Raw genomic sequence first — 56,662 nt, forward strand, 5'->3', positions numbered from 1 at the left:
TCCCTTCCCGAACTCAGAAGTGAAACCTCTTCGCGCTGATGGTAGTGTGGGGTTACCCATGTGAGAGTAAGTCATCGCCAGCTCATTATTCAAACACCCTCAACTAGCGTTGGGGGTGTTTTTTTATACGGAAAGGAAAATATTAAGAAGAAAAGTAGAAGAAAGAAGTTTAAAACAATATATTTACAATAATAAATTATGTGAAAAATATAGCATATATCAAAATATCATAAATTACTGCAAGTCTATTTAGTCGAATTTATCTACAACTTTAGTCTAGGTTTTTAAGAAAATTAACCAGAGTTAAGTTTTTGCTGTAGACAAAAAGTGAATATTGATTCATTTTATATACAAAAGTGAATAACCATTCATTTTTTATAAAATAAAAAGCTCACAATTGGAGGTGAGGGAAAAATGACAGCAACAACAATGAATGTGAATGCTGTAGTGGATCAAGCAAAGTTTAAACCTTTTCATTTAAAAATTGTACTTTGGTGCGTATTTGTCGTTATTTTTGACGGTTATGATTTGGCGATTAACGGTGTGGCTTTACCACTACTGATGCAAGAATGGAATATGACGGCTGTACAGGCAGGTATGCTTGCGAGTACGGCACTGGCAGGCATGATGTTTGGCGCCATGCTGTTTGGCATGTTGGCAGACAAAATTGGCCGTAAAAATGTCATATTAATTTGTGTGACGTTATTTAGTGGCTTTACTTTTTGGGGCGGCTTTGCATCCAACCCAACAGAGTTTGGTATTTTACGTTTTATTGCAGGTTTAGGGATTGGCGGGGTATTGCCTAACCTCGTGGCTTTAACCTCTGAATATGCACCACAAAAAATGCGTAGTACCTTAGTTACCACCATGTTCAGCGGCTATGCCGTGGGCGGCATTATGGCAGCCTTACTTGGTGCATGGTTGACGCCTAGCTTTGGCTGGGAAGTGATGTTCTATATTGCGGGATTACCGTTACTTATTTTGCCTTTATTGTGGTTTTTCTTACCAGAATCTTTAACTTTTTTGGTGAAAAAACAGCAACATGAAAAAGCGCGTCACATCGTCCAGCAAATTAGCCCACAAGAAAATATCAGCCCACAAACACAATTTGTATTAAATGAAGTACAAACCGCAGATGCCTCAATTGCAGCCTTATTTAAAAATAACCGTGGCATGAGTACTTTGCTGTTTTGGTGCTGCTTCTTTATGTGTTTGTTGATGGTTTATGCTTTGGGCAGTTGGTTGCCAAAACTGATGATGGCAGCAGGTTATTCGCTGGGTAACAGTTTAATGTTCTTAATGGCGATGAACATTGGTGCTGTGATCGGAACCATCAGTGGCGGGATTTTAGCAGACCGTTTCCACTTAAAACCTGTGATTATTGGCATGTTTTTATTGGGCGCATTCTCTCTAGTGGGTCTAGGCTTTAATTCACCACAGCCTGTGATTTATTTATTGGTGGGCTTAGCAGGTGCTTCTGCCATTGGCAGCAGTATTTTATTGTATAGCTTTGTTGCTCAGTATTATCCACTTACGATTCGTTCTACAGGTATCGGCTGTGCTTCTGCAGTGGGGCGTGTCGGTGCGATTGTAGGCCCTATTATTATTGGCGTACTTTTGGGCATGGATTTACCACATAAAATGAACTTTTTGGCGGTGGCGATTCCTGCAGTGATTGGTGCAATTGCAGTAGCACTGATTCGTTTACAAAGTACATCACAGGTGGTGAGTGAGCCAAGCGTGGTTAAAAAAGCCAGCCGATCTTATAGTTAATTGATCGTTAGTGTTTTGGGACTTTGAAATTAAGGAGCATTGCTCCTTAATTTTTTGCCTATTCACTTTGTAGAAGATTTAAGTAAGAAAGTGTGTATCGCTACATTTCTACTGTGCACGAGGTACATTTCATTGATTATGATGTCTTGATTAGCACAAGCAAAGATTGAATGAATAGAGGAGCAATTAGGATGCTCAAGATAAATCGGCAATACTATGGATTTATATGTCTAGTTGTATTGGGTTTAACTACAGGGTGTAATGCGCAAGTTGAGCCGAAACAGAACACGGCTGCTTTAGAGTCAAAATCAACTTCTGCACAAAATTTACAACGCTATCAAATACAGCCAATTGCAGATTTTAATGAGCCGTGGGCATTGGCAGAATTACCCGATGGACGCCTATTAATTACAGAAAAAGCGGGGAAATTAAAACTTTTTGATCCAAAAACAGGTCAAAGCTTAGATGTTCAAGCTATCCCTGAAGTCGCCTATGGCGGACAAGGTGGTTTGGGTGATGTCATTTTAGATCCTGAATTTCAACAGAATCAGCAGATTTATTTAAGTTATGCCGAAGTGGGTACGGGTGGTTACGGTGCAGTCGTGATTCGGGGCAAGCTTGTATTAGATGCTAAACCCACGCCAAAACTCACCGAAACTCAAAGAATCTGGCAGCAAGTGCCGAAAGTATCGGGACAAGGACATTATGCGCATCGTATAAAGTTTGGGGCAGATGGCAAATTATGGATAAGTTCTGGTGAGCGACAAAAGTTTGAACCTGCTCAGGATTTAAAATCTAATTTAGGTAAAATTTTACGTTTAAATACAGATGGTACAACACCTTTAGACAATCCATTTCAAACACATGGAGAGATTGCCAAGCAAGTCTGGAGTTTGGGGCATCGCAACCCTTTAGGCATGGCATTCGATTCTACAGGGCAGCTTTGGGTTGCAGAAATGGGACCTAAAGGGGGTGATGAGTTGAATCTGATTGTCAAGGGCGAAAACTATGGCTATCCGTTGGTGTCGAACGGTGATCATTATAATAGTTTGCCAATTCCAGACCATGCGACTCGTCCTGAATTTACAGCCCCAGTGCTGGATTGGACGCCTGTCATCTCTCCCTCAAGTTTGATGTTTTATACGGGAGATGTATTTCCACACTGGAAGCATAAAGCCATTCTTGGTGGTTTATCTTCAAAAGCAATTATTGTGGTGGATACGCAAGCACAGCCTGTTCGGGAGTTACAGCGTATCGAGATGGGTCAGCGGATTCGTGGCGTACTTCAAGCACAGGATGGCAATATTTGGGTGATTGAAGATGGTCAATCTGCCAGATTGCTTAAATTGGTGGCTCCATAAAATAAATTTCTTCAGGTCTAAACTTATTTCAAAGTAGGACAAAAAACAAATAGAAAAAAGCCCCAACATCATGTCGGGGCTTTTTCAGATTTATGTTTAGGTATTACTCCTGTTATACCTTTCAGCGTCCTGCCGTTATATTATTTATTATTGTTATTCTTGCTTTTAGAAACATCCTATTTCTGTATGTGTTAAATATAAAATGAAAGCTGATCTTTGCCTAGCGTCAATTTTCTGCAGTGCATGTAAGCTAAAACGTACAACGATATATCGGTAAAATATAGATCAATAAACTGGATTTATTTAATTTTAAGTGTTTGATTATATTTAATAATTATCTTATTCAATAAAAAATCTCCCAAATTCATTTTCTTGTACTTGGGAGATTTGAACAGCAGAAAGATGCAGTAAGTATGCAAATTGATTACATCAACTTAATACCTTGTTGTCCTGCTGGGGTCACTCTAAAGATTTCAACTTCAAAGGTAATATTTTTACCCGCTAAAGGGTGGTTAAAGTCTACTTCAGTCACATCATCGTTGACAGATTTCACCACGCCATAGAGGCTTTGTTTGGCTTTATCTTCAAATTCAATCATGTGTCCTTCAACTGGATGTTGCTCAAATTTAACCGTATCAAAAGTTTGTACGTTTTCAGGATTCCATGGACCAAATGCTTCTTCAGGTGGAAGACTCACGGTACGACGGTCACCTGCACGTAAACCAAATAATGACTTTTCAAAACCAGGTAATAGGCTGCCATCGCCCATGACCAAACTTACAGGTTCAGCGCGGCTACGGGTGTTGTCAATTTCTACACCATTTTCAATGGCGACAGAAAAGTGCAATTCGACTTTTGAGCCATCTTCAATACGAGTTTCATCATTTGGATTAATAATTTCAGTCATGTTGCGCCTGCGCTCGTTCAATTCGGTGCTTTTCTAGGAAAAACGTATCAATTAACAGCAGAATGGTGCCAAGTGTGATGGCACTGTCTGCAATATTAAAGGCAGGGAAGTGGCTGTTGTTGTAGTATACGTGAATAAAATCGACCACGTAGCCAAGACTGACCCGATCAATTAAATTCCCAATCGCACCGCCTAAAATCAAGGCAATCGCCAAAGGCAGTACGATGACATTTTTTGGCATACGCATTAGCCAAAATACAAAAATTACAGACACTAAACCTGCCAGTGAGGTAAAGAAATAACGTTGCCATCCACCTGCATCGGACAAGAAACTAAAGGCAGCGCCATAGTTATGCAGTAAAGTCCAATTCAAAAAGGGCAATACAGGCACTGGATCTGCGTAATTCAGATGCGATACTGCAATCCATTTGGTCCATTGGTCGAGAATAATCGCGACAATGGACAAGCCCACCCACCATAAATTATGTGGATAGAACTGGAATAAGCCCTTTTTGTGTTGTGGATTAGGCATATTTTCTCTCTTCGCCTTGACCTGTTGGAAGGTTGATAATACAACGTGAGCATAAACCTGGGTGTGCAGAATGTGTATTCACATCAGGAAGTACATGCCAGCAACGTACGCATTTTTCGCCATCTGCTGCAGAAACTTTCACGTTCAAGCCGTCTAAATCAGAGGCTTCACCTTGTGCAGCATCAAAGCCATTCACAATTACTTGTGAGGTAATGAGGACAAAACGCAGCTCATCGCCTAGTTTATCCAATACGGCTTTGAGTTCGTCATTCGCCCAAAGTTCAACTTTAGCAGATAAGTTGGAACCGACTGTTTTGGCGGTACGTGCTGCTTCAATGAATTTATTGACGGCAGATTTCACTGCAATCAGGGTTTGCCATTCCGCTTCTGCCAAGATGTTAGCTTCAGAAGCCACTGGAATGTCATACCATTCTGCAGTGAAGACATATTTTTCTGATTGCTCAGGAATTAGCGGCCATGCTTCTTGTGCCGTAAAGCTTAAGATTGGTGCCATCCAGCGAACGAAAGCCTGAACCAAGTGATACAAAGCGGTTTGTGCAGAATGACGTGCTTGCGAGTCTGCTTTGGTGGTGTACTGACGGTCTTTGATGATATCGAGGTAGAAACCACCCAAGTCATTAATACAGAAGTTGGTCAGTGCACTGGTCACGATATGGAAGTTCATATCTTCATAGGCTTGCTGAATGGTTTTCTGTACTTCTGCGGCACGTTGCAGGATGTATTGATCCAGTGCAATCAACTGATCTACAGGCAGTGCATCTGTAGCGGGTTTGAAGCCATTTAAGTTGGCCAACAAGAAACGCAAGGTGTTACGGATACGACGATAACCGTCAGAGGCACGGCTAAAGATTTCCTTACCTGCGGTCATTTCATAGCGATAATCCGCCGATGCAATCCAGAAGCGTAGGCCGTCTGCACCCATGTCTTTAATAATGTCTTGTGGGGTAATAATGTTACCCAACGATTTCGACATTTTGCGACCTTTTTCATCCACCACAAAGCCGTGTGTTAACAAGCCTTTATATGGTGCGCGTTCATTGATTGCAATCGAGGTGAGTAATGAAGATTGGAACCAACCACGGTGTTGGTCTGAACCTTCAAGATATAAATCGGCTGGGTCTTGTAACTCTTCACGCTCACGTAGTACGGCGTAGTGGGTCGTGCCTGAGTCGAACCATACGTCTAATGTATCGCGTACTGCATTGTAGTGCTCGGCATCATCACCAATGAAGTCTTTGGCTTCACGGTTGTACCAGCCATCAATCCCTTCTTGTTCGATCAGTTTCGCAACTTCTTCGATCAATTCAGGTGTGCGTGGGTGCAATTCGTTGGTGTCTTTATGTACAAAGAATGGAATTGGCACGCCCCAAGTACGTTGACGTGAAATACACCAGTCTGGGCGACCTTCAATCATCGCTTGGATACGGTTTTTACCCCAATCAGGTACAAAGCTGATGTCATTTTCAATCGCATTCAGTGCGCCTTGACGTAAACCTTTGGCATCCATGCTGATAAACCATTGTGGTGTAGCGCGGAAAATAATTGGAGTTTTATGACGCCAGCAGTGCGGATAGCTGTGTTTGATTGGGTGATGTGCCCACAGCTTATTGTTTTCTGCCAAAGTCGCAATAATTTGTGGATTGGCTTTGTAGATGTGTTCGCCTGCAAAGATTGGTGCAGTAGGTAAATATACGCCATTGCCACCGACAGGATTGTCAACTTTTAGGTTGTATTGTAAGCCAACTTTATAGTCGTCCACACCATGTCCAGGCGCGGTATGTACTGCACCTGTACCGCTTGTTGCGGTCACGTGTTCACCTAAAATCACAGGTACTTGGCGTGCTTGAATCAGTGGATGTTGTAAGATCAGGTTTTCGAGTTTGTCACCTGTGAAGTCAGCCAATACTTCATAGCTGCTAAAGCCATAGCGTTCAGTTGCTGACAGTACCAATTCTTTGGCCAAAATAAAGTTTTGTGGTGCTTTTTCATCGGCACGTGCCTTCACCAATTGGTATTCAATTTCGGCATGTAATGCAACGGCTTGGTTCGCAGGTAAAGTCCACGGTGTAGTCGTCCAAATGACGATGTCAGTGGCATCATTCACTTGCACATCCAAACGTGCAGATAAATCGGCTAAATCGACCACAGTAAAACCGACATCAATTGCATCGGATTTTTTATCTTCATATTCAACTTCGGCTTCTGCCAATGCAGAACCACAGTCCAAACACCAGTTCACAGGTTTAAGACCCGGTTCAATATGACCTGCTTTGGCAATTGCACCCAATGAACGCACGATATCGGCTTCTTGCTTGAAGTTCATGGTGAGGTAAGGATTGTCCCAATCACCAAATACACCCATACGCACGAAGTCTTTTTTCTGTAATTCGACTTGGGTGTAAGCATATTCGCGACAGGCTTTACGGAAAGTCGAAGCATCGACTTTTACACCCACCTTACCCACTTTTTCTTCTACTTTAAGTTCAATTGGTAAACCGTGACAGTCCCAACCCGGAACGTAGGGTGCGTCAAAACCATCCATGACACGGCTTTTAATAATAATGTCTTTCAGGACTTTATTGACCGCGTGACCCAAGTGAATTTGACCATTGGCATACGGAGGGCCATCGTGAAGCACATATTTTTTCTTGCCAATACGCGATGCACGAATCTGCTGATAAATGTTGTCGGCATACCACTCTTCTAACCATTTCGCTTCACGTACTGCGAGATTTGCTTTCATTGCAAATTCAGTACCTGGGAGGTTTAGCGTGGCTTTATAATCCACTGCATTTTCAGGAGTTTGCTTATCGCTCATGCAAGTTGTCTTCCAGTTGAATCAGCCCATGGACTGACGCGTTTTACATTAAATATTTAGGGTAAATTAAAAAGGGAAATGTGGATGATCTTGTCGAAATTCAAGAAGTTTTTCAACATCATCATCAATTCCCGCTTTGAGTGCTTCAAGCGAAGGGTAATTTTTTTCGCCATGTAAATAGTTTAAAAATGTGACCCGCATTAATAAGCCATACAGATTAGCAGAAACATTGGGGAAATGTACTTCTAATCGCCATTCGGGCTGTACTTGTTGGATGGCTGGGCGCGTACCTACATGCCCTGCACCAAACAGACTGTTCGGGCTGTAGCCTGCAACACCCGTTTTGTGAGGATGATCGTGTTTGACTTTTTCGCTTAAAGCGGTGGTTTCACAGACCACTTCAACGCCATAAATGCCATTTAAGCAGGGTTTATGGCGGTTTAAGCGTACATTAATGGTTGGAAAATCAAGTGTGCGACCAATTTGATCGCCATATTGGACGCGCCCTGTAATGCTATATGGGCGTCCAAGCAGTTTGGCTGCCAGTGCCAAATCACCTGCTTGTAAAGTTTGACGAATACGAGTTGAGCTAACACGCTCACCATTCAGTTCAATGGTGTTTAAATTGGTGACCTGAAAGCCATAGTTGCGTAAAAATTCGCTATTGCCTTGGCGGTTTTTACCAAAATGGAAGTCATCGCCCAAGACCAAATGCGAGGCATTCAGGCTATTTTTTAAAAGTTTTGCAAAGGCTTCGGCACTTAAACTGCGGAAATGATTGTCAAATTTCGCTACTGCAATGTAGTCGACGCCCAATTCGGTCAGATATTCGACTTTTTCCCGCAACGAGCTGATGCGTGGTGGGGCATCGTAGCCTTTAAAAAATTCCAATGGTTGAGGTTCAAACAGCATCACCACGGTTTTGAGTTGTTGCGCCGCAGCAACTTCTTTGAGCTGTTGAATCATCGCCTGATGACCGACATGCACACCATCAAAATTGCCAATGGTCACGGCAGTTTGGGCGAGGTCAGTGGTTGAAGATAAAGCATTCAGGCGGAGCAGCTGCATGATCGGATGAAAGTTGAAAATTTGTAAGGGCTATATATTGCCATATTCTCGCGCTTTCGTCTTGCTGTTGTGTTTTTAACCTGAAAAATTATCTGAAAATCAGGCAAAATCCGACTATTTGAGCGCGAAAGGTGAACTGGATTTGCACCGCACCAGATTTTCTTTTCTAATGTGCTCAGTTTCAATGATCTGCACGAGTAAATAGTGATGAATTCTGATTTCGCTTTAATTATGGCATTGCCCAGTGAGTCTAAAGGCTTGTTTGAGCAGGCTGGGATTCAGGTGCATTACAGTGGTATTGGTAAGGTCAATGCTGCGTTTAAAGCCTTTGAAGTGATTCAAAAGACTGGTTGTAAAACTTTATTGAATTTAGGCACGGCTGGTAGCTCACATTTTGATGCGCATGCTTTGGTGGAAGTGTGCCAGTTTGTGCAGCGCGATATGGATGTTTCTCCGTTGGGTTTTCAGGTGGGAGTCACGCCAATGGATCAGGAACACCCTGCAGAAATTCATTTGGAACGCTATTTTGAGCATTTGCCAAGTGGCATTTGTGGCACGGGAGATAGCTTTGAAACGGGTACACCTAAAGTACCGTGTCAGTTGGTTGACATGGAAGGCTATGCGATTGCCAAAGTCTGTAAAAAATTAGGGGTGCGGATGCTGTCGGTGAAATATATTACCGATGGTGCCAATGATACAGCGCATTTAGACTGGGAAGAAAACTTGTTGTTGGGTGCGCAAAAACTATTGTCTTTGTATCAGGGTCTTAAATAATATCGTTGCCAAAACGCCACGACCCTAGTCATAACTAGGGTCGTGAGTAAAAGTGCGTATCTTAGTTAGTGCTGTGCAATTAGTCTTCTGATTCTTGTTCAGGTGTGGCAGTGACCACAGCGGCTTGAGGTGCATCCACTTCGTCCTGACGCGGCATAATACCGTAGAGCATCATGTGAACTGTATGTTGCAAGACACGTTGCAACATGCTGCGGTTGCGCAGGGTTTTACCTGTCACCATTTCCATTTGCGTTGCAAAGTCGGCATAGTTTTGGGTAATCGCCCAAATATTCAAAATAAGCAACTCAGGATCAATCTGCTTAGACAGTTTGCCTTGCTCTTGCCACATGGTAATGACTTTGGCTTTGCGTTTGACCAGTTTTTTCAGAGGGCCTTTTAAAATTTCCTGAATATGTGGCGCACCTTGAATCACTTCTAATGCAAATAGACGTGATGCTTTCGGCTTAGTACGTGAAACCTCAATTTTCTGCAGCAGATAATTGGTAATTGCTTCATCAGGCTCGAGTTCAGCTTCGAGCATTTGCAAAGGTGCAAGCCATTTTTGTAGTACTGTAGTTAGTACTTCAACATATAAGGCTTCTTTATTTTCATAATAATAGAAAATATTCGACTTATGCATCTCTGCAATTTGTGCGATTTCGTCCAAACTCGCGCCGCTAAATCCGTATAAAGAAAATACGTCGAGTGCAGCATTGAGAAGCTGATGGCGTTTTTGTGTACTCTTTTTTTGTTCCATTCGTAATTTTAAAACAATGAAAAAAGGGAATTATTAATTGTACGGCAAATCATCAGGCTTGTGCATCTTTTAAAGATGTATTTTTAAAATATTTTTAGTTTATTCTGTAGTTTAGCTATTAAATCCGTGAAAAGCATGATTAGAGAGGGGGAGTATCTTGTTTTTGTATTTTCTGACTGAATGAATAAGTTTTTTGAATTTTCTATATAAATGATAAAAGTAAAGTTTCTTCCTGCCTTGCATCAATTTTATTTAAAAAAACTAAACAGTGGTGTGGATGCTGCCAATTTTGATCATCCCTACACTGTCGTGCTGACAGGTATAGGTGTGATGACCTGATTTAATCGGCAGCATGTTCCACGTGAAACATTTCTGGGTTTTGATTGTGCTGTGTCATTCAGCGTACCAAAAGTTTCGCTTAGAGCCGTTTTTTACACACAATTGAGTTGCGTTGATAGTTATATAAAGCCTGACGTGCATCGGGTAAATCATCGACACTGGCAGGTGCAAAGCCCTGTTCTAAAAACCAGTGTGCGGTGCGAGTGGTTAAAATAAATAATTGCTGAATACCCATGGTTTTGGCTTTATCTTCTAAATAATCCAGAATTTGGCGACCACGGTTGGATTTACGATAAGCAGGATGCACCGCGACACAGGCAATTTCGGCCGACTTGAGTTCATGACCTGTGGTCGGAATGGGGTACAAGGCGGCACAGGCGAGAATCATGCCGTCACGTTCAATCACTGCAAATTGTCCAATTTCATTTTCCAGACGCTCACGTGAACGATATACCAACACGCCTTCTTCTTCTAAAGGACGTAATAAACGAATCAAACCGCCTACATCCTGAATATTGGCCGTACGCACTTCTTCATAATGTGCATCACTCACCATCGTCCCTGAACCATCACGGGTAAACAGTTCTTCGAGTAAAGCACCATCGTAGGCATAGGAAATGAGATGTACCCGATGTACGCCGTTTAATGAGGCATCTTGGGCTGCATTTAAGTGTAAAGCCAATTCAGGATGATGTCGCTGAGCATCTTCAATATATGGATTTAAATGTTGCGGATGAACTTCACGTTGCAATTGACCTTCGGCATTCTGCAAACCGTGCTGCGCGCCTAAGAAAATCAGTTTGTCAGCTTTTAATTGAATGGCAGTTTTAGTTGCCACTTCTTCAGCCAACAAGTTAAACACTTCACCTGTGGTGGAATAACCTGTTGGACCGAGCAACACAATATTATGATTTTCTAAATGGCGTTGAATGGCATCGACATCTACAGTGCGGACTTCGCCAGTCAGTTGATAATCGACCCCATCACGGATGCCATACGGTTTGGCGGTAATGAAGTTACCCGACACCACATCGATACGTGCGCCATACATGGGAGAGTTGGCCAGCCCCATCGACAATAAGGCTTCAATTTGCAGACGAATTGAACCCACCGCATTCATCACACAGGATAATGACTCACGTGTGGTGACACGACGTTGCAAATGAAAAGGGGTGTCAATTTGGCTGAATTTCAGATTTTGATTAATTTGTGGACGTGCGCCGTGGACCAAAATCAGGCGAATACCAAGTGAGTGTAGCAGGGCAATATCATGAATAATGTGCTGAAAGTTTTCATGCAAAACCGCTTCACCATCGAACATAATCACAAAGGTTTTATTGCGGTGGGCATTGATATAAGGCGCAGAATGTCTAAACCAATGCACATATTGTAAGGTTGTGCTGTGCGGGTTTTCAGTTGGAGTCATTCGTTGGCCTGCTGTAATGATCGATGGTGCTGTCTTTGATTCTAATCAAAAAATTCTGCAGCGGAAGACTAAATATAAAAAAACACCTGAATGGTGCTTCAGGTGTTGTGGAGAAATGCTATTTTTCAGCTCAGGCTGAACGGTTTTAGCCAATAATACGAATAATACGCTGGGTGCGCTCATTAATCAGCACATAGTCACCGTTGACTTTATACCACTGCTGATAACGACCTGTGTTGGGTAAACGACGTGCTTCACGATCACTGACTTTGTAGCGGTTCGCATCATATCCGCGTGGGAGGTTTTGACCTACACGCCAGTCACGACTTGGATTCACGCGTTTTTGATCATAACGCTTTTGTTCCCACTGTGCATGATGACGTGGATTGTCCCAACGCTTGTCGTGATGTTTATAGGTGGCACTCGCTTGATGACGACGATCATCATAACGATGGTCGGGTGCTGCCATAGCCGATGTTGCCATGATTGCGCTTAAAGACAGTGCTAAGGTGCTGAGTAATTTTTTCATGCGACTTACCTTCAGTTTTAAATATGGGGTAGATGTGTCCAAATTAGTCAAATACTCAAGATAAATGATGGTGGAAATTGAGGTGAATTGTGAATTTTATGGAGAAAACAAGGAGAGCCTGAGCGGACTATCGCTCTATAAAAAAAGCCCAAAGTGAGCTTTGGGCTATGTATTTAGATATTGTGTATGTACAACAGTAGGTCTATAAACCTGCGATACGCAAAATATGGTGATTTTCGACATCGACCAAAATGTAGTCTTGGTTGATTTTATACCATTGTTGTTTGCGTTCAGGGCGGGGCAAGTTATGTTCCTGATAATCGACTTTATAACCATTGCCACGATAATGCTGCGGCATGACATAACCCGTTTGCCATTTATGTTGTTGTAAGCGTTTTACACCACGTTCTTCACGCATGCGGCGTTTGTCTTGCATACGCTCTTCTGCATCGGCACGAAATTCATGTTTATTGTGTGCTTGGTTACGAGGATGGTCAGCTGAGTCTCGATCAAATTGAGGAGCGGCAGTTGCAAAATTGCTGCTTAGTAAAGCACTGAAAGACATTGCCAGAACTGTCAAAATCTTTTTCATGTAAACCCCTCATTCTCTCATCTTGATATCACAGTTCATACTTTAACCATTAAATGCAGAGAAACTGTGAAGAAAGCACATGAATTTTTTAAATACGCTCTGCAGGATGCGGCATGGTATTGATTCTATTATGCGACAAAATACGAAATTTAGTAGCTATCGCTCAGAAAATAGGGGTGGGATGATTTTTCTTGTGCTAAGGAAAGGATGAGACATCACCATAGCAGCGTACTGCTATGGTCTGCTTTAGTTCCAATGTTCAGTTAAGCCTTGTAAAGATTGCACAGCGATGGCAACACATTCGGCTGTTTCACGATCATCCAAAGCCACAATTAAATGCTGACCTAATTGCAAGCTTTCAATACTTTGAATCACGGCAGTTTTACGTTGAATATCAGTCATCACAATTTACCTAATGCTTGTTGTGGAGATACATCAAGCATAGGTGATGTATATTGATTTGGAAAACCGTATAATTTTATAAAAACAATCCAATAAAACGATTATTGCCACCGTTGCCATGAGTTTTGCTTAATAGGCGTAGTTTAAATCGGTGTAGTCGGTCAATGATTTTTGAATATGTGCATTGATAAATTCGCGTACATCTTCAGTACTCATTGGTGCGCCTTGCTTGCTAATCACGTGTTCAATTTCAGGTTGCCCTTCAATTTTAATACGATAAACAAAGTTTTTAACCACTTTGTAGGCATCGTCCAGTTTTTCAATGCCTGTGACATAGTGGTAAGCATGTTCAAAATTAAGGTCGGTATGTGAAAATACAAACTGATCAAACAGTTTGATTTTCTGACCGTTGTCGAGTGCCTGAATGTCATCTACGATGCTGGCTTCAAACTTCATGCCATATTTTTCAGAAATAGGCTGACCATCAATCAGTAAAGACACCATACCATCTTCAAGTGGTGTCACGGTGATGTTGTTTAATTCAGTCATGTTGCTCTCTGCATCGTTGAGGTTGAATTGAGATGTGGAAGCATGGTAATCAGGCTTTGCATTGCCAAAAATAGGCAGGATAGAAACCTGAAAATGCTTGTGCGATGCCATTTTACCGCAAATCAATGTGCAAAAATTGGCAATATGCTAGGTTAAGTCCATAAAAAAGGAAGCAAGCGCTTCCTTTCTTCGGATCAAACGACAGAACTAATCCTGTGCATCAATACTTTGACCATTCAGGTGCAAGCTGTCATCGCCCATTAAATATAAATAGGCAGACATGATGGCATCGGGTGTAGGTAAAGTTTTTGGATCTTCATCAGGATAGGCTTTGGCACGCATGGCAGTGCGGGTTGCACCCGGGTTAATGCAGTTGTAGCGAATATTTGGATGCACCTGTTCTTTGGCAAATAACTGGCTCACCGCTTCAATTGCAATTTTAGACACCGAATAAGCACCCCAGCGTTCACGTGCTTCACGACCTACACCTGAACTGGCAAACACGACTGAAGCATGTTCCGATTTTGCCAAAAGTGGTAATAATTCCTGAGTGAGTACAAATGGCGCACGTAAATTCACTGCCATGACGTCATCCCAAACATCGGCAGGGTAATTTGCCAACTCAGTCCGTTCGCCTAAAATGCCTGCATTATGCAAAATACCATCCAAACGTCCGAATTGTTTGTCTAGGGTATCGACCAGTAATTCATAATCTCGTGGTGAAGCACTTGAAAGCTGCAGCGGCAAAATAGCAGGTTGTGGTGCGCCTAAACTTTCGATTTCATCATAAATCACTTCAAGTTTATTTAAGGTACGACCATGCAGCACTACGGTTGCTCCGTGTAGCGCATAACTGAGGGCAGCCGCTCGTCCAATACCATCACCCGCACCTGTGATCAGGATAATACGATCTTTGAGAAGATCGGGGCGAGGTTGATATTCTGAGTATTTCATGGGCATCCCTCCTGTTCATTTCTTATTGCTTATGGGTTGAGTTTCATGTCATCGCTTTACAGGACTGATTCAAGCATTGGCACTGCTGTTTTGCGTTGCAGCTTGCAGCACCAATTTGTCTAAAACCGTATGTAATTCAGTCACTGAATCCACTATACAATCTGCTTGCCATGCTGTTAAGTCATCTTTGTGTTGCAAGGGTAAATAACCGTATGCTGCCAAAATGGTATACATATTGGCGTTACGACCTGCATCGATATCACGTGGATGATCGCCCACATAAATACAATGTTCTGGGGCAATTTCAATCTGTTTGGCCGCCAAATACATAGGTTCTGGGTCTGGCTTGGTACGGCTAACATCTTCAGGGCAGACCAAAACTGCACAGCGTTCAGTTAAATTCAGTGCTTTGAGCAGTGCTTCGCTGAGCCAGCGCGGTTTATTGGTGACAATACCCCACGGAATTTGACGCTGTTCCAACGCATCAAGCAGTGGATACATGCCTTCAAACAGATCAGTTTCGACTGCAATATCTGCACCGTACAGGTCTAAAAAGCGTTGTCGATGGGCCAAAAATACAGGGTCATCTACCTCAAGTTCTGGATAGACCAATTTGACCATCGCCCGCGCACCTTCAGATACCTGTGTGCGAATGGCGTCTGCTGCCACAATCTCACAGCCTTTATCGCGGCACATATCTTGAATGATGCGAATAAAATCTGCAGCGGTATCAATTAAGGTGCCATCGAGGTCAAATAAAACCGCCTTCATTCTGTTGCCTCATTGACCGTGTAGACCATGTAGTTCACATCAACATTAGGTGCCAACCAATAGCGTTTAGTCAGTGGGTTGTAGTGTAAACCCGTCATATCTTTAAGTTTTAAACCCGCTTGGCGAATGTCGTGTGCCAATTCAGACGGTTTAATAAATTTATGATAATCGTGTGTGCCTTTGGCTAACATGCGCAGCACGTATTCTGCCCCAATAATGGCAAATAGGTATGATTTAGGGTTGCGGTTAATGGTCGAGAAAAATACATGACCGCCCGGCTTGACCAGTTTTTGGCAGGCTTGAATAATCGAGGCCGGATCAGGTACGTGCTCTAACATTTCCATGCAAGTCACCACATCGTATTGACCAGCTTGCTCATCTACCAATTGCTCAACAGGAATTTGGCGATATTCAATATTGTGTACGCCTTCTTGTTCTGCATGCAGGCGTGCCACGTTTAAAGGTGCTTCGCCCATATCAATTCCAAGCACATTGGCACCGCGACGAGCCATGCTTTCTGCCAAAATACCACCACCACAGCCGACGTCTAGCACTTTCTTGCCTGCCAAGCCGCCTGCGTGCTCATCAATCCAGTTTAAGCGCAGTGGATTAATCATGTGCAGGGGACGGAACTCGGAATGCTGATCCCACCATATGGCTGCAAATGCTTCAAATTTGGCAATTTCTTGTGGATCAACATTCAAATGCGACATGGGTGCCACCTCAATTGGGTCGTGATAATTGGAAAAATAGATATAAACCCTAGTGTAGCGTTAATTCTAAAAAAAGCGATAAAAGCTGTAAAAAAGTTCACAGAAGGAAAACGAAATCAGCATAATTGATTTATAGTGTTGCCATACACTAAACAGAATGATTTAGAGGATTATAAACGCAATGAAAAAATTCCTTTTAGGTAGTTTGGCAACAGCCATCTTTGCTATTTCTGGTAGCACTATGGCGGCAAATTTTGTAGCAGGTAAAGATTATAGCGTTGTCGCCAACCCGGGTAAGGTTGATGTACCGGGTAAAATTGAAGTGCGTGAGTTCTTTTGGTATGGCTGTGGTCACTGCTTTACTTTAGAACCATATATGCAAACATGGTTACGCCAGTTACCTAAAGATGTGAATTTTGTGCGTACTCCTGCAGCCATGAATCCTGTTTGGGAAATGAATGCACGTGGTTATTATGTGTCTGAAGCTTTGGGTGTGCGCAAGAAAACTCACTTGCCACTTTTCCATGCCATTCATGACAAAGGTCAGCAAATTTTTGACCAACAATCACAAGCTAAATTCTTTGTGAAATATGGTGTACCTGAAGCGAAATTTAACAGCATGTTTAACTCGTTTGCGATCACCTCTAAAATTTCACAAGCTAAACAATTGGCGCGTCAGTACCAATTGACAGGTGTACCTGCGGTGGTGGTGAATGGTAAATATATCGTTCAAGGCGATAACGGCAAAGTGATTCAAGTAGTGAACTACTTGGTTAATCAAGAGCGTAAAGCTAAGAAATAAGCAGATGCAATAACAAGATGATGCAAGGCTGAATCAGCAGCGCATCGCTAAAAACTGCAATGATTGCAACGTCATTGCGGTTTTTTTAATGCAGGTTAAAAGTGTTTTGTATGTTTAATCTGCGACAGGCTGCGGACGTTGCCAGTGGCAAATGCCACGAAATAATAAATGTACTTGAGTAATGGTTTGTTGAATAAAACGCTGCTGGTGTTCAGGTAATTTTTCGGCTTCAAATTGGCGTTCTAAACCAATCCAGCTCATTGCCCAATTTAACGATAAATTAATTAAAATATTGGCCAGAATGTGAAAATCTTCAGCATGCTGAAAATGTTGTACGCTTTCGACCCGTTGTAAATCATTAGCTAAATCTTCAATTAAAAAATCAATTTCACGGGCGATGGCTTGCCGTAAAATGGTCGAACCGCCCCAGCGTTCGGCAATTAAAAAAATCCATTGTTGTGGATGTTGATCGACAGATTTAAAAAATAGGGTCAATGCCTTTTCGGTCTGTGCATCGGGTTGGTATAAATAAGCTTGTCCCAACTGATACAAAATACCTTTAATGTGCAAGGCAACTTGATCGACCAAATCTAGCCCCAACTCATCCATATCTTGAAAATGCCGATAAAATGCGGTGGGCACCAGTCCAATCTGTCGTGAAATTTCTCTTAAGCTAATGCTGCTAAATGCACGTCCTGCGCTGCTGAGTTGCAGCACTGCCTCCATAATTGCCTGACGACTTTGTTGTTTTCGTTCTTCCCGAATCGACATTGTATTTCCTGATTCTGCCAGTGCCGCGCAGTCTAACAAAAACCTGTGTTTCACGATAATACTAAAAGATGAATGAAGCCACTTTGTAAAAATACAGGCAAAATTTACCGAAACAGCACACGTCAAGCTTTGGAAAAGCGACCTGCGCTGTGGCATCTGTTATACTTGCGGGCAATTTATTTGAGCCAAAAATAAGGACACATTATGCGTATTGACCAACGAGCTTTAGATCAATTACGTGAGGTAAAAATTACCCGTAACTATACTCGCTATGCTGAAGGTTCAGTGTTGGTAGAGTTTGGTCATACCAAAGTTTTGTGTACCGCAAGTATTGATAACTCTGTACCGCGCTTTTTAAAAGGGCAGGGACAAGGTTGGGTAACTGCAGAATATGGCATGTTGCCACGTTCAACTCATACCCGTAGTGACCGTGAAGCGGCGCGTGGTAAACAAAGCGGACGTACACAGGAAATTCAGCGCTTAATTGGTCGTAGCTTGCGTGCCATGGTCGATTTGAAGAAACTGGGTGAAAACACCATTACCATTGACTGCGATGTGATTCAGGCCGATGGCGGTACCCGTACTGCAGCCATTACAGGTGCAGCAGTGGCATTGATTGATGCTATGAATGTGTTGCTGGAAAAGAAAAAAATTAAGCATGACCCATTAAAGGGTTTGGTGGCTGCAATTTCTGTGGGCATGTACCAAGACCAAGTGTTATTGGATTTGTGCTATGAAGAAGATTCAAATTGCCAAACTGATTTAAACGTGGTGATGACACAAGCAGGTGAATTTATTGAAATTCAGGGTACTGCTGAAGATAAGCCGTTTAATCGTGTGCAATGTAATGCCATGTTGGAAATGGCAGAAAAAGGTATTCAGGAATTGGTAAAAAAACAGCAGCAAGCTTTAGGTTGGTAAGCTAAGCTTTTTGATGTTTTTCTGCTGTTTAAGAGCGCATCTTCGGATGCGTTTTTTTATGGATGAGATTTAGATTGCGATAGGAAGCGTGAAGCAAAAAGCTACAATATTGCAGGATGCGTTCTTTTAAGATGGAAAACTGTATGCAAAGAGCCTGAATGAAAAGAGGAGGAAAGCATGAAACTATTGATTATTTTAATGTCTGCCATGATGTTGTTTTTAACTGCATGTGATTCACGTACTGAGCGTGAAAATGAAGACAATCGTAGTGTACTCGGTCAAGCTTCTGACAACGACAACGACAACGACAACGACAACGACAACGACAACGACAACGACAACGACAACGACAACGACAACGACAACGACAACGACAACAAGGACGATGATTAAATTCAAAATTGAGGCATAAAAAAAGGAGGCTCATTTGCCTCCTTAAAATCAATTTTTGGAAAAAATTAAGGGTGCAGATTGCACCCTTAATTTTAAAAGTAATCGTTTACGCATTAAAACGCATTGATAAATCCACAGCTTTGACATCTTTGGTTAAAACACCCATCGAAATATAATCTACGCCTGTACTAGCCACTTCACGTAAATTTTCAATGGTGATGTTGCCCGACGCTTCAAGTTTGCAACGACCTGCCACATGCTTGACCGCATCAATCATTTGTTGCTGGCTAAAGTTATCCAACATCACAATATCAGCTTTGGCTTCAAGGGCTTGATTTAGTTCATCCCAAGTTTCCACTTCAACTTCTACAGGTTTGCCCGGAGCAATGGCATGTGCTTTGGCAATTGCCTGAGTAATGCCGCCTGCTGCCATAATGTGATTTTCTTTAATCAAAAAGGCATCAAATAAGCCTAAACGATGGTTTTGTCCACCACCGACCGTGACAGCATATTTTTGTGCAATGCGTAAACCCGGTAAGGTTTTACGGGTATCTAGCAGTTTGGTATTTAAGCCTTCAAGTTGTTGCACATAGGCTGCGGTTTTAGTCGCAACAGCAGACAGGGTTTGCACAAAATTCAGCGCAGGGCGTTCTACCGTTAACAGGCTGCGTGCAGAACCTGCCAATTTCAAAAAGGCTTCATTGGCAGCAACGTGGTCGCCATCATTTTTTAACCACGTGACTTGCACATTGGCATCGTATGCTTGAATCAGGGCATTTACCCACGGTTGACCTGCCAAAATCATGTCTTCACGGCTAATAATGGTGGCAGTGGCCTGCTCATCTTCAGGGGTCAATAATGCGGTAATATCACCATCGCCAATATCTTCTTGCAAGGCTTGCTGAATATTGATTTGGATGGATTGTTCAAGCAAAGCTGGAGAGATGCTCATAAGATTTTCCGTGTCGATCTTGCCCATGAAAATTGCGCGTTATATTAACACTGTTCTGCGTCAGGATGTGTTTTTTAGCCACGTTCGGGTGTAATTTAAGATGTTCATTGTCACGCGTTGGCATTAAACTGAAATTTCTGTTCTATTTTTCTATTCTAATGGTTTGGGGATTGCCTTATGCAGCATGTGCCGTCGTTTCAGGTGGTTGAGGGTCAATTACAAGGGGCAAGACAAGTCCCATCTCCGAATTTCAACGCCCGTCCGACAGACCAAGAGATTCAATTGCTGGTCATTCACAATATTAGTTTGCCGCCGTCACAATTTGGTGGTGGTTATATTGAGCAATTTTTTCAGAACCAAATGGATTGGTCGCAGCATCCTTACTTTCAGACCATTCAGGGCCTGCAGGTTTCGGCACATTTGTTGATTTTAAGAACAGGCGAGGTGCTGCAATTTGTTAATTTTGCAGATCGGGCGTGGCATGCGGGGCGTTCTAGTTATTTGGCACAGCCTGAATGTAATGACTATTCAATTGGGATTGAATTAGAGGGCAGTGATGACTTGCCTTTTGAAACAGCGCAATATCAGAGTTTGGTGCAGGTGGTACACAGTTTGCAGCAGGCCTATCCGAGTATTCAACAGCATATTGCAGGACATTCCGATATTGCACCGGGACGTAAAACTGATCCAGGGCCGTATTTTGACTGGCAGTATTTTCGTGAACAGTTATCTCAACTTAAAGCTTCGACATCACAGGAAAAATTGATCAATCAATAACAAAACTTTGTTGATGCTTTGATTACAATAGCGACTAAATTTTTAATTGGGTGGTAACGATGGCGCTTTGGCGATCGACCTTTATTGTCAGTGCAATGACCATGCTGTCACGGGTGCTAGGATTAGTCCGTGATGTGGTATTGCTGAATGTGTTTGGTGCAGGTAAAGATTTCGATACCTTTGTGGTGGCGTTTCGTATCCCCAACTTTTTCAGGCGACTGTTTGCCGAAGGGGCGTTTTCGCAGGCATTTATTCCTGTATTGACCGAATATAAAACCAGCCGCACTCATGCCGAAGTACAAATTTTAATTAGTCGGGTTTTTGGCTGTTTAATGACGGTAATGACAGGGCTAACCTTTACCGCCATGGTGGCTGCGCCTGCGGTGATGTATATCTACGCACCGGGTTTCCATAGCGACCCTGAAAAGTTTGCGCTAGCCACCGATATGTTCCGCCTGACCATTCCTTATTTGTTGTTTATGTCGCTGACGGCATTTGCCAGCAGTATTTTGAACAGCTATGGCTCATTTACCACGCCTGCCTTTGCGCCTGTATTGCTGAATGTGGCGATGATTGCAGGTGCATTATGGCTCACACCGTACATGGCAGAGCCGATTATGGCACTGGGTTGGGCGGTGATTATCGCGGGTGCTTTACAACTTGCGATTCAAATTCCAGAACTATGGCGTAAAAAGCTGCTGATTCCCCCTAAAGTTGATTTCAAGCATGAAGGGGTGGATCGGATTATGAAGCTGATGCTGCCTGCTTTATTTGGGGTATCGGTCACGCAAATTAACCTGCTACTCAACACCATTTGGGCATCTTTTATGCAGGATGGTTCGGTGTCGTGGTTGTATAGTGCGGAACGTATGACAGAGCTACCTTTGGGCTTAATTGGTGTAGCGATTGGGACGGTCATTTTACCGTCACTGTCTGCGCGTCATGCAGAACAAAATATGGATAAATTCCGCGGCATGATGGACTGGGCTGCACGGGTGATTATTTTGGTAGGTGTCCCTGCCAGTATTGCACTGTTTATGTTATCAACGCCTATTATCCAAGCCTTGTTTGAGCGTGGTCAGTTTAGTTTTAAAGATACGCAAATGACCGCTTTGGCCTTGCAATGTATGAGTGCAGGGGTGATTTCATTCATGCTGATTAAAGTCTTTGCACCGGGTTTTTATGCACAGCAAGACACCAAAACACCAGTACGTGTGGGTTTAATGGCTGTGGCTGCCAATGCGATTTTAAACGTGGTGTTTATTGGCTTCTTTAAACTGATTGACTGGCAAGCTGAACACATGGCATTGGCACTGGCATCATCAGGTTCGGCTTTGGTGAATGCAGGCATGTTGTATTTCTATTTGCATCAACGCAAGATTTTCCGTTTTGGTGCGCACTGGAAAAAACTCATGGTGCAGTTTGCAGTGGCAAATGCCGTGATGATTGCTGCGTTGTGGTATGCCTTAACTTGGTATAACGGTGATGTATCACAATGGATGCGTGTGGCAGAAGTCACTGCGCTGTGTGTGGTGGGCGTAGTGGCCTATGGGGTTGGATTGTTGGCAACGGGTTTTAGACCACGTCATTTAAAACCTTAATGAAGCGAAGTTGATCTGAAAAAATACCGCAATTTAAATTGCGGTATTTTTTTGTTTAAAGATGATGCGGCTTTGGATTATTTTACAATTTCTAAAAGTTCCACATCAAAAATAAGCGTGCTGTTTGGCTCAATTGCATCGCCTGAGCCAATTTGACCGTAGGCTAGAGCAGCAGGAATAAAGAAGCGATATTTGGCACCAACTTTCATGAGTTGTAAGCCTTCAGTCCAACCTTGAATGACTTGGCTGACCTGAAATTCTGCAGCTTGATCGCGGGCGATAGAACTGTCAAATACCGTACCATCAATTAAACGACCTTCATAATGGACTTTAACGGTAGAGGTGGCTTTGGGTGATTTGCCCGTACCTGCCTGTAAGACTTGATATTGCAAGCCAGACTTGGTGACTTTGACCCCTGCCTTTTTGGCATTATTGTTTAAAAAGGCTTGCCCAATTTTAGCATTGCTATCGGCTACTTTTTTAAGCTCAATCAGTTGTTTGGCTTCGGCTTGCTTTTTGAATTGAGTCAGCACTCGTGCCATTTCTTCATCGCTTAAACTGGCGGCTTGGTCTTGTGTTGCCATTTTTAAGCCAGCAATGAAGGCTTCGAGATCAATATCTTTTAAGGTTTCCGCATTGCTGCGCCCCATTAAATAACCAAAGCTATAACCGACCTGATCTGCAACAGGACTTTTATTGGTCACGGTTTTGGCAAAACTGCCACTGCTGAGCAGTGCGATACACACAAGGGCAAGGTGTTTTTTCATTCTTTTCGTCCTAAGACCATACAGGAGAGCCAAGCTCTCCTGAAAGGGTGATGTTGTTATTTCACTTCAATCAGTTCAACATCAAAAATTAAGGTGCTGTTGGCAGGAATCATGCCTGGTACACCTTGTTCGCCGTAGCCCAGTTTCGATGGAATATACAGCGTAGCTTTACCGCCTTCCTTCATGAGCTGTAAACCTTCAGTCCAGCCCGGAATGACTTGATTCAGTGGGAATTCAATTGGCTCACCACGTTGTACCGAGCTGTCAAATACTTTGCCATCGACCAGTTTACCCGTGTAGTGCACTTTGACCACAGAGCTTGCCGTTGGCTGTTTGCCTGTGCCTTCTTTAATCACTTGATATTGCAAGCCAGAAGCTGTGGTTTGTACGCCTGCTTTTTTGCCATTTTCAGTTAAGAATGAATCACTGGCTGTTTGCGCAGCTTGCGCTTGAGTGGCTTGTTTTTGTTGCAACTCTTGCTGGAATTGCTCATAGGCTTTTTGTAATTCTTCTTCGGTGTAGGCAGGTTGTTTACGCGCATGACCTTCACGCACACCTGTTACAAAGCTGTTGATGTCTAGCTCTGGTGGGGTTTGATGTGCCACTTCATAACCCAAAGCGTAGCTGATTTTTTCAACCGCAGAAGCATTTGCCGACGCTTTAGAGGTCGCCACTGCTGGGTTTTGAGAGGCATAATAAACAGGAACAAGTGCAGCACCGCCTAAAATTACAGCAACAGCGATGGGTAAGGCTTTACTCATAGGTTTTCTCAAATTCATTTTATAGTTAAAAAAGCAGCATTCATCTTAGCAGACTTTTTCACAGACTTTTCTAGTTTGGCACGTGGCTTTGCAGCCTGTGTCGATTCAACTTTTTAATATATGCTGCTTACGCAGTTTATTCTATAACAGACTGAATATCTAAAACATTTTTTATACATAAATCTTATCAATTCAGGACTAGATGTGGGTCATTTAAGAAAAGTCAGATTGCGTTTGGGCTGTAGGTAAATTTTTATTGTAATCGCATAAATGATCAAGACAGCGTCCTGATGGGTTGTTGTCCAATAATAGGATTAACCTTCGGTTCGACCCACTTTTGTTTCGGCAAAAGTGGGCAAAACCATTGTCATCCACAAAACCTGTTTAATTCTTGTATCTCATTCATTATTTCGCAGAAACAATAATGGTCTAATGCTACGCAGGTTGTGGATGACACTTCCGAGTATCTTCATGTTATCTAGGTTTTTAGATAAGCGGTTTTACCTAAATAAAGATAGACATAAATATATTTGACTATCCTGATTTAACTTAAAATCAGTCAAAGTCGGCCTTTAACACCACCCGATAGCGAGCCTTGCCTTGATGCAAATGTTCAATGGCCTGATTGATCTGTGACATTGGAAAAACTTCGACTTGCGGGGCAATCTGTTTGCGTGCTGCAAATTGAAGTAATTGACGCAGAGCTTTGGGTGAACCTGTTGAAGACCCCGTCACTGATTTTGCACCACCAATCAAGCTGCCTGCCTTAATAGGCATGGGTTCCAGCGCTAAACCTAGCATGTGAATAGTGCCATGCGGTGCCAGCGTGCTTAAATAGGCATTCCAGTCCAAGCTCACATTTACCGTACTTAAAATCAAGTCAAATTTGCCACGTTGGGTTTTAAGCGCAGCGGCATCACGGCTGTTCACCACATGGTCTGCACCCATAGCCAGTAATTCTGCGGTTTTGTCTGGATTGGAACTGAACGCCGTAATTTCACAGCCCCATGCTTTTAATAATTTGATGGCGATATGCCCCAAGCCACCAATACCAATCACCGCAACATGATGTACTGCCTGAATTTGATGTTTCAAGATCGGATCAAATACGGTAATTCCACCACAGAGCAAAGGCCCTGCACTGACAGGATCGACCTCATCGGGTAATGGAATTACCCATTGCCAACCTGCACGGACTTTATCGGCAAAACCACCTGCATGTCCCACAATGGTTGCGGTAGTGCCATTGCTGCACAGCACTTGTTCGCCTGCAATACAGGCATCGCAGTGTTGGCAACTGTCTGCAGTCCAGCCAATGCCTACACGTTGCCCCACGGTTAAGCCTTTGGCCTCACTGCCTAATTGGGTAATCGTGCCAATAATTTCATGTCCTGCCACCACAGGATATACCGAGGAATGCCAGTCATTTTGAATGACTGAAAGATCGGAATGGCATAAGCCACAATATTCGACTTTGACTTCTACCTGATGCGCCTGCAATTCACCCGCATCAAATTGATAGGCTTGCAGGGCTTCACCTGCCTGCATTGCGGCATAGGCTCGAATGGTATTACTCATATTGCACCGTCCTTGTCATAAGGCTGACTGTATTGATTGGTGATCTTGCTATTATGGGTTGAGCAGTTTTGAATACTAAAGCTTGGATGTTGCTTTAAGATGTTGTTTTAAAGTGACAGTGATTTTCATGATCATCGACCATGCCTACAGCTTGCATAAAAGCATAGCAGGTGGTCGGGCCTACAAATTTAAAACCATTTTTCTTTAGGGCTTTCGACATGGCAACACTAGCGTCGGTTTGTGCAGGCGCAAGACGATAGTCAGGTACATCATTCCTAATAGGTTGCTGTGCAACAAAACCCCAAAGCCATGTCACGACGTTTATATCGGCGTCTTTTAGTTTTTGCCATGCACGTGCGTTGTCACGAATTGCTTGTAATTTGCCTCGATGGCGAATTAATCCAGCATCTTGTAATTTGAGCGTAAGATCATCATCACTAAATGCGGCAATTTCAGCAATGCTGTATTGGAAAAAATGTTGACGATACGCCTCACGTTTTTTTAATACAGTAATCCAAGACAAGCCTGCTTGCTGTCCTTCCAAACACAGCATTTCAAATAAATGTGCTTCGGCAAATACAGCTTGTCCCCACTCTAAATCATGATAGGAAATATAGAGCGGATCATCGGAACACCAACCACAGCGTTGTATCGTCATGGGTCATGCTCCTTGTTGAATAGATAGCTGAATAGATGTGAATGGGACGGACTTAAAGCTGAAATGCTGCCCATTGGTCATGTTGGTTATCCCAATAATATAGTTCTGCCTGTTGCAGATCGTGAAAGGAAATCCAGTTGTCTTTACCGACTTTATCTGAATAACCTGTGCTGATGAGCAGGGCATCTTCAGTAATTTCCATGACCCAGCCTTGATGGACTTGTCCTGCCAATACAATTTTTTGTTGATTGCCAGATTCTGCAAATTCCACCAATCGATTTATCAAGGCTTCAGACATGAAATGTTCCTAACAAAATTAACGTAAATAAGGATAAGGATTGACCGCACCGCGTCCTTTACCATTTAAATAAAGTCCGTAATGCAAATGTGCGGCAGTGTGTCGGGCGTTGCCTGTATTGCCGACATAGCCAATATGCGTTCCTGCCTTGACATAATCGCCCACGTTTAAACCGCGTTTATGTCCATCCAAGTGTGCATAGTAATGCCAAGTGCCTGCAGGCCCTAATATCCAAATTACTTTACCACCTAAGCGATTATCGCGTAAGTCTGCAATTAAACCTTCTGTAGCGCTATACACTTTGCTGCCTTTGGCGGCAAGAATATCAATGCCTTCATGCAAACGTCCGCTACTACGAGATGCACCCCAAGTGTCATTCAACTGATGCGCTTTAATGCCCTGCACAGGAATGGGCAAGCGAGTTTTTAAACTCATTTGATTGAGTTTTTGCACCAAGGCAGGCGGGAGTGGGGTACTAGGACGTTTCGGTGCAGAACTACAGGCCGCAATCAATAAGGTAAAGAGTGACAGGCTTAAAACAGCAATCCATCGAAACATAAGACATCCTTGTAATGGCAGTGAAAGCAAAGATTTCATTCATCACGATGCTTGACTATGTCACAGATTGATTGCCGAGATCAATTTTTTCATGGCCGTCGGAATGCCCAAATCGCTGGCTTGTTGCGGACTATACCAATCTGCATTCAGTTCTATTGCCAAGTGTTCTTGTAGATCAGCATCGACCTGAAAACACAGTGCTTCAAGCTGCCAAGTGAAATGGGTAAAGCTATGTGAAATCTGTGCGCGTTGCTGTACCTGTTTAAGGCTCAAGCTTTGACACAGTTGCTCAAAAGCCTGTGCATCTTCAATGACAGGCAAACACCATAGTCCACCCCAAAGTCCTGTATTGGGACGTTGTTGCCATAACCACTGATCTGCGCATTGCAGTACTAAGACCTGTGCAGATTTAACGGGTACGGCTTTTTTCGGTTTTTTAAAGGGCAATTCCTGCTCTAAACCTTGTTGATGTGCTTTGCAGTGTTGTTGCATTGGGCAATATAAGCACAGTGGTTTTTTGGGGGTACAAATGGTGGCGCCCAAATCCATAATAGCCTGCGTATAGTCGTGATTACGCACTTCGGGGCAGAGCTGTTCTGCCAGTTGCCACATGGCACGTTCATGTACAGGTTTGGATAAATCATCTTCAATAGCAAAAAAACGTGCTAAAACCCGTTTGACGTTGCCATCCATAATGACGCCGTATTGGCGTAAACCCAGCGACATCATGGCACCACCCGTAGAGCGACCAATGCCCGGCAAAGCCATCCACTGTTCGAGCGTACTTGGAAAATGTCCTTGCTGTGCCACAATGGCTGCGGCTTTATGCAAGTTGCGGGCGCGGGCGTAATAGCCTAAACCTGCCCAATACGGTGCAACTTCATCCCAAGTTGCACGTCCTAAATCTTGCACTGTCGGAAAGCGCTGCAAAAAACGCTCAAAATATTGCAATACGGTTTTGACCTGAGTTTGTTGCAGCATGATTTCAGACACCCACACCGCATAGGGATCATCGGCGACTTGCCACGGCAGGTCATGGCGTCCGTGTTGATCGAACCACGTGAGGAGAGCATCGGAAAATGAAAAAGCAGTCATGCGAACCCAGTTTGTAAAGTAGCGGCTTAGTATAGCCAAACTGGCGTGGGAATTACGTGCATAAAAAAAGAAGATGAGCGTGCATCTTCTTCTTTAGGTTTGGTTTCACTTGGTTTGGGATAAAACGAGTCGTGGTTTAAATTTGACCGCTCATACCCCAACGGTTATCCAATTTTAAGGTCTGACCTTCATAGCGTGGAATAATGTGGATGTGTAAATGCTCAGATTTAGCATCAAACACATCGCCATCATTAAAACCCACATGGAAACCTGCAGGTTGATGACGCAATTGCAACTCATTGCGCGCCAATTCTAATAAAGACAATAAACTTTTACGTTCTTTGTCTGTAATGTCAAAAAAAGAGCCGACGTGACGTAGCGGAATGATTACGCAATGTCCTTTAGACAGGGCATTGGGTTCAGGCAAAATTACCCCAAATTCATTTTTTGCCAAAACATCATAATCATCAAAATTGCAATAAGGGCATTGCTCAGTCATTGTTATATCCTCTTCTTTAAAATTTTCTTGGCTTGCGTTGAGTATATGCTGCGTAATGTGAACAGCAGATTAATCTGCTAAACGACGATCCAACACTTCATACATGGCAGCTAAACCTTGTTGCTCTGCCGATGCGTTGTAGCCTAAATCGACCCCATTGGCTTTGGCACGTTCATCGGCTTGAGGGTTACTAAAGCCGTGTTTGGCATCTTCAAAAATAATCACTTCATGCTCTACTTGAGCCGCGTGCATTTCTTCACGGAAACTTGCGACATCGTCTAAAGTCACCATGCTGTCCAACTCACCATGCAACACCAAAATCTCGGCTTGAAGCTGACCTTGTTGTGCAGGGGCTTTCGGGCTGAGGTTGGCGTGGAAGGTCACCACTGCTTTTAATGCTGCGCCAGAACGAGCCAAATCCAGTACGACTTTGCCGCCATAACAGAAACCAATTGCAGCGAGTTTATCGCGATTTACTTCAGGTTGGGCAGCTAAAGTGTCCAAAGCTGCAGACGCACGAGTCACAATTGTGTCAGCATCTGCAAAAGTTTGCATCATCCATTCATTGGCTTGGGCTGCGGTGGTGGTGACTTTTTTATCGCCATACATATCAATCGCTAAGGCTGCAAAACCATGTTCAGCCAATTCACGCGCGCGTTGTTCGGTGTATTCGTTACGTCCCCACCATTCAGGTGCGACAATCACCCCCGCGACAGCTTGTGCTGTTTCTGGTGCAGCAAAATAACCGATCAGTTTGCTGCCATCTGCAGCCGTATATTCAATTTCGCGAGTTTTGATTGCTAAAGCCATGCCTTATTCCTTATCGTTTTCAATGCCATGATTAAAGCATAATAATATGGCACGCATTTTTAAAAACAGGGGAAATACTGCCTATAAATGTGAGAAAATATTTTTAAAATAGCCAAATTGGCATTTGTTGCGTAAAAAGCGGACATAAAAAAAGAAGGAAAAATCCTTCTTTTTTATCTGATTTTTAGGAATTTATAGACGAGGTCACTAGATTTTTCCGCGAGAGAGGAAACCAACAACTGCCAAAATCACAGCAATCACCAATAAAATAATGGCAAAGTCTTTGGATAAACCTGCGACACCACCAAAACCAAGTAAACTCGCGATTAACGCAATCACTGCGAAGATTATAGCCCAACGAAACATAATTGTTCTCCATGTGTTTTTATAGCTTCTGAATTTAGTATAGGGAGCTGAACGCAGCACACTGTTTTGTTTTTGTGTATTAAATGTTCAGTTGTTTGAGTTAAGTGTTTGATTCATTTAAAGACTAAACAAAAGCAACAAGTTGAAACAAGGCTGTTATAATGACGCAGTTTTGTTATTTTCTGTGCGCTATGTCTGATCAATTACGACCTGAATTTTGGAAAAACTATCCGCTGAATGCCTTAAATACTGCGGAATGGGAAGCCTTGTGCGATGGTTGCGGTTTATGCTGTTTGGTCAAACTAGAAGATGAAGACACGCAAGAAGTGGCCTATACCAAAGTGGCGTGCAAGTTACTGGACTGTAACACAGCACGTTGTTCAGATTATGCCAATCGCTTTGACTTTGTGCCCGATTGCATTCAACTTTCCCCCGAAAAACTAGAAAAAATTCACTGGTTGCCGCCAAGTTGTGCCTATCGTCGTTTAAAACAGGGCAAAAATTTGCCATCTTGGCATTACTTAAATACGGGCTCACGCCAAAGTGTGATTAAAGCCAAAAAATCTGCGGCAGGGCGTTGTATTTCAGAACTGGATGTTGCAGAAGAAGATATAGAAGATTATGTGGTGCGTTGGGTGCGTTAATTCATACTGCAGAATAAACTTTGAATCGTGTTTTAGCGATAAATCGGTACGATTAGAAATACTCCAAAGCTTGAGATCATAGTAGACTAGGTTGAAGTCAAGTATAGAAATAACAAGATGTCAGAGAGTCATATTCCACTGCCTGAGCGTTTGCGTCCACGCGATTTATCGCAAATTATTGGTCAAGATCATCTTTTAGGTGAGCAAGCGCCGTTACGCCAAATGATTGATCAGGGGCATTTGCCTTCAATTATTTTCTGGGGGCCACCAGGGGTGGGGAAAACCACCATCGCTTTGCTGTTGGCGCAGGCGGTAGATCGTCCTTTTATCAGCCTTTCTGCCTTGAATACTGGGGTCAAAGAGCTGCGTGAAATTATTGCCGAAGGCGGCGATTTGCTCACACCAGTGGTGTTTATTGATGAAATTCATCGCTTTAATAAGTCGCAGCAAGATGCCTTATTAAATGCGGTGGAAAAGGGCAAAATCACCTTAATTGGTGCGACCACTGAAAATCCATCTTTTGAAGTCAATAGTGCGCTGCTTTCACGTTGTCAGGTCTATACCTTAAAGGCTTTAGATGCCGATTCGATTCAGACTTTGCTTACTCAAGCCATTCAGCAAGATCAATTCTTAAAAGACCGTTATATTCAGATTGAAGAATTTGATGCTCTGATTCAGTTTGCTGCAGGTGATGCACGCAAGGCTTTAAACCTACTGGACTTGGTGGCAAGCACCTTTGAACCCGAGGTGGAAAATATCATCACCAACGCGATTGTGGTCAAGGTTGCGCAACAAAACATTGCCCGTTATGACAAGTCAGGCGAGCAACATTATGATTTGGTATCGGCTTTTATTAAGTCAATTCGTGGCAGTGACCCCGATGCTGCATTGTATTGGATGGCGCGCATGCTCAAAGGCGGTGAAGACCCGAGCTTTATTGCGCGTCGCATGTTGATTGCTGCTTCGGAAGATATTGGCAATTCAAATCCGAATGCCTTGTTATTGGCAGGCGAGTGTTTCCGCTCGGTACAAGTGCTGGGTATGCCCGAAGCGCGGATTATTTTAGGACAATGTGCAGTATATTTGGCGACCAGTGCCAAAAGTAACAGTACTTATTTGGCAATTAATAAAGCCATGGATTTGGCTGAAAAAACCGCCAACTTACCTGTGCCACTGCATTTGCGTAATGCACCGACCAAACTGATGAAAGAACAAGGCTATGGCGTAGATTATTTGTATCCGCACAATTACCCAGAGCATTTTGTGCTACAGGACTATTTGCCGCCTGAACTGAAAGGCACAAAGTTGTATGAGTCGGCACGTAATAAACGTGAAGTGGAAGGTGAGCGTTTACAACAACGTCGTTGGCAGCAGACTCAATCCTAAGCGATTTGGTATAGCTGAAAAGATATTTGTAAAAGTATTGGCATAAAAAAAGCTCAAGAATCAACTTGAGCTTTTTTAGATTTGTTTGCAGCCTTGAGTGCTGCATTCAAAGGCTTAAAGCGGTTTGATGTTTACAGCATTCGGGCCTTTTTGACCTTGCGCAATGCTGAATTCAACTTGCTGACCTTCGTGTAAAGTCTTGAAGCCTGAGTGTGCGATTTCGCTGAAATGCGCAAACACATCTGGACCAGATTCTGGTTGAATAAAACCAAAACCTTTAGTTTCGTTAAACCACTTTACCGTGCCTTTCATTGTCGGATTTGACATAGGGAAATATCCTGCTGAATTTTAATATGTTGCAATCTAAAAAAGATTTGGAATAACTGGGAAAAAGATGCGACTTAAAATCTGAACAAACGAAGGATTACAAAATAAAACTACGGACTTAGACGATTAAAACGAACTTCATATTTTTCTAGTATGACAACAAGCATACACGGAATTGCAGAATACACAATTTAAATTCAGATAAATTTAAAAATAGGCAGACAGACTGGGCATTGTGGATGGGGCGATTTTTTCAAAGATTTGGTTTGTAAACCCTGTTTGGTCTACAGCAAAATACAAAAAACCGAGCAATGTTGCTCGGTTTTGGGAATTCAGCTTTTAAAATTGAAAAGCTTGAATTAGATATTGTCTAAGTCGATGCCTAAACGTGCAGCAACTTCTTCATAAGCTTCAACCACACCGCCTAAACCTTGACGGAAACGGTCTTTGTCGAGTTTCTTCTTGGTGTCTTTGTCCCATAAACGGCAACCGTCTGGAGAGAACTCATCACCCAACACAATACGGTCGTGGAATACACCAAACTCAAGTTTGAAGTCGACCAAAATCATGTTACCTGCATCAAACAATGCTTTTAATACATCGTTGACTTGGTAAGTTAATTCTTTCATTTTTGCCAATTGTTCAGCATTGGCCCAACCTAAAGCAATCGCTTGAGATTCGTTTACCATTGGGTCGCCAAGAGCGTCATCTTTAAAGAACAATTCAAATGTAGGTGGGGTCAGTTCTTTACCTTCTTCTACACCTAAACGACGGCAGAGTGAACCTGCAGCGTAGTTACGAATAACGCACTCTACAGGAATCATGTCTAACTTTTTCACCAATACTTCGTTTGGTGTAAGTAGTTTTTCAAAGTGAGTTTCGATACCCGCTTCAGCCAATTTTTCCATGATAAAGGCGTTAAAACGGTTGTTCACCTTACCTTTACGATCTAGTTGTTCGATTTTTTCGCCATTGAACGCAGAGGCATCATCACGAAAGACTAAAATCAGGTGGTCTGCACTGTCTGTGGTATAAACAGATTTTGCTTTACCAGTATAGAGCAAGGTTTGTTTTAACATGAGGGAACCTTTTTCAAAAAAAAATGCCTAGTACGGCTAGGCTGGCCAATTTTGGTAAATCTGGGCCAACAGATCTGCAGCTTTTTCTTGATCTGCAAAGCTGTTATCGGCATTGAATACAGCTAGGTTGTTGCTCGAACCGACAGAGGTCAATCTTAAGACATAAATCTGTTGATCGACCTTAATGGTTGCCTCGTAACGGTTCTTACTTTGACCAACAATGCTGTAATTCAGACTGCTGAGGGTGGCAAGTGTGTATTGCCAAATTGTAGCAGAATTTCCATCAATTTTGAGCAACGGATTTTGGTTTCCGTCAACTACGGGTTGAGGACGTCCAATTTGCGTACTGTCTTGAACTGTGTTGCTGCTGGCTTGCATGGCTTCAGGACGTGGCATCGCAAAACGGTTGCCACGTGCATTTTCAAGCTTAGGTGCATTTGCCGTTGCTAAAGGGTCAACGCTTGGTGCAGGATACAACGGTGTTGCAGGTCGAACCACAGAACCTTCTGGATATTGAAGTGGTGCTAAAGTAGCGGCGTCTTTATAGTCCAATGAACCATTATTGATGGCAAGAGAACTACAACCAGCCAAACTCAATACTGAAAGTGCGGCGATAAAACCAAAACGTAATTGCATCATACTAAGCTCTTTTATTGAATGACACCCGCAGCCTGAAGGGCTTCGCGTAACGGTGCACGATATTGTTCTGCAAGCGGAGTTAATGGCAGGCGAATTCCTGTACCAATTAATCCCATTTCATGAAGTGCCCATTTCACAGGAATTGGGTTCGATTCACAAAATAGAATATTGTGTAAATTTGCAATCGCACTGTTTTGTTGCTCTGCACCTGCAGCATCACCTGCGATTGCAGCCGCGCAAACTTGGCTCATGGCTTTTGGTGCAACATTGGCAGTTACAGAAATATTGCCTTTTGCACCGTGCAGCATCAATTGATATGCCGTAGCGTCATCGCCTGAATACACCACCATGTTTTTGCCTGTTAAGCCAGCCAATAATTGCTGACCACGTGGCACATCGCCCGTTGCATCTTTTACGCCCACAATATTTGGGATGTCTGCAAGACGGATGACCGTTTCATTTGACATATCTACACCAGTACGACCCGGTACATTATATAAAATGATAGGTAAATCAACTGCTTCTGCAATTGCTTTATAGTGCTGGTATAAACCTTCCTGAGTTGGCTTATTATAATAAGGCGTTACCAATAAGGCCGCACCTGCGCCCAATTGTTGTGCTTCTTTGGTCAGTTCGATGGCTTCATGCGTTGAGTTTGCACCAGTACCAGCAATGACAGGAATACGCTTATTTGCGACGCGAATAATTTCTGCGATCACTTTGGTGTGCTCTTCCATACTTAAGGTCGATGCTTCACCAGTTGTACCTACAGCAACAATACTGTTGGTACCTTGTTCTATGTGCCACTCAACGAGCTTCTCGAGACCTTTCCAATCTACGCTGCCATCTTCTAACATTGGGGTGACAATTGCGACAATTGAGCCTTGAATGGTCTGTGCTTGCTGAGTCATTTTTTAAAAAGATCCTATTTTTCCATCCACAGAGGTGTAGAAAAGGTAGATGTGGATGGTTGCAGTATTTTGATTTGGGTCAAAATTCAATCAAATTGATTAAATAATGCTTAGCCAAATTATGACTGATTCAGTGTGTCAGAACAATATGCTTTCGTCAAAGCAATCATAAACTTTGTTTAATTTAGTATTTTAGGATCAGCAGCTTGTTGTTCAAAATAAAAAAATAATAACCATCTCCTTTGTACCCAAATTTTCATTGGTATGGCGCAACCCTCATCAGCACTTTTTTAGCCTCAAGTTTGAAATACAACGCTGAATAGTGGATGTTTATACAAAAAAACGCTCAATTCAGACCTTATAGCTCTTATATCTGACTGTTTTAATCGGGATATTTTGATTGTTGATTCTTAAGAATAATAGCTTTTAAGTCTACCTATGTTGTCGCTGACTTCTTAAATGGTGAGAAATCTTGCGCTGAATTTACTGCTTTAAGCGGGAAAATAGCGTGTAATTTGCCAGATTTATTGTTTTTTTCGCTATGTTTTTTTCTACATGCTGCGCAACACGTTTGCGCTGATCTGAAAAAATTCACTTTGGTCTAACACTTATTGATAGCTATTGCTGCAGTTTAAAACTGCGCAAGATGCAGGCTTTCACATGGCTATCTAATTCTAGTAGAGGGACCCAATGGATAGATCAACACAACATAGCGATCAGCGGCATGCGGTTATTACCGTCGCGATCTGCTTTTTAATTGCAGTGATTGAAGGTCTGGATATTCAGGCAGCAGGTATTGCTGCGGCAGGTATCCGTGAGCATTTTGGTTTAGACAGCTCGCAGCTTGGGGTATTTTTTAGTGCGGGTATTTTAGGTTTATTGCCAGGTGCTTTGGTTGGCGGACGTTTTGCAGACCGTATTGGTCGTAAAAAAGTATTAATCTGGTCTACAGCAGTCTTTGCTTTATTTACCTTATGTACGGTGTGGGTGAATAGCTTTGAAAGCCTATTGGCGGTGCGCTTCTTGGCAGGTGCGGGTTTAGGGGCAGCCATGCCAATTTTAATTACTTTGGCATCTGAAGCTGTTTCGCCACAAAACCGTGGTCGTGCTGTGGGCTTGATGTATTGTGGTATGCCTGTGGGTGCAGCCATTTTATCTTTAATTGCCAGTACAGATTTTGGCTCAAACTGGAAAAACATTTTCTATTTGGGTGGTTTGCTGCCATTTATTGTCATTCCATTGATGATGTGGTTATTGCCAGAATCACGTGAATTCTTAAAAGCACAAGCGGCAGGTAAAGATGTCACAGCACAAAATGCTGCGCCAAAAGCATCTTTTAAAGATTTGTTTAATTCACAAAACTTATTGCGCACCTTATTTATTTGGGTGAGTTACTTCTTTACCTTGATGGTGGTTTACATCATGTTGAGCTGGTTACCATCTTTATTTATGGAATTAGGTTTCTCGCGTAAAGAAGGCAGTACTGCACAGTTCTATTTCATGGTGAGTGCGACAGTCGGTACTGTAATTTTGGGTATGCTGACCGACCGTTGGAAAAAAGCCTACGTGATTTTATTGATGTATGGTGGTATTTTGGCAGGTTTATTTGCTCTAAATGCAGCGGGTTCACTCATGCAAATGTATATGGCTTCAGCTTTGGTCGGTGCTTTTGTGATTGGCTGTCAGGGCGTGTTATATGCTTTTGGTAGTATTGTCTACCCAACCGAAGTACGTGGTACTGGGGTCGGTGTTGCCTCTGCTGTTGGTCGTGTAGGCGCAATGCTTGGCCCTGCTATTGCAGGTCAGTTGTTGGCAGCAGGCTTTGGTGCGGCTGGGGTTATTTCAGCAGCCATTCCATGTATTATTATTTCAGCCATTTTCATGTTGTTATTGGTACGTCGTATTCAAACTGTTTAAAAGGATGAGAACAGTTGAAAGACCAAATAGCCTGCACCTGCAGGCTATTTTTTTGTATGTTGATCGCTGATTTTTGAGAGAAAATGCTCGAATGAAGTGTGACAAGTACTGTCGCAAAGCTGCCTGTTCTACTGGGTGGCAATGACGCAAGCAGGGTATAATAAGTCCTAAAAAACAGTAAATATAAGAGTATCATTTGAAGCAGAAAAAATTGATTGCAGAATTTCAGTTGGATCAACAGCAGTTTTCGCTGTATCTGATTGAATATGAATTTATTTTAGAACTGAAACGCCATTTTCGAGCAACACGGACTTCTCCAAAACAAAACGCGTGGCTGGCATTTGCCGATCAAGCTACTTATGAAGATGTCAACGCAGGTATTGATGCCTTTCAGGTGATGCGTTTAACCCGACAGCATTTGGTCAATTATTTAACTCGGCATCCATTGCCTTATTTTTATTTTCATGCCGCGACTGCACGCAAAGCCAAAATCTATCCACGTTTTGTACGGCAATTATTGTTACAGCTACCGAACTATCAACATTGTGCCGAAAACGATTCTTTTTATTTTTATCAAAGCGATACAACTCAGACTTAAATTTCAGCTATGCTGAGGGTAGCGTTTAAGATGGGAAAGGAAACAGCATGCAGCAGCTGAATAATGCCTTGATTGTGGTTGATGTGCAAAATGGTTTTTGTCCAGGAGGTAATTTGGCGGTTGCAAATGCCGATCAAATTATTCCCTGCATTAATGCGTTGGGACGTGTGTTTCAGAACATTGTGATCACCCAAGACTGGCATCCTGCAACGCATGTGTCCTTTGCTGCCAACCATGCAGGCAAACAGGACTATGAGCAGATTCAGCTCAGTTATGGCGAGCAAGTGTTGTGGCCTGTGCATTGTGTGCAAGGCACAGCTGATGCTGAATTACACCCAGATCTAGATTTGCCTACAGCACAATTGATTATACGCAAAGGTTTTCACGAGCAAATAGACAGTTATTCTGCCTTTATGGAAGCAGACCGCAAAACCACCACAGGCTTGGCGGCCTATTTAAAAGCCCGTGAAATTGATACGGTTTATATTGTGGGCATTGCCACCGACTTTTGTGTGGCGTGGACGGCAATAGATGCCTGTGAGTTGGGTTTTAGCACCTATGTGATTGAAGATGCCACCAAAGCGATTGATTTAAATGGCTCTTTAGAACAAGCATGGCAACAGATGTTGGCACAAGGAGTACAGCGAGTACAAAGTCAGCACTTACTTGGCTAAAACTAGATAACGAACTGGCCGCGAAAGGGAAGGGCGAAATCTTCCTTTTTGCTATAAAAATAGATTAAATGTAAAATAAAATAAATAAAAATCAATTTTTTACATATACCCAATTTTGACGAAATGTTCTGCGATTGATTGTGGGTGTAACATGATTGTCATAATCTCTACCTACCATGCCTTGCACAGAGGCGAAATAAGCAGACTGTCTTAAAAACAGCATAGAGAAGATATGGAACACTTTCAGCATTCATCTGATACTTATTTTAATCGTGAACTCTCTTTAATTGAGTTTAACCGTCGGGTCTTGGCGCAAGCTTTAGACCCAGAGTTACCTATTTTAGAGCGACTCAATTTTTTAATTATTTTTTCACGTAATTTAGATGAGTTTTTTGAAATTCGCGTTGCAGGTTTAATGAAGCAACTCGATTTGAATGCCATTACCCGTACCCCAGATGCCATTCCGACTGAACAGGTCTTGGTAGAACTGTCTGATAAAGTGCATCAGGCGGTGAAGCAGCAATACGACACTTTAAATTATGCCATTTTGCCGCAGCTGCAAAGTTTAGGGATTCACTTTATTCAATACCATGACATTGTGGATAAACATAAAGCGTGGATTGCCGATTATTTTGCCCGTCAGGTACAGCCTGTTTTAACGCCAATTAGCCTAGACCCATCGCATCCATTTCCGCGTTTGGTCAATAAAAGTCTGAACTTTATTGTCAGTTTACAAGGCAAAGATGCTTTTGGACGTGAAATTGAAATGGCGATTGTGCCTGCGCCACGCTCTTTGCCACGTTTAATCAATTTGCCAAAAGAAGTGGCAGGTAGTGCGACTGAACATATTTTCTTGACTGCGATTATTCAGCAGCATATCAATGATCTGTTCCCAGGCATGAAAGCCACAGGTTGCTATGCGTTTCGAGTGACCCGCAATGCCGACCTGATTTTGGCCGAAGATGTCGATGATTTGGCAGTTGCCTTAAAAGATGAATTATCGTCACGTCGTTTTGGGCGTGCGGTACGTTTAGAAATTGAAGATGATTGCCCGCAAGATATTATTGATTATTTGCTCAGAGAGTTTGATTTAGATGAGCAGCAATTATATCGGATTAGCGGGCCGATTAACCTGTCGCGTCTGACCAGTAGTTTTGACCGACCTGAATTGAAATATCCACCTTTTGCACCTGTGATTCCAAAAATATTTCGGAAGCAAAAACCGATGTTTGAGATTCTGAAAAAGCAGGATGTGTTGCTACATCACCCATTTGACTCTTTTCAGCCGGTGATTAATTTACTCAAAGAAGCGGCGAAAGACCCAAATGTGTTGGCGATTAAGCAAACGCTGTATCGTAGTGGCCCAGATTCTGAAATTGTGCAGGTACTTGCAGAAGCCGCACGTAATGGCAAAGAAGTCACTGCCGTGATCGAGCTACGCGCACGTTTTGATGAAGAATCCAACATTATGGTCGCCAACGTCTTGCAAGAGGCAGGCGCAGTGGTGGTGTATGGCATTGTCGGCTATAAAACCCATGCCAAAATGATTTTGATTGTGCGTCGTGAGCAAGATCAGTTGGTGCGCTATGTGCATTTGGGTACAGGCAACTATCATGCGGGCAATGCACGTATGTACACCGACTATGGTTTGATGACCACACATCCTGATATTTGTGAAGATGTGCATCGGGTGTTTCAGGAACTCACAGGCATGGGCAGATCGGCAAAATTAAAAAACTTGCTGCATGCACCATTTACCTTGCACAGTGAATTGCTCAAACTGATTGAACAAGAAATCGGGTTTGCACAAGCAGGCAAAGCTGCCCGAATTATCATTAAAGTCAATGCATTGACTGAGCCTGAGTTAATTACGGCTTTGTACCGTGCTTCGCAGGCAGGGGTACAGGTCGATTTAATTATCCGCTCGATTTGTTGTTTGATTCCAAAAGTGAAAGGTATGTCTGAGCGTATTCATGTCCGTTCGATTGTGGGACGCTTTTTGGAACATACCCGCGTGTATTATTTTGAGCATGGTGGTGCAAAAAAATTGTACTGCGCCAGCGCAGACTGGATGGGGCGCAACTTATTTTCACGGGTGGAAACTTGCTTCCCTATTTTGGATGAGAAAATTAAACAGCGTATTGTAGAAGATGGCTTGCTGAGTTATTTGCATGACAATCAAAATGCGTGGGAGCTACAAGCCAATGGCGAATGGCAGAAAGCTGCTGTGGTGGGGCAGGCTGCTGTACACAATGCGCAAATGTATTTGGTCGAGCAGAAGCAGTTGAATGTGTAAATTGGGCTGCAGTAAATGGATGTGATCTAGCATCTGTGAGTATAAAAAACCTGAGTATGTGTGCATACTCAGGTTTTTATGCTTTTAAGGCATCTCATGGATTATTTTAAGAAGCTCTTGAATGTTTGCCTTTTAGAATTTCAGTTCGCAGGCTTTGCGCCAACTCAGCCGATTGGCTGTCCATGCCATTAACCATAAAGGCATGGCGCATCAGCACATTGGTCGGATTTGGCATACTCACCAATTCATAATGCGTAGACAGTTCATCTAGTAATTCATTCGGTAAATGCACTGCATTTTCACGAGCAGATAATTGATGCACCAAACGCTCTGCTGCCTGCACTGCAGATAACTGCATGGCTTCGACTGCGGTTGATAAACCACTGCGAGTTTGCAACACAAAACGCTTTTCTTCACGATAACGCTTATACAGCACTTCAGACAATAACTGGAACACCGTGCCAATCATGGCCATACAGGCTGCTGCATTTGGTGTATTGGCTGCAATACTGAGTGTTGCGCCATCTTCATGGAATGGTTGTACTGTTTGAATGTCGGAACGGTTTAACTTGTAGTGTTGTACGCACAGTTCAATGCTTTTGTTCAGGAAAATCTGACATAAGCTAAAATAAGGCACAGACACACTTTGCGTGACCGTGTCTAATAATTGTTTCGGGTCATAAAACTGAATATTCAGCGCAATGTTGTTTTGCTCTTGGCTTTGCTCAATGGCTTTGTTTGCTTTAGGCGACATCACAGGTTTAGGCTGTTGCTGTGCCTGCGCAAGTGCCAAAGCCGTTTGATGTTTTTCTTGTTCAAGGGCTTGCGTCAATAATTGTAATTCGTGTTTAAGGCGAGATTCATTATTAATGCGTGCTAAATATTCACTACGACTTGGACGGGCAATCGCGCGATAAGCCAACCATAACAAGCCATGAACCAATAATGATAAAAGTGTCGCTAACCATTGGGTACGCAGAATTTCACCAATACTTGGCTGAATTAAGGTAATTTCAATGCTGCCGACTTTCTTTTCATTGATGATTGCATCGCGGACAAAGACTTCACCTTCACGGGTACGTGACTGTCCACCTGTCGCCAAGACCTGATTTTGCGCATCTAAAATACGAATAGAAGCAATGCTTGGATTGGTGGCATAACGATTCACCAATAATGCCAGTGATACTGTATTGGCAGGTTCCAGCTCAGAAAGGCTGTCTGTGACCAGTTGGCTGGTCATTAACTGCCCCTGATTGGCGCGGTTTTCATTTAATTGGTGTGTTGTTGCAAGCACCAATAAAAAGGTGTGAAAAGCAAAACTTACAATCAATAGGCTAGCAAATAGCCCTTGTCTAGGCGCATTCAAGGTAAAACTTCCAAGGCATTTATATTCAATTTAGATTATGATTCTCACAATAGTTGTAGCTCAGACCCGAGTCAATTCATGCGAGAAATCATTCTTATATCATTTTTAGGACCTGACCAACCTAATCAGTTTACTCGATTAATGCAGGTATTGTCCGCTCATTCCTTACAAATCTTAGATGTTGGCCAAGCTGTTATTCATAATCAACTGACTTTAGGTATTGTTGTTGCATCAGAAGACCAGACTGCAACTGCTTTAGCCATGAAGGAGATTCTGATTTTAGCACATGATATTGGCTTAACTGTGCGTTTTAAACCAATCTCTGCAACTGAATATGAGCAATGGGTCAAAGAAGGCGGTCGTACCCGTTATATCGTGACTGCACTGGCACCAGAGCTGAATGCCTCACATTTACAGGCGGTCACGCATATTGTATCTAGCCAAGGTTTTAACATTGAAACTGTAACCCGTTTGTCGGGTCGCCCACAGCTTAATGTAGCCGAAGATGAACCTAAACGTGCTTGCATTCAGTTTGGATTAAGTGGACAAATGCTAGATGCAGTTGCCATGCGTGCTGCGTGTTTAAGCCTGTCGAATGAACTGAGTGTGGATGTCGCGGTACAAGAAGACAATGCCTACCGTCGTAACCGCCGTTTGGTGTGTTTTGACATGGACTCAACGCTCATTGAACAAGAAGTGATTGATGAGTTGGCGATTGAGGCAGGTGTGGGCGATCAGGTGGCGGACATTACCGAACGTGCCATGCAGGGTGAACTGGATTTTCAGCAAAGTTTCCGCGCGCGCGTAGCATTGCTCAAAGGTTTAGATGCTGCTGTGTTGCCTAAAATTGCCGAACGTCTGACCGTGACCGAAGGTGCTGAACGCCTGATTTCAACCCTGAAATCTTTGGGTTATCGCACCGCTATTTTGTCGGGCGGTTTCCAATATTTCGCAGAATATCTGCAGGAAAAATTGGGGATTGATGAAGTGCATGCCAACATTCTAGATGTGGAAAATGGCATGGTTACAGGCGAAGTAAAAGGTCACATTGTGGATGGTGCGCGTAAGGCATTATTGCTACGTGAACTGGCAGACAAAATGGGGATTTCTTTGGAACAAGCCATTGCGGTGGGTGATGGTGCGAACGACTTACCAATGCTTTCTATTGCAGGTTTAGGTGTGGCGTTCCGTGCTAAACCGTTGGTACGTCAAAACGCCAATCAAGCCATTTCAAGCGTGGGCTTAGATGGTGTGCTGTACTTATTGGGCGTGCATGACAAAGACTTGAACCGTGCCTAATATGACAATTCAATGAAAAAAACGCAGCAGTCATGCTGCGTTTTTTGTTTGTATAATCAGCAGATAACGATGAACGGTAAACAAAAACTGTCGATAAAAACCGCAACAGCATTGAATGAAAAAAATATTTTTTAAGGCAAAAAAATAAGGTGTTTTTTTGTAATGACACGCGAATAAAGAGCTAGCTTAGCTTCCCGAAAACTACAAAATTTAAAAAATGTAATGACAATATAATATTGCGACAAGGTGTGTCGCTTTATAAAAATACAAGTCTTTTTTTATCTAGAAAACGCAGCATAATGCAGACATAGAATTTAAATCGACATCCATTATTTATTTAAACGGTATTTGAAGTCGCAGACCAATTCAAAAAGAGGCTGCATCTTTAGACGGAGGTTTTTATGCTAACAGCGAATTTAGCGACCATTGTAGGCTTAAGCCTCGTCGCAGCTGCGTTGATTGCTGTTTTCTTTTCGCCTTATCGTCGCTGGTTAAACTTTATGTTGGCAGGTATGGTGTTTTGGGGTTTATTGGAAGTGGTGCGCTACAGTGTGCAAAGCGTATTTGAACTGCCAATTACCTACAGTTACTTGTCGGCAATTTTCTTGGCGATGACTTTGGTGACTTTATTATTATTACGAGAAGACCGTCGGGCAGAGCGTGCTTTGGCAAAACGTCGCTATATCGAACATACCCCAGTCTATGAAGACGATCAGCAGCAGTGCTCAAGCCGCTAAATCGTACAGACTAAATTCAAAAACTTTAAAAAGATGCAACTGGTTTGCATCTTTTTTGCTTTATCTGTACGGCAGTTTGCGCCATCCAAACAGCGACAAAATTTTAACACCCTCCTAAAGATTGTTATACAAAGCCTTGCAGCAAAAAGCGGGAGTTGTGATAGGATGAGTCTGTTCATTATCCAACAATTACAATAGGCTTTACTGTCATGAAACTTTCTGCAATTCCTGTGGTCAAACTTCCTTTGGTTGATGTCAGCACCGATCCACTTGACCTTCTCGTGGCAGGTTTGGCATTGCGTATGAAACAACTGGCACGTACCAGTCCAAAATTTATTGAGTTGGTGCATGAACGCCAGTTCCGTATTCAAATTGGCACAGACTTGGGTATGGCGCGTCAAATTATTGTCAACAATGGACATATTGACACTGTGGCAGGCGATGCAGAAAAAGCCGATTTTATTTTGCAGTTTGCAGACAGCGAGCAAGGCGTAAAAACCTTAATGAAAGGTGATCCAACTGCATTTATGACAGGCATGCAAAATGGCAGCATTAAAATGGAAGGTGATTTTGGCTTATTGGTGTGGTTTAACCAAGCAGCGAAATTGATTCCACCTAAATTACCAAAACCTGTAAAAGAAAAAATTAAAATGGCACGCCAGTTTATTAAACAAAAAACGGGTAAATAAGCTGCTCAGACCCAAACAAAAACCTCTGATCAATTTCTGACAGAGGTTTTTTTATATGTGATTTACTCGACTTCCAAACAAAAAGTCACAGGCCCGTCATTTACCAAATGCACTTTCATATCGGCAGAGAAAATACCTGTTTCCACCCTGTCAAACTGACTTTTGGCATAGTCCACCAATTGTTCATACAGCGCTTTGGCATCGTTTGGGGGCATCGCAGGGCCAAAATCAGGACGTAAACCTTTTTGAGTCTGTGCCATGAGGGTAAATTGTGAAACCAATAACACACTGCCATTGGCCTGACTGACATTCCAACCCATTTTGCCTTGTTCATCATCAAAAAAACGATATTTTAAAATTTTATCAATCAGCTTTTTGCCTTTCTCAAAATTATCGTCTTTGCCTAAGCCCAAAAATACCAAAATACCCTGTTGAATCTCGCCAGTGATTTCACCATCGACCACGACTTTGGCTTCAAGAACTCGTTGTAATAATGCGCGCATGGGGGACTAATTTTCTCAGTGTGGGGGATGGCTGCAGATTGTAGCAAACTTAGGCACTTTGGCGTGCATTAACATCAATCACGAAAGCATCAGAACGGTAGCTGCCCGCAGAGAGGTAAAATATCTTGGGAAGGCTACACTTCAGCAAAGTTGTAACAAGATTGTCGATAAAAGCCCTTTTTTGCTGAATAAAGTATGCTTTAATGCAAGAAGTACCGCGAAATGATGATCCCTATGACCCCCATTATTCAATCTCTGCTCGATACTGATTTATATAAATTCACCATGTTACAGGTGGTGCTGCATAAATTTCCGCAAACGCACAGTGTGTATCAATTCCGCTGCCGTAATCTTGAAGATACCGCGTATCCACTGAGCGATATTTTAGCTGAGTTGAATGCGCAGCTTGATCATTTGTGTCAGTTGAAATTTAAAGAAGATGAATTGCAGTATTTGCGTAATTTACGCTTTATTAAAAGTGACTTTGTCGATTATTTAGAATTATTTCAGCTCAAGCGTCGTTTTATTCACGCCAGTATTGATGCGCAAGGTCGTTTGGATATTCGGGTAGAAGGCCCGATGGTACAGGCCATGATGTTCGAGATTTTTGTCCTGGCAATTGTCAATGAACTGTATTTTCAGCGCATCCGTAATGATGAGGTTTGGGCAGAAGGTGAGCGCCGTTTACAGCAAAAAATTGCCCTGATTCAAAGTTACCAACAGCAGCAACTGCCTGAAGATCCACCATTTTTGGTTTCAGATTTTGGTACGCGCCGCCGTTATAGTTTTGCATGGCAAAAGCACGTGATTGCGGCTTTTCATCAAGCTGTACCTGAAGTGTTTCGTGGTACTAGTAATGTACTGTTGGCTAAAGAATTAGGCATTACCCCAATTGGGACAATGGCACATGAGTTTTTACAGGCATTTCAGGCGCTAGATGTACGTTTACGTGACTTCCAAAAAGCCGCACTAGAAACTTGGGTGCAAGAATATCGGGGTGATTTAGGCATTGCCTTGACTGATGTGGTCGGGATGGATGCTTTCCTGCGTGACTTTGATTTGTATTTTGCCAAGTTATTTGATGGCTTGCGACATGACAGTGGCGACCCGTATGTGTGGGGCGATAAAGCTTATGCACATTATAAAAAGCTAAAAATTGACAGTAAAACTAAAATGCTGACCTTCAGTGATGGCTTAAATGTCGAAAAAGCATGGGCCTTGCATCAGTATTTTAAAGACCGTTTTCAGGTTAGTTTTGGGATTGGTACCAACTTAACCAATGATATGGGGCAAACTGCGCTAAATATTGTGTTGAAATTGGTGGAATGTAATGGTCAGTCGGTGGCGAAATTGTCCGATAGTCCGGGTAAAACCATGACCGATAATGACACCTTCTTGGCATATTTACGCCAAGTTTTTGAAATACAAACGCCTGTTTAAAACCTGAGCACATTGAAAAAACCGAAGAAAATCTTCGGTTTTTTTCTAGATTAAAGCATGTGATTGTTAAAATTCTGCGAAAGTTATGAAAAAAACAGCATGCTATCAAAAATGACCTATACTAAGTTAAAGTTGATTGCCAAACAGACTGAACCGCATAAAAATGAGCACTTCTCCATTCAATTTTGGACTGCTGATTGAAGCAGAAGATTTAGTTCCCTTTTTAGGGCATGAAAAATTGCGCATTGTCGATTTGAGCCGCAATTCGGTGTACGAGCAATTGCATCTTCCGCATGCTTTACAGGTCAAACCGAGCATGTTGCTACGTCAGGATGAAGATACATCGGGTTTATTGCCTGAACCCGAGGCTTTACAAGACTTGATTCAGTATTTGAGTATTTCCCCTGAGCATCATGTGGTCGCCTATGACGATGAAGGTGGAGCATGGGCAGGGCGTCTGATTTGGAATTTACACTGTTTAGGCTTTGAAAATACCAGTTTACTAAATGGTGGGATTCACGCATGGTTGGCAGCAGGTTTTCCAACTACTTCTGAGGTTGAACCGCTAACACCCGTCAGCATGCTTGTTCCTGTTGCCGAGCAAAATCAGTATCGAATTCAATATGATGAGCTATTAGAAAAGTGCCAAAACCAGTCGGTGCAACTTTGGGATTGCCGCACCATAGATGAATATACAGGGCTGCGTTTGGCTGCACGACGCGGCGGTCACATTCCTGGGGCATTGCATTTTGAATGGAGTACTGCCCTTAATCGTGAAAATCATTTAAAATTGCATCCCTTAGAACGCACACGACAGCGTCTGGAACAACTCGGATTCAATTTAAACGAACCTGTAGTGGTGTATTGTCAGTCACATCACCGTTCAGGTTTGGCCTACATTTTAGGGCGTTTATTGGGTTGGAAAATTCAGGCCTATGATGGTGCGTGGAGTGAATGGGGCAACCGCCCTGACAGTCCTGTTATTACTGGAGAGTTGCCGTCTTGAGCCTCACATCACGTTTAAAAAAACAAATTTTCATTCAGGCACAACGCGTTGTGCCACAACATCAATTATCACGTGTTGTGGGTAAACTTGCAGCCAGTGAGCATCCTGTGCTCAAAAATGCGGTGATCACTGCATTCAAGGCGCAATACGGCATTGATATGTCTTTGGCAGAACAAAGCAATGCCTTGAAATATAAATCTTTTAATGAATTTTTTACCCGTTCTTTAAAGCAGGGTGTGCGGGAAATTGACAGCAATCCGAACAGCATTGTATCGCCTGCAGATGGGGCGATTTCACAGTTGGGTAAAATTGAAGATGGGGCAATTTTTCAGGCCAAAGGTCAGCAATTTACTGTTGAAAACTTAATTGCCGACCCGCAATTGGCTGAACCATTTAAAAATGGTCAATTTGCAACCGTGTATTTATCTCCGCGCGATTATCACCGTGTACACATGCCTTTTGCAGGCACACTCACCGAAACTTTATATGTGCCAGGTGAGTTGTTTTCTGTCAATCAAACCACAGCCGAAAATATTCCGGGTTTATTTGCCCGCAATGAGCGCATGGTGTGTTTGTTTGATACCGAATTGGGTCGTATGGCGGTTGTTTTGGTGGGTGCCATGATTGTGGCGGGCATTGAAACCGTGGCGACAGGCAAAGTGAAACCATCAGGGCGTTTGGAGCTGAATCAGCACCAATTATTCCTTGAAAAAGGTGCAGAATTAGGACGTTTTTATTTGGGTTCAACCGCGATTGTTTTGTTTGAAGAAAATAAAATGCAGTGGGATGCTGAATTCAAAGCCAATTCTGTAGTGGAAATGGGGAAAGCCCTGGGACATATCGTTTCTGCTGAATAAAATATGTGAATAAAGAAATAAAAAACGCCAAAGTAATTTGGCGTTTTTTTGTTTTTTAAATCTGTAATTTATTGTCTATTTTAGCTCAACCAGCGCTTAAGTTTCGTAATACAAACGCTCTTTTGGGAACACGACTTTAAATATAGAGCCTTGATTTTCTTTAGATTCGACTTCTAAGTGTGCATTATGCTGCATCAAAACGTGCTTCACAATTGCTAAACCTAAACCAGTACCGCCTGTTTGTCGGCTACGTGCGCTGTCTACACGATAAAAGCGTTCGGTTAAGCGTGGTAAGTGTTTCGGATCAATCCCGATGCCTGTATCTTCCACAGTAAAATAACCTTGATTGCCATCATCATGCCAGCCAATGGTAATCGTCCCACCTTTCGGGGTATATTTAATCGCATTGGTGATCAGGTTGCTAAAGGCACTGGCCAATTCTACATCTGAACCAATCAGATCATAATGACTGTCAATATTTAAGTTGAGCGTATGTCCATAATCGACGTTATAGGCATGTGCATCGTCAAATAATTGATTCATTAAACTTGGCATTTCAATAATTTGATTTTTGGCGATGTTTTTTTCATTTTCCAGACGCGACAGCAGCAGCAGGTCATTTACCAAAGCGTTCATGCGTCTGGTTTGTGACTGCATTTGCTCAAAAGCACGTTTCCAACGCGGGTTAATATCTTCCTGATCGGTAAAGGTTTCGATATAACCACTCAGCACCGTTAGCGGAGTGCGTAATTCGTGTGAAATATTATCGACAAAGTCTTTACGCATTTGTTCTAGGTTATGCATACGCGTCATGTCGTAAGCAAATAACAAACGGCTATCGCCACCAAACTGAGTCATTTTGACTTGCACATATTGCCCTTCATGCACGCTAGATTTCATTTTTAAACCGTCAGGTGCTTGATCAATATGATTAAAATATTCAATAAAACTAGGTTGGCGCAAAATAGTGAGGATGTTGCGTCCACGGTCTAAAGGCTGAATACCCAATAGCTTTTCAGCAGCAGGGTTCCACCATTCAATTTGATGATTTTCATCAATCAGCATCACGGCTTCATCCAACGCCACCAATGAAGACTGGGCGCGATCAATCAACCCGACCATTTCGGCCTGAACGATACGTTCCTGACGTTGTGAGCGATAAACATTGAACAGTAATGCACCCCAAATACCATGCAGATTTGGCGGCACATCATAAGGACGATTGGAAATCCAATCATTAACTAAATAGAGGGAGCGCATTTGCTGAAGAAAAAACAGCAAAAAGGCGAGGCTAATACAAATCCAAAAATACCCAATCCCAAAACCAATCAAGCTTGCAATAATTAGGAAAAAGGCCAATAAACGAAAATCTTGTTTGGCAAAAGTCCATAAACTGCTGTAACGAACTTGTTTGAGGTCACGGGCGAGTTCAGGGACTGGGTAAGGTTCGTACATAAAATAATTTTAGCCTAAAGCAACATCCGCACGTGTCGAGAAGCGATAGCCTGTACCACGTACCGTTTGTACAAAACGGTCTACGCCATACGGTTCTAAAACTTTACGTAAACGACGAATATGCACATCAATAGTTCGGTCTTCAATATATACATTGCCGCCCCAGACTTGGTCAAGCAATTGCGCTCGGGTGTAAGCGCGCTCTGGGTGCGTCATAAAGAACGCCAATAGACGATATTCGGTTGGGCCCATTTCTAAAATATTGTCACCAAAACTGACGCGCTGGCTAACAGGGTCTAGAATTAAACCATTGGCATCAATGGTTTTTTCACCGCTTAGAGCATTGGCACGACGCAATACCGCTTTAATACGCGACACCAGTTCACGGGTCGAGAAAGGCTTGGTCATGTAGTCATCTGCGCCTGCATCTAGACCTTGAACCTTGTGGTCTTCTTCGCCACGTGCAGTCAGCATAATCACTGGAATTTCTGCAAGGTTATCGTCACGTTTTAGGCGACGGCACAAGTCTACACCGCTGACACCGCCTGGCATCATCCAATCAAGCAAGATAAGCGCTGGACGTTGATCGACAATCATTTGATGCGCTTGTTTTGCATCTTCTGCTTGTAAGCACTGAAAGCCTGCCATATCTAAAGAGGTATGGATCATTTCCCGAATTGGGAGTTCGTCATCGACGATTAAAATGTAGTCATCTTTCACAACGCAATATCCTATAGATGTTAACGGTGGACCGTTTTATTTATGACAGGCTTATTACAAAGATTAATTATGACAGTATCATTGCAGAAAGGGGTAAACAGGCTATTTTTGCAATAATTTGTGACAAACTAGTGTCGATTTGATGAAATATCTACAGATATTCAGTCAAAGTAAAATAATGAAATTAAAAAATATTATGAATATTTTTCAGTTTTATGACAGGTTGCTGGAATCTTTATCAAGCACTTGCTCTTTGTCTGAAAAGGTTTGAAGCAGTGATAAAAATACAATACGGCAAGACGATAAAACATCTTCCATCGATTGTTTGAAATCACTCATGACCCAGCGAATGGCAATTTGGGTGACATACCCATTTAAGCCTGTGGCAACCAATGAAATTTCACGGTTAGGGCGGTCTAAATGCGGCATCATCAACATCACAAAGGCCTGAATCATACGGTCAAAACGTGACATGGTTTCGTGAATGGTGGCCTGATTATGCAGTTCCTGAACCAACATGGCATCTATATAAATAATACGTGCCATTTGTGGGTTGTTTTTTAGGGTGGTCAGCAAGGCGGTCAGGCCTGCATCAATCATTTTTTTCGGGTCGGTGGATGCTTGCATAATGGCTTGCATGACATTTTGCTGCAATTCATCAATCAGTTTTAAAAAAATAGTCTGAAATAGTTCTTCGCTTTTTTTAAAAGATTCGTAAAAGTAACGCTCGGTTAGTTTGGCTTCGGTACAAATATCTTTGACAGTCACGGCAAAAAAACCATGCGTACCATAGGCCTGAATACCTGCTTCAATCAGTTTTTCCCGACGTGCCTGTTTGCGTTCAGTTAAAGACAAACCTTTAAACTGACGTTCTTTTTGTTGTTTTTGGGGCTGTTGTTGTGTGTCTGCGTGGATGGGCAGTTGTTCTGTCATCTTCACTTGAGCCAAATAAATTCGTTAATGGGTTTTATATTAACAATAATTATCTGTTAAACCTATGTTTTCATATTTGTTTGCGATATTCGTTTTGACTTATATTGACAATAGTTATTGTCAAAATTATATTGAAAGCAATATAACTGCACAGCCCTACAGAAAAACAAGCAGGTCTGAACTGTGCAGGCAACACACTCAAGGAAACCACATGAAAAATTTTAAAAATAAAGTTGCCGCAATTACAGGTGCAGGCTCGGGGATTGGACAGCAACTGGCAGTGCTTTTGGCACAGCAAGGCTGTCATTTATCGCTTAGTGATGTGAATGAACAAGGTTTGGCGCAAACAGTGGATTTGCTCAAAGACAGTAATGTGCGCGTGACCATTAAAAAGGTGGATGTTTCTAAATTAGAACAAATGCGCGAATGGGCAGCTGAAACTGTGCGAGACCACGGCTCGGTCAATATGATTTTTAATAATGCAGGCGTGGCGTTGGGTTCTACCGTAGAAGGTGCAAGTTACGAAGAGTTGGAGTGGATTGTGGGGATTAACTTTTGGGGTGTGGTCTATGGCACCAAAGAATTTTTGCCTTTAATCAAACAAACGGGAGATGGTCATATCATTAACATTTCCAGTTTATTTGGTTTAACTGCACAGCCAACGCAGTCGGCTTATAACGCAACCAAATTTGCGGTGCGCGGTTTTACCGAGTCTTTGCGTCAGGAATTGGATTTGGAAAATTGTGGTGTGAGTGCGTTGAGCGTGCATCCAGGCGGGATTCGTACCAATATTGCCAACAATGCTAAAATGAACGACAGCATGCGCACTTTGGGCATGAATCCTGAAAAATCGGCACGTGCTTTTAATAAATTATTGCGTTGCCCGCCTGAAGAAGCGGCGCGCCAAATTTTAGAAGCGGTACAAAAAGACAAGCGCCGTTTATTGATTGGTAATGATGCCAAAACTTTGGATTTAATCCAGCGTATTGTTCCAACGGGTTATCAGAAAGTTACCGCATGGGCGACTAAGTTGGGCAAGAAACGCGGTTAATCTAACTTACAAATATAACAGACCATTCAGACCAAAACCTGAATGGTTTTTTTCTTCCAGACAAATTGATAATACGCACCTTGACCGATGCACAGACTCACAAATGCCAAGGCATAGGCATACCAAATTCCTTGCAAACCCCACCACTGACTGAAGAAATAAGCACACGGTACTTCAATTAAAACAATCGCTAAAATATTGATGATCATTGGAACATTGACCGTGCCACTGGCGCGCATAATGGAGGCAAAAATTGCACTGGCACCAAAAAATAAAATGGCCCATAACACAATAAATAAGAGCTGCTGACCCAGTACCACCACCGCAGGATCGGTAATAAACAACGCCATCAGATATTTAGAAAATAAATAACCCAAGGTGACTAAAATACCTGTAATCAGCAAATTCATGCCTAAGGCTGTACGGGTCACTTTAGCCAGTAATTCGGCTTTGCCTGCACCAATGGCTTGTGCAGCAAAAATTGAAGCGGCAATTGCAATAGATAGCGCAGGAAATTGAATATAGTTCAACACCTGATTAACTGCGCCATAGGCGGCAGTGGCCTCAGCACCATGCCGATTGACCAAACCGACAATCACCAAACCTGCCATAGAGGTAGTGACCATTTGTAAGCCTGTGGGAATCCCTAAGCGTAAAATCACCTTGCTTAAATTGGGTTGATGCCGAATTTGACGTAGTAGATGCACATCCATTTTTAAGGGATGATTCTTTTTATTCAGGTAAATCACCAAGAAAATTAAAACAGCCAGATAACCTAAAATGGTGGCAATGGCCGGTGCAATAATGCCCAAACGTGGAAAGCCAAAATAGCCTGCAATCAGTACAGGTGTAATCACGACGCCCATGAGACTGGTCAAACTCAATGCAATCAATGGCGTTAGACTGTCGCCCACACCACGTAAAATAGAGGTATAGATAATATAAACAAATAGCAGCGGACTGCCTGCCAGCATCCATTGCACATAAGGTACTGAAAGATGCATCACTTTCGGGTCAGTGCCCAGTAATAGTAGAATTTGCTTGGCAAAAATTACGCCCAAGCAGGCAATAATACTGCCCCCAATTAGGGTCATAAATAAAGTTGAACCCACAATACAGCGTACTTTTTCGACATTTTGTGCGCCCCATGCTTGTCCGACTAGCACGGTAGACCCTGCTGAGAGTCCAATCACAAAGGCCATCAGGCAAAAAATAATCGGAAAAAATACCGACACTGCAGCAATTGCATCGACCCCGAGCATTTGTCCCACAAACACAGTATTAATGGTGCCTGAGAGATTTTGCAAAATATTGGTGGCAATCAACGGCAATAGAAACACCAAAAAGGTTTTCCAAAGCTGAGGGTGATCGACCAATGCCTGAGGTCTTGCCATGCCAAATCCTGCGTTTGAACTGCGGTTGTTTTATTCACCCTAGCATGATTCACTCCTAAAAAGCCTTAGCTTTTCAGTAACTCAGCGATGCTACTCCTGACTTAAACTGCCGATAAAATTTCCGCTGCACGTAACAGCGTCTCGGTTTTTTTGGCAAAGCAGAAACGAATTAAACGTAAGTCATCAGGCGGGCTTTGATAAAATGCAGACACGGGAATACCGACAATGCCATGTTGCTCGGCAAGGAAATGGCACATGTCTACGGCATTTAAATCAGGACGGATATTGCTGTAATCCAAATTTTGAAAATACGTGCCCTGTGCAGGACTCAACTGAAAACGTGACTGGGCAATACCATGATTAAATAAATCACGTTTGGCCTGATAAAAGCCTGCCAGCTCTGCAATATGTTCAGGATGCTGCTGCATATAGTTAGCCAGTGCCACTTGCACAGGCGTCACCCCACAGAAATTCACAAACTGATAGGCTTGGCGGAAGAGTTGCATTAAAGCAGGTGCGGCTGCACAGTAGCCTGTTTTCCAACCTGTGACATGAAAGGTTTTACCAAAAGAACCGACAACGAAACTACGCTCTCTGAGTTCAGGAAAAGACAGTGCAGAACGGTGTTGTTGATCATCAAAGACCAAATGTTCATAGACTTCATCGGACAGTACCACAATGTTATGTGCCTGAATCAGGTGAATTAACTGTTGCCACTCTTGTTCTGACCATACCGTGCCTGTGGGGTTGTGCGGTGTGTTGATAATGATCATGCGGGTTTTGGCATGAATCGCATCTTTAACCCTATTCCAGTCCACCTGAAAATGCGGAGCTTGCAATGGAATGTGCACAGCTTTTGCACCCAGCAGCTTTGCACATGGGGCATAGCTGTCATAACTCGGGTCAAAAATAATGACTTCATCGCCTGCTTGCAGCACGGTTTGCATAATGCTAAAAATGGCAAGGGTTGCCCCTGGGGTGATGGTAATTTCACTGACAGGGTCAAGCTGTAATTGATCGCGCTGCAAAAACTGCTGCGCCAGTTGTTCACGCAGTGGTAAGTAGCCATCACCTGAAGGATATTGATTGAAACCTGCATGTGTGGCGTGGCTTAATGCGTCTAGTAGTGCTGCAGGTGCAGGAAAATCTGGAAAACCCTGCGATAAATTTAAGGCATTGAGTTGTTGAGCCAAAGCCGACATACGGCTAAAAATACTGAGACCTTGAGCAGGGAGTTTTGCGTGAATATTGAGCATAGAGAGGTTCTGGTGGTGGCAGCAGTTTGCTTTACATCGTAGCTTTTTCAGGGTTGAATGCAAATGGGGTAAAGGGTGATGATGTGGCTTGAATAGATCGTTCGAGGCGTTATTTTTGATTGAACACCTCAAGATCGACTTATCAAAAAAATTTCATCTCAAATCAACTCCACCAATGCCCGAATAATCCCCAATCCCAGACCAATAAATGCACCTACCACTACACCATTGACCCGAATCATGTGTAAATCACCACCGACTTCGTTTTCAATTTTGCCAATCATTTCGCGCGAGTCCCATTCATGAATGCGCTCACTAATAAAGCGAATCACTTTTTCACTATATTGATCTGACAAGTTCACCGCAATCGTACTCATTTTTTCATTCAGTAATTGACGTACTGCGGTATTGGCAATGATATTTTCACCGACTTGCTGAATGGCAATACGCAGGTTTTGCGCAATTCCCGAATCAGATTTTTGTAAATCTTCCTTAATCGCATTGCAGAGAATCACCACTGCACCACTAATAAAATTCAAGACTTGCGGACTGTCTAATAGGGCATTTTTAGTGTCATTTAGACGTAGACTGGCACTGCTGTTGTTATCTGCCAGTTGTAACATCAGTTGTTGCCCAGCATCTTCAATTTTTTGTCGCCAAGGGTGTTCAGGGTCTGCCAACATAGATTCGACCCGTTGCAGTAAAGAATCTATGGTGCGTTGCTGCACATCAATTCCAATCCAGCTCGCACCTTTGGCCAGTTTCCACACGCCAAGCTCTTTAAACAATTGACGGGTCAATTCACGGCTTTTTTCAGGATGTTTCAGCATCCAGTCATGGGCAAGGTCTAAACCGCGTTGCAGCACATCCTGATGAAAGTCATTTTCCAAAACCGCACGCAGCATTTCACTGGCCAAGTGGTTGACCTGCGTGTTGCGAACCCATTGCACACTGTTACTTTGAATAAAGCGCCCAATTTGTTCTTGCCCGACAAATTCAAAAATTTTCGGTACAGTCTGCTGAATGACTTGGGTCACTTGCGCATTATTTTGTGGATTCGCCAACCATTTGCCCACGGATAAAGATAAGTCAGTGCTGTGCAGGCTTTTTTGTACCACTTGGGGCGATAAAAAGTTTTCCTGTACGAAACGCCCCATCGACTCGGCAATACGGTCTTTGTTGCGTGGAATAATTTCGGTGTGATCACGTAAGAATTTAGGAATTGGCATTTTGCCAAAAGGATTGCGAAACAGCACCGTAATCGCATACCAGTCTGCCAGACCACCGACCACGCCTGCTTCGGCAGACAGCATTAGTATGTGAATCAACCACGTATATTCAGGCAGTAATTTTGCGGTTAGCATTAATGCTAGCCATGCCACCACGGCAATCACTAAAGCAATGGTGGCAAAGCGTTTACTGCGTTGCAGGCTCGGAGAGGTATGCTGCGAGCTGCTCGCTAAAGTGTGGTCAGACGCTGTATTCATGCAGGCATCCTTATCTCATTAGGGCGCGGCAGGGGCAGAGGTTGGTGGGGTTAATGGTTGTCCTGTTGGACTTAAACCATATTTTGCCCCCAGTGATTGTAAAAT

59 protein-coding genes (1 of these 59 cut by a window edge) are annotated in these 56,662 nt (G+C 42.8%); 21 read left to right on the plus strand and 38 right to left on the minus strand.

What is annotated here, in order from left to right; translation table 11 throughout:
• The first annotated feature begins 414 nt into the window (after positions 1–414).
• Entirely contained in the window at positions 415–1,773 is a 1,359-nt protein-coding gene (locus FTV41_RS09970) for an MFS transporter (RefSeq protein WP_004974034.1), read from the plus strand.
• 191 nt (positions 1,774–1,964) lie between these two features.
• The gene (locus FTV41_RS09975; RefSeq protein ID WP_179996505.1) at positions 1,965–3,134 is read left to right on the plus strand and encodes a PQQ-dependent sugar dehydrogenase; all 1,170 of its coding nucleotides are present in this window, start codon (positions 1,965–1,967) and stop codon (positions 3,132–3,134) included.
• Positions 3,135–3,558: 424 nt separating this feature from the next.
• Here FTV41_RS09975 and FTV41_RS09980 read toward each other — a convergent pair whose 3' ends face one another.
• From FTV41_RS09980 to ribF, 4 genes are all read right to left on the minus strand, one after another.
• Complete coding sequence (locus FTV41_RS09980) at positions 3,559–4,041, minus strand: peptidylprolyl isomerase (RefSeq protein ID WP_004974037.1); 483 nt, start codon at positions 4,039–4,041, stop codon at positions 3,559–3,561.
• The gene (gene lspA, locus FTV41_RS09985; protein WP_004974039.1) at positions 4,034–4,573 is read right to left on the minus strand and encodes a signal peptidase II; all 540 of its coding nucleotides are present in this window, start codon (positions 4,571–4,573) and stop codon (positions 4,034–4,036) included. Before lspA ends, FTV41_RS09980 begins: the two co-directional genes overlap by 8 nt.
• Positions 4,566–7,412: an isoleucine--tRNA ligase gene (gene ileS, locus FTV41_RS09990; protein ID WP_179996506.1), complete on the minus strand. Its 2,847-nt coding sequence runs from the start codon at positions 7,410–7,412 to the stop codon at positions 4,566–4,568. Before ileS ends, lspA begins: the two co-directional genes overlap by 8 nt.
• 66 nt (positions 7,413–7,478) lie before the next feature.
• Positions 7,479–8,480: a bifunctional riboflavin kinase/FAD synthetase gene (gene ribF, locus FTV41_RS09995; protein WP_179996507.1), complete on the minus strand. Its 1,002-nt coding sequence runs from the start codon at positions 8,478–8,480 to the stop codon at positions 7,479–7,481.
• Positions 8,481–8,687: 207 nt separating this feature from the next.
• On the opposite strand from ribF, the gene FTV41_RS10000 reads away from it, so the two are divergent.
• Entirely contained in the window at positions 8,688–9,254 is a 567-nt protein-coding gene (locus FTV41_RS10000) for a 5'-methylthioadenosine/S-adenosylhomocysteine nucleosidase (RefSeq protein WP_136144516.1), read from the plus strand.
• 79 nt (positions 9,255–9,333) lie between these two features.
• Here the strand turns inward: FTV41_RS10000 and FTV41_RS10005 are convergent, their stop codons facing one another.
• The 9 genes from FTV41_RS10005 to ubiG all read right to left on the minus strand — a co-directional run bounded on the left by FTV41_RS10005 (position 9,334) and on the right by ubiG (position 16,286).
• A complete protein-coding gene (locus FTV41_RS10005) occupies positions 9,334–10,011 on the minus strand; it encodes a TetR family transcriptional regulator C-terminal domain-containing protein (protein ID WP_179996508.1) in 678 nt (225 codons plus the stop codon).
• A 418-nt stretch (positions 10,012–10,429) separates the two neighbouring features.
• Positions 10,430–11,776: an amino-acid N-acetyltransferase gene (gene argA / locus FTV41_RS10010; protein WP_004974049.1), complete on the minus strand. Its 1,347-nt coding sequence runs from the start codon at positions 11,774–11,776 to the stop codon at positions 10,430–10,432.
• Between the two features lie 145 nt (positions 11,777–11,921).
• Positions 11,922–12,305, minus strand: coding sequence for an RcnB family protein (locus tag FTV41_RS10015; RefSeq protein WP_004974051.1), 384 nt, complete (start codon positions 12,303–12,305; stop codon positions 11,922–11,924).
• A 202-nt stretch (positions 12,306–12,507) separates the two neighbouring features.
• Positions 12,508–12,897, minus strand: coding sequence for an RcnB family protein (locus FTV41_RS10020; RefSeq protein ID WP_154320157.1), 390 nt, complete (start codon positions 12,895–12,897; stop codon positions 12,508–12,510).
• A gap of 246 nt (positions 12,898–13,143) precedes the next feature.
• Positions 13,144–13,299, minus strand: a complete 156-nt coding sequence (locus FTV41_RS10025; RefSeq protein WP_004974054.1) for a hypothetical protein — start codon at positions 13,297–13,299, stop codon at positions 13,144–13,146.
• 129 nt (positions 13,300–13,428) lie between these two features.
• A complete protein-coding gene (locus FTV41_RS10030) occupies positions 13,429–13,848 on the minus strand; it encodes a hypothetical protein (RefSeq protein ID WP_004974057.1) in 420 nt (139 codons plus the stop codon).
• Positions 13,849–14,055: 207 nt separating this feature from the next.
• Entirely contained in the window at positions 14,056–14,802 is a 747-nt protein-coding gene (locus FTV41_RS10035) for a YciK family oxidoreductase (RefSeq protein WP_179996509.1), read from the minus strand.
• A 69-nt stretch (positions 14,803–14,871) separates the two neighbouring features.
• A complete protein-coding gene (locus FTV41_RS10040; RefSeq protein WP_004974060.1) occupies positions 14,872–15,573 on the minus strand; it encodes an HAD family hydrolase in 702 nt (233 codons plus the stop codon).
• Positions 15,570–16,286 (minus strand): bifunctional 2-polyprenyl-6-hydroxyphenol methylase/3-demethylubiquinol 3-O-methyltransferase UbiG, encoded by a 717-nt coding sequence (gene ubiG, locus FTV41_RS10045; protein ID WP_004974063.1) that lies wholly within the window; start codon positions 16,284–16,286, stop codon positions 15,570–15,572. The genes FTV41_RS10040 and ubiG overlap by 4 nt, the downstream gene beginning before the upstream one ends.
• Before the next feature lie 181 nt (positions 16,287–16,467).
• On the opposite strand from ubiG, the gene FTV41_RS10050 reads away from it, so the two are divergent.
• The gene (locus tag FTV41_RS10050; protein WP_179996510.1) at positions 16,468–17,088 is read left to right on the plus strand and encodes a thiol:disulfide interchange protein DsbA/DsbL; all 621 of its coding nucleotides are present in this window, start codon (positions 16,468–16,470) and stop codon (positions 17,086–17,088) included.
• 114 nt (positions 17,089–17,202) lie between these two features.
• Here FTV41_RS10050 and FTV41_RS10055 read toward each other — a convergent pair whose 3' ends face one another.
• The gene (locus tag FTV41_RS10055) at positions 17,203–17,859 is read right to left on the minus strand and encodes a TetR family transcriptional regulator (protein WP_179996511.1); all 657 of its coding nucleotides are present in this window, start codon (positions 17,857–17,859) and stop codon (positions 17,203–17,205) included.
• Between the two features lie 204 nt (positions 17,860–18,063).
• Between FTV41_RS10055 and rph the strand changes: the two genes are divergently transcribed.
• Positions 18,064–18,780, plus strand: a complete 717-nt coding sequence (rph, locus tag FTV41_RS10060) for a ribonuclease PH (RefSeq protein WP_004974074.1) — start codon at positions 18,064–18,066, stop codon at positions 18,778–18,780.
• 177 nt (positions 18,781–18,957) lie between these two features.
• Positions 18,958–19,173, plus strand: coding sequence for a hypothetical protein (locus FTV41_RS10065; protein ID WP_035310860.1), 216 nt, complete (start codon positions 18,958–18,960; stop codon positions 19,171–19,173).
• A gap of 106 nt (positions 19,174–19,279) precedes the next feature.
• Here the strand turns inward: FTV41_RS10065 and nadC are convergent, their stop codons facing one another.
• The gene (nadC, locus tag FTV41_RS10070; protein WP_004974082.1) at positions 19,280–20,125 is read right to left on the minus strand and encodes a carboxylating nicotinate-nucleotide diphosphorylase; all 846 of its coding nucleotides are present in this window, start codon (positions 20,123–20,125) and stop codon (positions 19,280–19,282) included.
• A 177-nt stretch (positions 20,126–20,302) separates the two neighbouring features.
• On the opposite strand from nadC, the gene ampD reads away from it, so the two are divergent.
• Together ampD and murJ are read left to right on the plus strand one after the other, a co-directional pair.
• Entirely contained in the window at positions 20,303–20,902 is a 600-nt protein-coding gene (gene ampD, locus FTV41_RS10075; protein ID WP_004974083.1) for a 1,6-anhydro-N-acetylmuramyl-L-alanine amidase AmpD, read from the plus strand.
• Positions 20,903–20,952: 50 nt separating this feature from the next.
• Complete coding sequence (murJ, locus tag FTV41_RS10080) at positions 20,953–22,503, plus strand: murein biosynthesis integral membrane protein MurJ (RefSeq protein WP_171287394.1); 1,551 nt, start codon at positions 20,953–20,955, stop codon at positions 22,501–22,503.
• Positions 22,504–22,580: 77 nt separating this feature from the next.
• Here the strand turns inward: murJ and FTV41_RS10085 are convergent, their stop codons facing one another.
• The 10 genes from FTV41_RS10085 to FTV41_RS10130 all read right to left on the minus strand — a co-directional run bounded on the left by FTV41_RS10085 (position 22,581) and on the right by FTV41_RS10130 (position 29,893).
• Positions 22,581–23,270 (minus strand): FKBP-type peptidyl-prolyl cis-trans isomerase, encoded by a 690-nt coding sequence (locus tag FTV41_RS10085; RefSeq protein WP_004974089.1) that lies wholly within the window; start codon positions 23,268–23,270, stop codon positions 22,581–22,583.
• A 56-nt stretch (positions 23,271–23,326) separates the two neighbouring features.
• Positions 23,327–24,031, minus strand: coding sequence for an FKBP-type peptidyl-prolyl cis-trans isomerase (locus FTV41_RS10090; protein ID WP_004974091.1), 705 nt, complete (start codon positions 24,029–24,031; stop codon positions 23,327–23,329).
• 555 nt (positions 24,032–24,586) lie between these two features.
• Positions 24,587–25,609: an NAD(P)-dependent alcohol dehydrogenase gene (locus tag FTV41_RS10095; RefSeq protein ID WP_179996512.1), complete on the minus strand. Its 1,023-nt coding sequence runs from the start codon at positions 25,607–25,609 to the stop codon at positions 24,587–24,589.
• A gap of 94 nt (positions 25,610–25,703) precedes the next feature.
• Complete coding sequence (locus FTV41_RS10100; protein WP_179996513.1) at positions 25,704–26,267, minus strand: DNA-3-methyladenine glycosylase I; 564 nt, start codon at positions 26,265–26,267, stop codon at positions 25,704–25,706.
• A gap of 52 nt (positions 26,268–26,319) precedes the next feature.
• Positions 26,320–26,565: a hypothetical protein gene (locus FTV41_RS10105; protein WP_104852758.1), complete on the minus strand. Its 246-nt coding sequence runs from the start codon at positions 26,563–26,565 to the stop codon at positions 26,320–26,322.
• An 18-nt stretch (positions 26,566–26,583) separates the two neighbouring features.
• Positions 26,584–27,123 (minus strand): M23 family metallopeptidase, encoded by a 540-nt coding sequence (locus tag FTV41_RS10110; RefSeq protein ID WP_131261236.1) that lies wholly within the window; start codon positions 27,121–27,123, stop codon positions 26,584–26,586.
• 60 nt (positions 27,124–27,183) lie between these two features.
• Positions 27,184–28,218, minus strand: a complete 1,035-nt coding sequence (gene mutY, locus FTV41_RS10115; protein WP_131261235.1) for an A/G-specific adenine glycosylase — start codon at positions 28,216–28,218, stop codon at positions 27,184–27,186.
• Positions 28,219–28,354: 136 nt separating this feature from the next.
• Positions 28,355–28,717: an HIT family protein gene (locus tag FTV41_RS10120; RefSeq protein WP_070155794.1), complete on the minus strand. Its 363-nt coding sequence runs from the start codon at positions 28,715–28,717 to the stop codon at positions 28,355–28,357.
• Positions 28,718–28,786: 69 nt separating this feature from the next.
• Entirely contained in the window at positions 28,787–29,527 is a 741-nt protein-coding gene (locus FTV41_RS10125) for a dienelactone hydrolase family protein (protein WP_179996514.1), read from the minus strand.
• Between the two features lie 207 nt (positions 29,528–29,734).
• Positions 29,735–29,893, minus strand: a complete 159-nt coding sequence (locus FTV41_RS10130) for a DUF1328 domain-containing protein (protein WP_179994334.1) — start codon at positions 29,891–29,893, stop codon at positions 29,735–29,737.
• Between the two features lie 191 nt (positions 29,894–30,084).
• On the opposite strand from FTV41_RS10130, the gene FTV41_RS10135 reads away from it, so the two are divergent.
• Together FTV41_RS10135 and FTV41_RS10140 are read left to right on the plus strand one after the other, a co-directional pair.
• A complete protein-coding gene (locus tag FTV41_RS10135) occupies positions 30,085–30,537 on the plus strand; it encodes a YcgN family cysteine cluster protein (RefSeq protein ID WP_026438343.1) in 453 nt (150 codons plus the stop codon).
• Between the two features lie 117 nt (positions 30,538–30,654).
• Positions 30,655–31,923, plus strand: a complete 1,269-nt coding sequence (locus FTV41_RS10140; RefSeq protein WP_004974112.1) for a replication-associated recombination protein A — start codon at positions 30,655–30,657, stop codon at positions 31,921–31,923.
• 114 nt (positions 31,924–32,037) lie between these two features.
• Here the strand turns inward: FTV41_RS10140 and FTV41_RS10145 are convergent, their stop codons facing one another.
• The 4 genes from FTV41_RS10145 to dapA all read right to left on the minus strand — a co-directional run bounded on the left by FTV41_RS10145 (position 32,038) and on the right by dapA (position 34,879).
• Positions 32,038–32,250 carry a cold-shock protein gene (locus FTV41_RS10145; RefSeq protein ID WP_004974113.1) on the minus strand — a complete coding sequence of 71 codons (213 nt, stop codon included), beginning with the start codon at positions 32,248–32,250 and terminating at the stop codon, positions 32,038–32,040.
• A gap of 359 nt (positions 32,251–32,609) precedes the next feature.
• Positions 32,610–33,329: a phosphoribosylaminoimidazolesuccinocarboxamide synthase gene (gene purC / locus FTV41_RS10150; RefSeq protein WP_004974116.1), complete on the minus strand. Its 720-nt coding sequence runs from the start codon at positions 33,327–33,329 to the stop codon at positions 32,610–32,612.
• 36 nt (positions 33,330–33,365) lie between these two features.
• Entirely contained in the window at positions 33,366–33,965 is a 600-nt protein-coding gene (locus FTV41_RS10155; RefSeq protein WP_026438344.1) for a hypothetical protein, read from the minus strand.
• Positions 33,966–33,979: 14 nt separating this feature from the next.
• Positions 33,980–34,879, minus strand: coding sequence for a 4-hydroxy-tetrahydrodipicolinate synthase (gene dapA, locus FTV41_RS10160; protein ID WP_179996515.1), 900 nt, complete (start codon positions 34,877–34,879; stop codon positions 33,980–33,982).
• Between the two features lie 690 nt (positions 34,880–35,569).
• On the opposite strand from dapA, the gene mhpT reads away from it, so the two are divergent.
• The 4 genes from mhpT (at position 35,570) to ppk1 (ending at position 40,364) form a co-directional block, all read left to right on the plus strand.
• A complete protein-coding gene (mhpT, locus tag FTV41_RS10165) occupies positions 35,570–36,796 on the plus strand; it encodes a 3-(3-hydroxy-phenyl)propionate transporter MhpT (RefSeq protein ID WP_131261231.1) in 1,227 nt (408 codons plus the stop codon).
• Positions 36,797–36,992: 196 nt separating this feature from the next.
• Entirely contained in the window at positions 36,993–37,394 is a 402-nt protein-coding gene (locus tag FTV41_RS10170; protein WP_131261230.1) for a hypothetical protein, read from the plus strand.
• A gap of 47 nt (positions 37,395–37,441) precedes the next feature.
• Positions 37,442–38,068, plus strand: coding sequence for a bifunctional nicotinamidase/pyrazinamidase (pncA, locus tag FTV41_RS10175; RefSeq protein WP_104852749.1), 627 nt, complete (start codon positions 37,442–37,444; stop codon positions 38,066–38,068).
• A gap of 232 nt (positions 38,069–38,300) precedes the next feature.
• Positions 38,301–40,364 carry a polyphosphate kinase 1 gene (gene ppk1 / locus FTV41_RS10180; RefSeq protein ID WP_131261229.1) on the plus strand — a complete coding sequence of 688 codons (2,064 nt, stop codon included), beginning with the start codon at positions 38,301–38,303 and terminating at the stop codon, positions 40,362–40,364.
• Between the two features lie 106 nt (positions 40,365–40,470).
• On the opposite strand, the gene FTV41_RS10185 is transcribed toward ppk1, so the two are convergent.
• On the minus strand, positions 40,471–41,730 hold the full coding sequence (locus tag FTV41_RS10185; RefSeq protein ID WP_004974135.1) for a hypothetical protein: 1,260 nt from the start codon (positions 41,728–41,730) through the stop codon (positions 40,471–40,473).
• A gap of 78 nt (positions 41,731–41,808) precedes the next feature.
• Between FTV41_RS10185 and serB the strand changes: the two genes are divergently transcribed.
• From serB to FTV41_RS10200, 3 genes are all read left to right on the plus strand, one after another.
• Positions 41,809–43,029 carry a phosphoserine phosphatase SerB gene (gene serB / locus FTV41_RS10190; protein ID WP_004974136.1) on the plus strand — a complete coding sequence of 407 codons (1,221 nt, stop codon included), beginning with the start codon at positions 41,809–41,811 and terminating at the stop codon, positions 43,027–43,029.
• Positions 43,030–43,430: 401 nt separating this feature from the next.
• Positions 43,431–43,766: a ciprofloxacin tolerance protein AciT gene (aciT, locus tag FTV41_RS10195; RefSeq protein WP_004974137.1), complete on the plus strand. Its 336-nt coding sequence runs from the start codon at positions 43,431–43,433 to the stop codon at positions 43,764–43,766.
• Between the two features lie 209 nt (positions 43,767–43,975).
• On the plus strand, positions 43,976–44,455 hold the full coding sequence (locus FTV41_RS10200; RefSeq protein WP_004974140.1) for a hypothetical protein: 480 nt from the start codon (positions 43,976–43,978) through the stop codon (positions 44,453–44,455).
• 62 nt (positions 44,456–44,517) lie between these two features.
• On the opposite strand, the gene dtd is transcribed toward FTV41_RS10200, so the two are convergent.
• Positions 44,518–44,958, minus strand: a complete 441-nt coding sequence (gene dtd / locus FTV41_RS10205; RefSeq protein WP_004974142.1) for a D-aminoacyl-tRNA deacylase — start codon at positions 44,956–44,958, stop codon at positions 44,518–44,520.
• 234 nt (positions 44,959–45,192) lie between these two features.
• Between dtd and pncB the strand changes: the two genes are divergently transcribed.
• From pncB to asd, 3 genes are all read left to right on the plus strand, one after another.
• The gene (gene pncB / locus FTV41_RS10210; protein ID WP_131261228.1) at positions 45,193–46,398 is read left to right on the plus strand and encodes a nicotinate phosphoribosyltransferase; all 1,206 of its coding nucleotides are present in this window, start codon (positions 45,193–45,195) and stop codon (positions 46,396–46,398) included.
• Positions 46,399–46,561: 163 nt separating this feature from the next.
• Positions 46,562–47,404, plus strand: a complete 843-nt coding sequence (locus FTV41_RS10215) for a sulfurtransferase (protein WP_167846417.1) — start codon at positions 46,562–46,564, stop codon at positions 47,402–47,404.
• Positions 47,401–48,261, plus strand: coding sequence for an archaetidylserine decarboxylase (gene asd, locus FTV41_RS10220; RefSeq protein ID WP_096901498.1), 861 nt, complete (start codon positions 47,401–47,403; stop codon positions 48,259–48,261). The genes FTV41_RS10215 and asd overlap by 4 nt, the downstream gene beginning before the upstream one ends.
• A gap of 96 nt (positions 48,262–48,357) precedes the next feature.
• On the opposite strand, the gene phoR is transcribed toward asd, so the two are convergent.
• The 3 genes from phoR to FTV41_RS10235 form a co-directional block, all read right to left on the minus strand.
• Entirely contained in the window at positions 48,358–49,716 is a 1,359-nt protein-coding gene (gene phoR / locus FTV41_RS10225) for a phosphate regulon sensor histidine kinase PhoR (protein WP_179996516.1), read from the minus strand.
• Positions 49,717–49,725: 9 nt separating this feature from the next.
• Positions 49,726–50,436 (minus strand): phosphate regulon transcriptional regulator PhoB, encoded by a 711-nt coding sequence (gene phoB / locus FTV41_RS10230; protein ID WP_004974162.1) that lies wholly within the window; start codon positions 50,434–50,436, stop codon positions 49,726–49,728.
• Positions 50,437–50,649: 213 nt separating this feature from the next.
• Positions 50,650–51,369 carry a TetR/AcrR family transcriptional regulator gene (locus tag FTV41_RS10235; protein ID WP_168417664.1) on the minus strand — a complete coding sequence of 240 codons (720 nt, stop codon included), beginning with the start codon at positions 51,367–51,369 and terminating at the stop codon, positions 50,650–50,652.
• A 211-nt stretch (positions 51,370–51,580) separates the two neighbouring features.
• Between FTV41_RS10235 and FTV41_RS10240 the strand changes: the two genes are divergently transcribed.
• Positions 51,581–52,420: an SDR family oxidoreductase gene (locus tag FTV41_RS10240; protein WP_179996517.1), complete on the plus strand. Its 840-nt coding sequence runs from the start codon at positions 51,581–51,583 to the stop codon at positions 52,418–52,420.
• Positions 52,421–52,446: 26 nt separating this feature from the next.
• Here the strand turns inward: FTV41_RS10240 and FTV41_RS10245 are convergent, their stop codons facing one another.
• The 4 genes from FTV41_RS10245 to FTV41_RS10260 form a co-directional block, all read right to left on the minus strand.
• Entirely contained in the window at positions 52,447–53,814 is a 1,368-nt protein-coding gene (locus FTV41_RS10245; protein ID WP_179996518.1) for an MATE family efflux transporter, read from the minus strand.
• A gap of 101 nt (positions 53,815–53,915) precedes the next feature.
• Complete coding sequence (locus FTV41_RS10250; RefSeq protein WP_168460475.1) at positions 53,916–55,070, minus strand: methionine aminotransferase; 1,155 nt, start codon at positions 55,068–55,070, stop codon at positions 53,916–53,918.
• Positions 55,071–55,228: 158 nt separating this feature from the next.
• Positions 55,229–56,557, minus strand: a complete 1,329-nt coding sequence (locus FTV41_RS10255; RefSeq protein ID WP_179996519.1) for a DUF445 domain-containing protein — start codon at positions 56,555–56,557, stop codon at positions 55,229–55,231.
• A gap of 18 nt (positions 56,558–56,575) precedes the next feature.
• Positions 56,576–56,662, minus strand: the 3' end of a protein-coding gene (locus tag FTV41_RS10260; RefSeq protein WP_179995475.1) for a hypothetical protein. Its footprint extends 489 nt past the window's final position; the window shows 87 of its 576 coding nt (coding positions 490–576); the start codon falls outside the window, past its right edge; its stop codon occupies positions 56,576–56,578.

This window comes from Acinetobacter sp. YH16051 (genome assembly GCF_013417135.1).
GTDB lineage: Bacteria > Pseudomonadota > Gammaproteobacteria > Pseudomonadales > Moraxellaceae > Acinetobacter > Acinetobacter towneri.

What these genes read in the sequence shown, in the direction of transcription:
- FTV41_RS09970 (WP_004974034.1), top strand. Translation starts at nt 415, where the DNA reads ATGACAGCAACAACAATGAATGTGAATGCTGTAGTGGATCAAGCAAAG.
- FTV41_RS09975 (WP_179996505.1), top strand. Translation starts at nt 1,965, where the DNA reads ATGCTCAAGATAAATCGGCAATACTATGGATTTATATGTCTAGTTGTA.
- FTV41_RS09980 (WP_004974037.1), bottom strand. Translation starts at nt 4,041, where the DNA reads ATGACTGAAATTATTAATCCAAATGATGAAACTCGTATTGAAGATGGC.
- lspA (WP_004974039.1), bottom strand. Translation starts at nt 4,573, where the DNA reads ATGCCTAATCCACAACACAAAAAGGGCTTATTCCAGTTCTATCCACAT.
- ileS (WP_179996506.1), bottom strand. Translation starts at nt 7,412, where the DNA reads ATGAGCGATAAGCAAACTCCTGAAAATGCAGTGGATTATAAAGCCACG.
- ribF (WP_179996507.1), bottom strand. Translation starts at nt 8,480, where the DNA reads ATGCAGCTGCTCCGCCTGAATGCTTTATCTTCAACCACTGACCTCGCC.
- FTV41_RS10000 (WP_136144516.1), top strand. Translation starts at nt 8,688, where the DNA reads ATGAATTCTGATTTCGCTTTAATTATGGCATTGCCCAGTGAGTCTAAA.
- FTV41_RS10005 (WP_179996508.1), bottom strand. Translation starts at nt 10,011, where the DNA reads ATGGAACAAAAAAAGAGTACACAAAAACGCCATCAGCTTCTCAATGCT.
- argA (WP_004974049.1), bottom strand. Translation starts at nt 11,776, where the DNA reads ATGACTCCAACTGAAAACCCGCACAGCACAACCTTACAATATGTGCAT.
- FTV41_RS10015 (WP_004974051.1), bottom strand. Translation starts at nt 12,305, where the DNA reads ATGAAAAAATTACTCAGCACCTTAGCACTGTCTTTAAGCGCAATCATG.
- FTV41_RS10020 (WP_154320157.1), bottom strand. Translation starts at nt 12,897, where the DNA reads ATGAAAAAGATTTTGACAGTTCTGGCAATGTCTTTCAGTGCTTTACTA.
- FTV41_RS10025 (WP_004974054.1), bottom strand. Translation starts at nt 13,299, where the DNA reads ATGACTGATATTCAACGTAAAACTGCCGTGATTCAAAGTATTGAAAGC.
- FTV41_RS10030 (WP_004974057.1), bottom strand. Translation starts at nt 13,848, where the DNA reads ATGACTGAATTAAACAACATCACCGTGACACCACTTGAAGATGGTATG.
- FTV41_RS10035 (WP_179996509.1), bottom strand. Translation starts at nt 14,802, where the DNA reads ATGAAATACTCAGAATATCAACCTCGCCCCGATCTTCTCAAAGATCGT.
- FTV41_RS10040 (WP_004974060.1), bottom strand. Translation starts at nt 15,573, where the DNA reads ATGAAGGCGGTTTTATTTGACCTCGATGGCACCTTAATTGATACCGCT.
- ubiG (WP_004974063.1), bottom strand. Translation starts at nt 16,286, where the DNA reads ATGTCGCATTTGAATGTTGATCCACAAGAAATTGCCAAATTTGAAGCA.
- FTV41_RS10050 (WP_179996510.1), top strand. Translation starts at nt 16,468, where the DNA reads ATGAAAAAATTCCTTTTAGGTAGTTTGGCAACAGCCATCTTTGCTATT.
- FTV41_RS10055 (WP_179996511.1), bottom strand. Translation starts at nt 17,859, where the DNA reads ATGTCGATTCGGGAAGAACGAAAACAACAAAGTCGTCAGGCAATTATG.
- rph (WP_004974074.1), top strand. Translation starts at nt 18,064, where the DNA reads ATGCGTATTGACCAACGAGCTTTAGATCAATTACGTGAGGTAAAAATT.
- FTV41_RS10065 (WP_035310860.1), top strand. Translation starts at nt 18,958, where the DNA reads ATGAAACTATTGATTATTTTAATGTCTGCCATGATGTTGTTTTTAACT.
- nadC (WP_004974082.1), bottom strand. Translation starts at nt 20,125, where the DNA reads ATGAGCATCTCTCCAGCTTTGCTTGAACAATCCATCCAAATCAATATT.
- ampD (WP_004974083.1), top strand. Translation starts at nt 20,303, where the DNA reads ATGCAGCATGTGCCGTCGTTTCAGGTGGTTGAGGGTCAATTACAAGGG.
- FTV41_RS10085 (WP_004974089.1), bottom strand. Translation starts at nt 23,270, where the DNA reads ATGAAAAAACACCTTGCCCTTGTGTGTATCGCACTGCTCAGCAGTGGC.
- FTV41_RS10090 (WP_004974091.1), bottom strand. Translation starts at nt 24,031, where the DNA reads ATGAGTAAAGCCTTACCCATCGCTGTTGCTGTAATTTTAGGCGGTGCT.
- FTV41_RS10095 (WP_179996512.1), bottom strand. Translation starts at nt 25,609, where the DNA reads ATGAGTAATACCATTCGAGCCTATGCCGCAATGCAGGCAGGTGAAGCC.
- FTV41_RS10100 (WP_179996513.1), bottom strand. Translation starts at nt 26,267, where the DNA reads ATGACGATACAACGCTGTGGTTGGTGTTCCGATGATCCGCTCTATATT.
- FTV41_RS10105 (WP_104852758.1), bottom strand. Translation starts at nt 26,565, where the DNA reads ATGTCTGAAGCCTTGATAAATCGATTGGTGGAATTTGCAGAATCTGGC.
- FTV41_RS10110 (WP_131261236.1), bottom strand. Translation starts at nt 27,123, where the DNA reads ATGTTTCGATGGATTGCTGTTTTAAGCCTGTCACTCTTTACCTTATTG.
- mutY (WP_131261235.1), bottom strand. Translation starts at nt 28,218, where the DNA reads ATGACTGCTTTTTCATTTTCCGATGCTCTCCTCACGTGGTTCGATCAA.
- FTV41_RS10120 (WP_070155794.1), bottom strand. Translation starts at nt 28,717, where the DNA reads ATGACTGAGCAATGCCCTTATTGCAATTTTGATGATTATGATGTTTTG.
- FTV41_RS10125 (WP_179996514.1), bottom strand. Translation starts at nt 29,527, where the DNA reads ATGGCTTTAGCAATCAAAACTCGCGAAATTGAATATACGGCTGCAGAT.
- FTV41_RS10130 (WP_179994334.1), bottom strand. Translation starts at nt 29,893, where the DNA reads ATGTTTCGTTGGGCTATAATCTTCGCAGTGATTGCGTTAATCGCGAGT.
- FTV41_RS10135 (WP_026438343.1), top strand. Translation starts at nt 30,085, where the DNA reads ATGTCTGATCAATTACGACCTGAATTTTGGAAAAACTATCCGCTGAAT.
- FTV41_RS10140 (WP_004974112.1), top strand. Translation starts at nt 30,655, where the DNA reads ATGTCAGAGAGTCATATTCCACTGCCTGAGCGTTTGCGTCCACGCGAT.
- FTV41_RS10145 (WP_004974113.1), bottom strand. Translation starts at nt 32,250, where the DNA reads ATGTCAAATCCGACAATGAAAGGCACGGTAAAGTGGTTTAACGAAACT.
- purC (WP_004974116.1), bottom strand. Translation starts at nt 33,329, where the DNA reads ATGTTAAAACAAACCTTGCTCTATACTGGTAAAGCAAAATCTGTTTAT.
- FTV41_RS10155 (WP_026438344.1), bottom strand. Translation starts at nt 33,965, where the DNA reads ATGCAATTACGTTTTGGTTTTATCGCCGCACTTTCAGTATTGAGTTTG.
- dapA (WP_179996515.1), bottom strand. Translation starts at nt 34,879, where the DNA reads ATGACTCAGCAAGCACAGACCATTCAAGGCTCAATTGTCGCAATTGTC.
- mhpT (WP_131261231.1), top strand. Translation starts at nt 35,570, where the DNA reads ATGGATAGATCAACACAACATAGCGATCAGCGGCATGCGGTTATTACC.
- pncA (WP_104852749.1), top strand. Translation starts at nt 37,442, where the DNA reads ATGCAGCAGCTGAATAATGCCTTGATTGTGGTTGATGTGCAAAATGGT.
- ppk1 (WP_131261229.1), top strand. Translation starts at nt 38,301, where the DNA reads ATGGAACACTTTCAGCATTCATCTGATACTTATTTTAATCGTGAACTC.
- serB (WP_004974136.1), top strand. Translation starts at nt 41,809, where the DNA reads ATGCGAGAAATCATTCTTATATCATTTTTAGGACCTGACCAACCTAAT.
- aciT (WP_004974137.1), top strand. Translation starts at nt 43,431, where the DNA reads ATGCTAACAGCGAATTTAGCGACCATTGTAGGCTTAAGCCTCGTCGCA.
- FTV41_RS10200 (WP_004974140.1), top strand. Translation starts at nt 43,976, where the DNA reads ATGAAACTTTCTGCAATTCCTGTGGTCAAACTTCCTTTGGTTGATGTC.
- dtd (WP_004974142.1), bottom strand. Translation starts at nt 44,958, where the DNA reads ATGCGCGCATTATTACAACGAGTTCTTGAAGCCAAAGTCGTGGTCGAT.
- pncB (WP_131261228.1), top strand. Translation starts at nt 45,193, where the DNA reads ATGACCCCCATTATTCAATCTCTGCTCGATACTGATTTATATAAATTC.
- FTV41_RS10215 (WP_167846417.1), top strand. Translation starts at nt 46,562, where the DNA reads ATGAGCACTTCTCCATTCAATTTTGGACTGCTGATTGAAGCAGAAGAT.
- phoR (WP_179996516.1), bottom strand. Translation starts at nt 49,716, where the DNA reads ATGTACGAACCTTACCCAGTCCCTGAACTCGCCCGTGACCTCAAACAA.
- FTV41_RS10235 (WP_168417664.1), bottom strand. Translation starts at nt 51,369, where the DNA reads ATGACAGAACAACTGCCCATCCACGCAGACACACAACAACAGCCCCAA.
- FTV41_RS10240 (WP_179996517.1), top strand. Translation starts at nt 51,581, where the DNA reads ATGAAAAATTTTAAAAATAAAGTTGCCGCAATTACAGGTGCAGGCTCG.
- FTV41_RS10245 (WP_179996518.1), bottom strand. Translation starts at nt 53,814, where the DNA reads ATGGCAAGACCTCAGGCATTGGTCGATCACCCTCAGCTTTGGAAAACC.
- FTV41_RS10250 (WP_168460475.1), bottom strand. Translation starts at nt 55,070, where the DNA reads ATGCTCAATATTCACGCAAAACTCCCTGCTCAAGGTCTCAGTATTTTT.
- FTV41_RS10255 (WP_179996519.1), bottom strand. Translation starts at nt 56,557, where the DNA reads ATGAATACAGCGTCTGACCACACTTTAGCGAGCAGCTCGCAGCATACC.